This is a genomic window from Hanstruepera flava, assembly GCF_023634025.1.
In the GTDB taxonomy this organism is placed as follows: Bacteria; Bacteroidota; Bacteroidia; order Flavobacteriales; family Flavobacteriaceae; genus Hanstruepera; species Hanstruepera flava.
This window is the reverse complement of the sequence record NZ_JALJCW010000005.1, coordinates 1-57,671: the sequence shown is the minus strand read 5'-3', so window position 1 is coordinate 57,671 and position 57,671 is coordinate 1. Positions and strand designations below refer to the sequence as shown.

Genomic DNA, 57,671 nt, shown 5'->3' with positions numbered 1-57,671 from the left:
AGAAAAACAAATTACAGGTGTTGTTTACGCTACTGGTAATAAACCATTTCCAGGTGTTGATATTGCCAAAATAGGCAATTATCCATCCGTTAAAACAGATGAGAATGGTGAATATACCATTTTAGCTAAATCTACTGATACACTGGTGTTTACATATGAAGGCTATTATCCAAGTTTAGCACTCGTATCAAATAATAGTGCTATTGCTGTTTATTTACAAGAAGAGCTATCGCAAAAAAGAACCAAAGCTATTGAAGGTGCGTTGGGTATAAAAAAAGACCCTATGTCTATTACCTATTCAGAGGATGTTGTAGAACAAACCGAACTTTTAAGAGGTCGTAATCCAAATACTATTGAAGCTTTAAATGGTAAGGTTAGCGGGCTAACAGTACGTTATGATGCAGCTGGAAACCCAAATTCTATTAATATTCGTGGAAATAGAACCATAAGAGGTGGTAACGATGCCCTTATTGTTATCGACGGTGTAATATCTAACTATCAAGTTTTATCTACTTTAGATAACAATATAATTGAATCCATAACGGTTAATAAAGGTGCTAGTGGAGCTGCACTATATGGTAGTCAAGGGTCAAATGGTGTAATCTTGGTGAAAACTAAAAAATCGGCTAAATCTAAATCGCTACTTAACTCACAAACTTATAATAATGAACTCGTACCTCGATATAGTAAACGACTTAAAGTAAACTATAAAGAAAGAACTCCAGATTATATTGAAGACTTAACATCAGTTGAAGACGCATTTGCTCAATACCAAGCAAATAAAAACAACTATTGGGGGCACTCGGCATATTTTGTAGATATGTATCAGTATTTTAACGAAAATGGTAAAAGTGGCTACAGTCAACAGGTGTTTGACGATGTAATAAATTCAGATAAGGCAGATTATGCTACATTACGATCTTTAGCATATTATTTAGAAAGTGAAGGTAATTTTGTTCATGCCAATATTGCTTATAACAAAGTGCTGAATTTTAAATCTGATGACGCAAAATCTTATAGACATATGGCATTAATTAATCAGGAATTAGGTAAAAACCAAATTGCTTTTAATACGCTTAATGTTGTTGTAGACAATAATTACATGTACAATCAAGGTATTTACAATGCTTCAAAAATTAAAAATATTGCTTTGCATGAGTTAAATAATTTATTGCAGACAGATACAGCTGTAAATACAGAAGAGCTTGTTGGCGTAAACGAAATCAATACAACATTCGATTTGAGAATAGTTGTAGATGCCAATAGAGACGATGTTAATCTAAATATTAAAGTTGTAGAGCCTTATCTGGAAATTTCGTCGGTAGAAAACGAAACGACACGAATTGGAGGCGAAATGAATGTGCTTGATGGTCTTTCTGAATACAGTTTAAGAAATGCTAGAAAAGGTTCTTATTATGTTATTGCAGATTACACCCAAAATCCAGATGAGGTAGTAACTTTTGTAAAAGTAACAGTTTACAAAAATTATGGTAAGCCAAACGCTACTAAAGAGGTTAAAATGATTAGATTAACAAATAACAAAAAGGAACAAATTATTGAAAAAATAGAGTTTTAATGACTTTATATACACGTTTTTAAAGCTAAAAAGGTTAAACAATTGTTTAACCTTTTTTTTATTAATAATAGACTCAACAAATACGCGACTTTACTCATTTAAGGTTTTTTTCTCTACAGTTTTGTTATAGGTTTATTATAAACTTAAAACAAAATACTATGAGAACACTAATCACTATTTTACTGGTTGCATTTACAATACATACTAGTTTATCACAGGAAAAATCAATAGAAACAAAATCAGTATTGTTAAATGATTTTGTATCATTTATTGCAGAAAATTATTCAATTTCCAATATTGAAGAGGAAACCGACGAAGATGAGGAAGTAAAACCTAAAAGCATTACTTTTTTGATTGAAACACCAAGAAGAAACCTTTCACATGAAGATATTATTTCACTTAAACAATCCTTTAGGTTTTTATCTAAACGATTATCAGAAACCGATAATATTTCAATAGTTGCCTATTCTGGAATAAATGGGTTGGTACTTGCTAAAACTTCGCCTAAAAGTATTAAAGAAATATTATATGCTTTGGATAATTTTAAAAGACAAATAGATAAAGAATGTCAAGACGGTATTACTTATGCCTATGAATATGCCAATAAAACCCATGATGATTTAGCAGAAAATTATGTAGTAATGGTTCGTAATCCAAACCCAAATTATAAAAACTACAAGTCTGTGAACTCAACATCAAATTTAACACAGGATGAACCAAATTCTAAAAAAAATGGAGGCGCAATTATTTTAACCGCTATAACTTTGTTGCCGGAAATCATTGCTGTAATAAAAGATTGATTAACTAAAAAAATGAAACTCATAATATGTATATTTGAGGCCAATAATTATTAATCTTACATATAAATATTTAGTAGAATGCAAAAGCAACTTATTGAGTGCGTACCTAACATTAGTGAAGGTCGTGATATTAATAAAATTAATGAAATTGCGAATATTGTAGAAACCATCGAAGGTGTTAAATTACTCGATATAGATCCTGGTGCGGCAACTAATAGAACGGTTATTACGTTTGTTGGCGAACCCGAGCAAGTTATAGATGCCGCTTTCCTATTAATAAAAAAAGCCTCTCAATTAATCGATATGAGCAAGCATTCTGGTGAGCACCCTCGATTTGGAGCTACCGATGTTTGTCCTCTGGTTCCAATATCTGGAATTACATTAGAAGAAACAGCAAAGTATGCTCATAAACTTGGAGAACGTGTTGGGCAAGAGTTGGACATTCCTGTATATTTATACGAAAAAGCAGCGCAAGAAGATAAACGAAAGAATCTAGCTAATTGTAGGTCAGGTGAATACGAAGGCTTACCAAAAAAATTGTCAGATCCTAACTGGAAACCCGATTTTGGACCTGCTGAATTTAACAATAAAGTTGCAAAAACTGGAGCGACAGCCATTTCTGCTCGTGATTTTTTGGTAGCCTATAACGTAAATTTAAACACGACTTCTACAAGACGTGCAAATGCCATAGCTTTTGATATTCGCGAAGCTGGCCGTGTTAAGCGCGAGGGTAATCCTATTACGGGTAAAAAAGTTCTTGATGAAAATGGAGAGCCTGTAAGAATACCTGGTAAATTGAAAGCTGTAAAAGGTATAGGATGGTATATCGAAGAATATGGTATTGCTCAAATATCTTATAACCTAACAAATATTAGCATTACGTCAATGCATGAAGCTTTTGATGAATCTTGTAAAGCAGCTGAATCTAGAGGGATTCGCGTTACAGGTTCAGAGCTTATAGGTTTAATTCCTTTAAAAGCTATGTTGGATGCCGCAGATTATTTTCTTGTTAAACAACAACGTTCTTTAGGAATTTCAGAATCCGAAAAAATAAAAATAGCCGTTAAGTCTTTAGGATTAGACGATTTAAAACCATTTAACCCTGACGAAAAGATTATTGAATATGTTTTAAAGAATAAGGATTCTAAACAACTTATAGACTTAACCCTAACTGATTTTGCCGATGAAACTGCAGGAGAATCTATGGCTCCAGGAGGAGGTTCAATATCAGCGTATGTTGGAACATTAGGTGTATCATTGGGAACTATGGTTGCTAACTTATCTGCACACAAACCAGGATGGGATGACAGATGGGAAGAATTCTCTATTTGGGCAGAAAAAGGCCAAGCTTATAAAGACAAATTATTGGCATTGGTAGATGAAGATACTAATGCATTCAATAAAATTATAGAAGGGTTTAGAATGCCAAAGTCGACTGAAAAAGAAAAAGCAGATAGAGCAGAGGCTATAGAGCAAGCTACTATTTATGCAACAGAAGTTCCTTTGTTGGTTATGGAAACGGCTTACCAATCTATGGAGGTTATGGAAGCTATGGCCAAAATTGGTCTGCAAAATTCCTTGTCTGATGCTGGAGTAGGAGCTTTATGTGCCAGAACAGCGGTTTATGGAGCTTATTTTAATGTTAGAATTAATGCCAAGGATATAAAGAATAGAGAAACAGCTGAAACGCTTTTAGATAAAGCCAAATCAATATTTAATAAAACACTTTCTCTAGAATCTGAAATAATAGATTACATTAACGAGAAGATATAATAAATAAGTGCTCATTATTGATTAAAGGCTAAACTTTTGTTTAGCCTTTTTTTTGTTGTTAACTCATTCAAGTTGCAACTTTACTCATTGCTTATTTTATAAAAGTAGTGTTAGTTATAGGTTTACAGTGAATATAAAAACACGTAATCATGAAAAAGATAACACTAACCTTATTTGTAATGTTGTTTAGCTTGCAAATATTTTCACAAGAAAAAATAATATCTGGAACTATTTCAGATGAAAACGGATTACCATTACCAGGAGTAAACATCATTGTTAAAGGTACTACTAATGGTACACAAACTGATTTTGAAGGTAATTATGAAATTAATGCTATTGTTGGTGATGTATTAAGTTATTCATTTTTAGGATATAAAACGGTTGAAAAAACTGTTGGAGCAGCTAGTAGTATAAGTTTTGCTATGGTTGCAGATTCTGATGCTTTAGAGGAAGTTGTAGTTACAGCATTAGGCATACAGCGGAAACCTTCCAATTTAGCGTTTTCGAGCCATTCTGTAAAGATGAATTCAAATACCTCTAATTATAGTAGAGGCTATAGTAAAAGAAGTAATCGAAAATCAAAAAAGAAAAATAATAATCCAAATATCGTTCAAGCTTTATCGGGTAAGGTATCTGGTTTACAAGTTAACTCATCTAATGGTAGAGTAAATCAATCAACTCGAATTCAATTACGCGGGTCAAGAGGTATAACTCAAAATAATCAAGCGCTAATAGTTATTGACGGTAAAATAGCAACGTCAGAAGAATTGGCCAAATTAAATCCAAAAAAAATAAAAGGTGTTAATGTAGTTAAAGGAGCTAACGGAGCTGCTTTATATGGAAGTCAAGGTGCTAATGGAGCCATAATAGTACAAACCAAATCTGGTAAATGGAAACTGCCAAAAGAATTAAAAAAAGTTATTAATTCGCAGCAAACAAACCAGGTTGTTAATCTGGAAAACAACAATGAAGAATATGAGGAAATTGAAGAGAATCAGTTTGAAAATGTACGTGTAAGTCCACTGTCAACATTCTCAATAGATGTCGATAAAGCGTCCTACAGTAACATTAGGCGCATGATAAATAATGGGCAACCTATACCGCCAAATGCTGTTAAAATTGAAGAAATGATTAATTATTTTAAGTATGACTATCCACAACCAACAAATGACCATCCTTTTTCCATTAATACCGAATTAGTAGGGACACCGTGGAATAAGGAAACGCAATTGGTTAGAATTGGACTACAGGGAAAAACCTATTTAAATGAAGAATTACCAGCATCAAATTTAACCTTTTTGATTGATGTTTCTGGCTCAATGAGTTCGGCTAACAAATTACCACTTTTAAAATCAGCATTTAAGTTATTGGTAAATCAATTGCGAGAGCAAGATCACGTGTCTATAGTAGTTTATGCAGGTGCGGCAGGAGTTGTTTTAAAACCAACTTCTGGTAATAATAAAGATAAAATTATTGCAGCTTTAGATAAGTTACAATCAGGTGGTTCGACAGCAGGAGGAGCTGGGATTAATTTGGCCTATAAATTAGCAGAGGCTAATTTTAAAAAGAACGGAAATAATAGAGTAATCCTTGCTACTGACGGTGATTTCAATGTTGGCGCGTCAAGTGATAAAGCCATGCAAGAATTAATTGAAGAAAAACGTAAATCTGGTGTATTTCTATCTGTTTTAGGGTTTGGTTATGGCAATTATAAAGACTCAAAATTAGAAACTTTGGCAGATAAAGGCAATGGTAATCATGCTTATATTGATACCATGCAAGAAGCACAAAAGGTATTTGGTAAGGAATTTGGTGGAACTTTATACACTATTGCTAAAGATGTAAAAATTCAAATTGAATTTAATCCTACAAAAGTTGAAGCATACAGATTGATTGGTTATGAAAACAGATTGTTGGCTGATGAAGATTTTGTAGACGATACCAAAGATGCAGGTGAGTTAGGAAGTGGCCATACCGTAACGGCATTATATGAAGTTATTCCAGTTGATACTAAAAGTGATTATTTAAAATCAATACCAGATTTAAAATATACTAAAACTCAAATTTCAACTGACTATGAAGATGAGCTGTTTACGGTTAAATTTAGATACAAAAAGCCAGATGGCAATAAAAGCATTGAAATGGTTCATGTTCAAACCGATAAGGTTAGTAAAGCTTCAGTAGATATGTACTTTGCGTCAGCGGTGACCTTGTATGGTATGCAATTGCGAAATTCTGAATTTTGCAATTCAACAAATTATTCTACTGTGCTAGAACTGGCTGAAAAGGGAAGAGGTAATGATTCTAGTGGATATAGATCTGAATTTATACGTTTGGTATCTTCCTATAATAATCTATAATAAAAAAAATAGCGACACTAGGGTGTCGCTATTTTTTTATTGTTGCATTTTAAAGTAGTAATCGCATGAATGTTTTCCAGAGCCATAGAATAAAAAAAACAGGCAAACTAAAAAAGTAATTGTAGCCATAATTAAACTGGCAAGGTCCATTTCACCTACAAAGTTTATTATTATAGCACCAATAAGAATGGGTAGTTGTGCTACTATTGCCCAACGCGTTAATAAACCAAATGCAATTAAAATACCTCCTATAAAATGTGCAGGAGCTACATAGTGAATGGTAATCATTCCGCCTGCCATATTTTGTATTGGAGAAAAAAGATCAATTAATATCTGACTGTTGGCCATAAAGTGAATGCCTTTAATAAATAAAAACACACCAAGCGCAACACGTAACAAATCTAATGGGTAATACGTATGTGCATTTGCCCATTTGTTGAGTGATTTAATAGTTCCCATGATTTAAATGTTTGATATTCAAACAATAAGATACGAAAAAAACCTCAAATAAAGACTACACTTGTAAAACTCCCAAATTAAAAGGTTTTTCAATAGGAGTGTGGTTGGCTGCTTCAATACCCATACTAATCCAAGTCCTAGTGTCTAAAGGGTCAATTATGGCGTCTGTCCATAACCTTGCGGCAGAATAATAAGGCGAGACTTGCTTGTCGTACCTATCTTTTATTTTGTTGAATAATTCTTCTTCCTTTTCCTTTGTTATTGTTTCACCTTTCTTTTTTAGTGAAGCAGTTTCAATTTGCAATAACACTTTTGCTGCCGAATTACCACTCATAACAGCCAGTTCAGCACTTGGCCATGCAAAAATTAATCTAGGGTCATAAGCCTTACCACACATAGCATAATTTCCGGCACCATAGCTATTGCCAATTACAACAGTAAACTTTGGGACAACAGAGTTACTAACCGCATTTACCATTTTAGCACCATCTTTAATAATGCCACCATGTTCAGATTTGCTGCCAACCATAAAACCAGTTACATCTTGCAAGAAGACTAAAGGAATTTTTTTCTGATTACAATTGGCTATAAATCGTGTGGCTTTGTCTGCACTATCATTATAGATTACACCTCCAAACTGCATTTCAGCAGGTTTGGTTTTGGCTCCTTTGGTTTTCACTATATGCCGTTGGTTAGCTACAATTCCCACTGCCCAACCATCAATTCTAGCGTAACAGGTTATAATCGTTTTTCCATAACCTGCTTTGTATTCATCATATTCGCTGTTGTCTACCAGTCGCTTAATAATTTCATACATATCGTATTGGTCAGCTCGAGATTTCGGGATAATTCCGTAAATATCTTCAGGATTTTCTTTAGGCTTTTTTGAAGTTGTTCTATTAAATCCAGCTTGGTCGTAGTCACCAATTTTGTCAATAATATTTTTTATGGTGTTTAAGGCATCTTTATCATCTTTGGCTTTATAATCGGTAACACCAGAGATTTCACAATGTGTAGTTGCGCCACCTAATGTTTCATTGTCTATGCTTTCTCCTATAGCAGCTTTAACCAAATAACTGCCGGCTAAAAATATACTACCTGTTTTATCAACAATTAGAGCTTCATCACTCATTATAGGCAAATAGGCACCACCAGCAACACAACTACCCATAACTGCTGCAATTTGAGTAATACCTATACTGCTCATAATGGCGTTGTTCCTAAAAATTCGTCCAAAGTGTTCTTTGTCAGGAAAAATTTCATCCTGCATAGGCAGATAAACACCTGCACTGTCAACTAAATAAATTATAGGTAATCTATTTTCTATGGCTATCTCTTGGGCTCTTAAATTTTTCTTACCTGTAATGGGGAACCAAGCACCTGCTTTAACTGTTGCATCGTTGGCAACAACAATACATTGTTTTCCTTTTACGTAGCCAATTTTTACTACTACACCACCAGAAGGACAGCCACCATGTTCTTCATACATATCTTCACCAGCAAAAGCCCCAATTTCAATAGATTTAGATTTAGGATCAAGAAGATAATCAATTCGTTCTCTAGCAGTCATTTTGCCTTTACCATGGTGCTTTTCAATACTTTTTTCGCCACCACCTAATTTTACTTTGGCTAAACGTTTTTTAAGTTCCGAAACTAATAGTTTATTGTGATCTTCGTTTTTGTTGAAGTTTAAGTCCATAGATTTTTGTTTGCAACGAATTTACAAAAGTGTACCGTCTTTAAAAAGTGAATATTTTGTTAAATAACAATACAAGGAAATATATTCCTAGGTAAATAAATATTTTTATCGTAGATTTGTATCAGAATTAAAAACAATAAATAATGAAACGTAATAAAATTATCTTTTATATCGCTACTGGTTTATTAACAGCTTTAATGTTATTTTCAGTACAAATGTATTTTTTCAATTACGATGAAGTAGCTTCAATGTTTACAAGTTTTGGATATCCAACTTATATAATTTACCCATATGCTATAGCCAAACTATTAGGATTATTTGCAATTTGGAATCCTAACTTCGAAACCATCAAAGAGTGGGCCTATGCAGGATTTTTCTTTGCATTCATTCTTGCTTTTTTCGCACACTATATGATTGGTGATGGTGAACAAACAGGAGCATTGGTAGCATTAATACTATTAATTACTTCATATATTTTTAATAAAAAAGCAAATAATTAAAATGAAACAGATTATAGCATTAGCTGGTAGCAACAGCAAAAACTCAATAAACAAGCAACTTGTAGAATATGCATCGTCATTAGTGGATAATGTTGAAGTCAATCTTTTAGATTTAAACGATTTTGAATTGCCTCTTTATGGAATAGATTTTGAAAACGAAAAAGGTATTCCAGAAAATGCACATAAGTTTTTAGACTTGATTAAAAATTCAGATGGCATTATGTTATCACTTGCCGAACATAATGGTGCATACACAGTGGCTTTTAAAAATATTTTCGATTGGATGTCACGAATTGAAGGCAAAACGTTTTATGGAAAACCCATGTTGTTAATGGCGACATCACCAGGAGGAAGAGGAGGAGCTTCGGTTTTGCAAATCGCTTTAGATAGATTTCCAAGACACGATGCACAAATAATAGCGCATTTTTCATTGCCATCATTTGGTAGTAATTTTTCAGAGGGTAAAATTATAAATGAAGAATTAAACAATGATTTAAAAGCAAAAGTAAAACAACTTCAAAAAGCATTGTAGGATGGAAGTAAAACACACAAACAATAATCAAAAAGGTACTTTTTTCGTTGAAATAGACAATAGTAGACTAGCCGAGATGACCTACTCAAAAGCTGGATATGATAAGATTATAATTGATCATACAGAAGTAGACGAATCTTTAAAGGGTCAAGGAGTAGGAAAGCAGTTAGTTAAAGCAGCGGTTGAGTATGCTAGAGAAAAGCAAATTAAAATTTTACCGCTATGCCCTTTTGCTGCAGCAGTATTTAAAAAGCAAAGCGAATACAATGATGTTTTATTTTAATTAAAGAATTATGGGTGATTTTTCAAAAGATATAAATTCAAAGTTTCCAAATAATAAGGTAAAGGCAACTTTAAATATTATTTACACGGCTAATTGGATTAGTAGTCATCAAAATCAGTTTTTTAAACCGTATGATATTTCACCACAGCAATACAATGTTTTACGAATTTTAAAAGGAGCAAAAAAAGCCTTAAAGGTTCAAACCATAAAGGAGCGCATGATAGAACGTTCACCAAACGCAACGCGATTAATGGATAAGTTGTGCGCTAAAGGTTTGATTGAGCGTGAGCATTGCCCTGATGATAGACGTGTAGTATATATTTCAATTACCGAAAAAGGATTGAAACTAGTTAACGAAATATCTAAAAATCTAAAGAACGATTTGTTAGAGAATTTAACTGAGAAAGAGGCAAAATTGTTAAGTGATTTATTAGATAAAATAAGATAATAATTAAAGACGAAAGGATTTTTTAAAATGAAAACAATAATTCATAAAGCAGAAGACAGAGGGTTTGCCAATCATGGTTGGTTGCAAGCTAATCATTCATTTAGTTTTGCAAGTTGGTTTAACCCAGAAAAAGTACATTTTGGTGCCTTGAGAGTATTGAATGATGATGTCATAGCACCGAAAATGGGTTTTGGCACACATCCTCATGATAATATGGAAATTATAACAATACCATTAAAAGGTGTATTGAAACACAGAGATAATATGCACGATGAATGGCAGCCTGTCTTGCCTGGCGAAGTACAGGTAATGTCTGCTGGAACTGGCGTGCAGCATTCTGAAATTAACGGTTCAATTGATGAGCATTTAAGTTTGTTTCAAATTTGGATTATTCCTAATAAACAACAGGTATCACCGCGTTACGACCAAAAGAAGTTTAAAGTTGAGGATAGAGAGAATAAGTTACAAACTTTGGTGACTTCGATGGATAGCAACCACGATGGATCATTAAAAATTCATCAAGATGCTGTGATTTCTAGAATTAGTTTAGATAAAGGTAAAAACTTTGATTATCAGTTAAAATCTTCAAAACATGGTGTTTATGTGATGAATATTCATGGAAACGTGAAGATTGAGGATGTAGAAATGGAAACTAGAGATGCCGTGGGCATTTCCGAAATCAAAAGTTTTCAACTAAACGCTCATGAAGATTCTGAAATACTATTTATAGAAGTTCCAATGATAGAATTATAAGAGGTTTACAAAAACCAATATAAAAGCATCAGAAGTCTGATGCTTTTTTTGTTTAAAAACACGATATTTGTATTTCGACTAACTATCAAAAAATATAAAAACAAGATTATGGCGATGAATAAAAACACTGTGTTAGCTTGGGCTACATGGATTATGATTTTTGTAGGATTAGGTTTAATAGCTTTAGGAGCATTTAGATACGACGAGGTTGCAGGCTGGGGGTTTGCAGCAGTAGGTTTAGGCTTTTTCTCTATAGCTTGGGTGTTTAACGCATTAAAAGGGCGAGTGTAATAATAACCCAAGCAATGGGTAACTTATAAATTCAAAATAAATAACTTGTACCACAAGTATTTTGAATTATAAGTTGTAAAAAATATAAATAAAAGAACGAGTATAATGAGTGACGATAAGAAAGTAATATTTTCAATGTCTGGAGTTACCAAGACATTTCAAAGTGCCAATACACCAGTTTTAAAAAACATTTATTTAAGTTTTTTCTATGGTGCTAAAATTGGAATTCTTGGTCTAAATGGTTCTGGTAAATCTACATTGCTTAAAATTATTGCAGGTGTAGATAAAAACTATCAAGGTGATGTTGTGTTTTCACCAGGTTATTCTGTAGGGTATTTAGAACAAGAACCTCATTTGGATGATGAAAAAACAGTCATGGATGTCGTTCGTGAAGGTGCTGCAGAAACAGTAGCTATACTAGATGAATACAATAAAATTAACGATATGTTTGGTTTGGAAGAGGTATATTCTAATCCGGACAAAATGGAAAAATTAATGAACCGTCAGGCAGAGCTGCAAGATCAGATTGATGCAGCTAATGCATGGGAATTGGATACCAAGCTTGAGATTGCAATGGATGCCTTGAGAACTCCTGAAGGTGATAAGAAAATAGGTGTTTTATCAGGAGGAGAGCGAAGACGTGTTGCTTTATGTCGTTTACTGTTGCAAGAACCAGATGTATTATTATTAGATGAGCCCACAAACCATTTGGATGCAGAATCGGTACATTGGTTAGAACATCATTTGGCACAATATAAAGGAACTGTTATAGCAGTAACGCATGACAGATACTTTTTAGATAATGTTGCTGGTTGGATTTTAGAGTTAGATAGAGGAGAAGGTATACCATGGAAAGGAAACTATTCATCATGGTTAGACCAGAAATCTAAACGCATGGCTCAAGAGGGTAAAGCAGCTTCTAAACGTCAAAAAACTTTAGAACGAGAGTTGGAATGGGTAAGACAAGGTGCTAAAGGTCGTCAAACTAAACAAAAAGCACGTTTGAAAAATTATGACAAGCTCATGAGTCAAGACCAAAAACAACTGGATGAAAAGCTTGAAGTATATATTCCAAACGGCCCACGATTAGGTACCAATGTTATTGAGGCAAAAGGTGTTTCTAAAGGTTATGATGATAAGTTATTATATGATGATTTAAATTTCAACCTTCCTCAAGCTGGAATAGTTGGTATTATTGGGCCAAATGGTGCTGGTAAAACAACTATTTTTAGAATGATTATGGGAGAGGAACAACCTGATAAAGGCGAGTTTATTGTTGGTGAAACAGCTAAAATCGCTTATGTCGATCAAAGTCATTCAAATATTGACCCTAACAAAACCATTTGGCAAAATTTTAGTGACGAGCAAGAGTTAATCATGATGGGCGGAAGGCAAGTTAATTCTCGTGCCTATTTAAGCCGTTTTAACTTCTCTGGAAGTGAACAAAACAAGAAGGTAGATTTATTGTCTGGTGGTGAACGTAACCGATTACACCTGGCTATGACACTAAAAGAGGAAGGTAATGTATTACTTTTAGATGAACCTACTAATGATCTTGATGTCAATACATTAAGAGCGTTAGAGGAAGGTCTTGAAAACTTCGCCGGCTGTGCTGTTATTATTTCCCACGATAGATGGTTTTTAGATCGTATTTGTACACACATATTAGCTTTTGAAGGAGATTCTCAAGTCTATTTCTTTGAAGGAAGTTTTAGTGATTATGAAGAGAATAAAAAGAAACGCCTTGGTGGTGATTTAATGCCAAAGCGTATTAAGTATAAAAAATTAGTGAGATAAAAAAAGCCTGCAATTGCAGGCTTTTTCTTTATTTATTAGTGTTGTCGTATAAATGTCCCTCGGTAAAATCGGTATAAGGTTTTTCTTCTTCATCTAAAAGACTTGTGCTTAATTCATTTAAGCGTTCGTTTTCTTTTTTTAGTTTATAGGATTTTCTAATTCCGAGAATTAATAAAATCAAGAAAAAAACTACAGTAATGGCAAGCATCTTTACAATGCTCAACTGTTCTAGAAGTACAAAAAGAGGGTAAACCGATATACGAATTATATGAATCATTGTAGGTGCAAATTGGGGTTATAGCGTATCAAATATAAACAAAAAATTATTAATCAACTATAAATCATGCAATTAAGCTAGTCATACCAGTTTAATTGAATAACTTTAATATTTCTATTTTTTGAATTCACTAAACGTTTGAATTTTTTTACGTCACTTAAACCATTAGTGCCTCGATAGTGGTAAGGCAATACTTTTTTAGGTTTAAAAGCTAATACGGCATCTGCAGCACTTGAAACAGGCATGGTGTAAGGTAAGTTCATGCAAACTAAAGCGATATCAATATTTTTAAGTTGGCGCATTTCAAAAGTATCCTCTGTATCTCCAGATATGTAAATACGTTTGTTGTTCAAGGTAAGAATATAACCAAGTCCACGTCCTTTGGGATGGAATTGTTTAGCCTCTTCACGAATATTATACATGGCTACGCCTTCAACATCTAAAGCCATTTTTGATGTTGTAAACCCTCGACTCAATCCACTAAATAATGTGGTAAAGTTCTTTTGAAGCAATTGAGGTAGTTTTTCCTTAACGGCTTTAGGTCCAATAATTATAGTATTGGGTGTATTAATAGCGTTTAAAGTTTCTACATTTAAATGATCACCATGTATATCCGTTATTAAAATAAAATTGGGAGACTTATGGTTGGCAAAAGCATCTTTACCGCCTACTGGATCTACATAAATAACAGCTCCATTATATTCAATTACTAGGGTGCCATGATTGATAGGAGTAATGGTGATATCAGATTCTACAAGGTAATTTTTAAACGGCTCTATAGGTTTTTGTAATACTTCTTTAGGTTTTTTAACTTTTTTTTCAACTTCAATTATTGAGTCTATTCTTGGTTCTTCAATGGATTCTTCAACTATCAGCGTATCAGCAACTATTTCTTCTACAGGTTCAATAACGTCATGCTTTTTATCAGTTTTACAGCTAAAAAACATAAATAATGTAACTAATGAATAAATATATTTTTTCATAATCCTTAATACTTAGTCTTTTGTAAAGCTAGTTAAATTTTAAAATCATTTTAATATTACTGCGCTCATATGGAGAGTTCTCTTCCACTGGAACTTCAATAAAACCATATTTTCTATAAATATAAATAGCGTTTTCTAATTTTGTGTTAGAGTATAACATTAGTGCTTTAAAGTTATTTTTTTTTGCAAAATCTATACAATGATTCATAAGCTTCTGTCCAATTTTTAATCCTCTTAACTTTGGTAAAACTGCCATTTTCGTGAGTTCAAAAATTTTGGAATCATTTGTGGGCATTAAAGCAACAGTTCCAAGAATTTCATCTTCAGATATAGCAAAAAAGATATGCCCACCCTTGTTAATGATATGGGTTTCAGGATTGCTTAACACTTCTTCATCAAACGGTTCAACATAAAAATAGGTTTTTAACCATTCAATATTAAGATCATAAAAGTCTTTAGCATAAATTAATCTAAAAGGAATTATATTAATCTCCATAGGGTAATCTATTGTTTTTCATGTTTAACAAAACTTTAAGTGTTGTGACTCAATCTTTTTAAACATTAGTTTTTATAGTGTTTACTAATACTGTAAAAGCATTTTAATACCCAAAATAATACTGTAAACATCCAAAAATTTAAGTTGCACGTATATACTTGTAAGTTTGGATAACAATTTTGATTTGTTCCCTAAAATATAATTTCAGACCGAACAGGTTTTTAATGCGTTAGAAAACGAAAAAGTAAAAGTATGCAAAAAATACTTTTAAAATAATTTAACATTAAAAAAACTAAATCTAAAAACAAGTTAACATGGAGAATAACAGTAAAAACAGCACAGGATTAAAAGTAGCATTAGGAATTGCTTTGGTACTATTTATAGCTACCGGGTTCTATACTTCTAAATTGTACAAGGAAAAAAAGGAAAATGAAGCACAACTGCAACAGGAAAAGGAATTGGTCATGCAGGATTTAAGCAATATGGCCAAGCAATATGATATTGTAATAGGCGAGAATGAGATTGCTAACAATAAGTTGGTAGAAGCTAAAGACCGTATTCAAGGACTTATAGATTCTTTAAAAGTATCTGAAACTAACGTTAAGAGTTTGTACCGTTACAAGTCTAAATATTTAGCTCTACAAAAGGAAATGGATGTTCTTTTAACTGAAAACGATCGTTTAAAAATTGAAAACGAATTACTTGCTGTTTCTTTAGACAGTACAAAAATACGTCTTGAAGAGCGTACAATGTTTACTGATTCGTTATTGGTTCAAAATACGGCTTTAGCCGAAGTAGTTGAAAATGCTTCTGTTCTTGGTGCCGTTAATTTAACAGGAGAAGGTGTTATTGAGCGTACATCTGGTAAATTAATACCTACAGAGCGTGCAAAACGTTCAGATAAAATTAGAGTATGCTTTACAGTACCAAAAAACACTTTGGTTGAATCTGGTGAGCAGGAATTATATGTTCAAGTTATAGACCCTAAGAACAATACATTGGGAGTTAATGAGCAAGTGCAGTTTGAAGAAAAAACACTTAATTATAGTTTGGTAAGTAAGTTTAATTACGAAAACACAAGCTTAAAGGTATGTGAGTATGTTATGAGCAGAGGAGACGAAAAGTTTGAAAAAGGACGTTATGTTGTTAACGTATTCAACCAAAAAGATTTGGTGTCTACAACCGAATTTACATTGCGATAATACCACATTTTAATTAGTTAATATCCATAGATTAGTTATTATGAAAAGCCCGAAAGCAATCAAGTTTTCGGGCTTTTGTATGGATTCTAATTACGATAGTAATTGACCATTTATTATAACTTGATCTATATGATTATCACCAAAAGCATAAGGCAAGTAGTTATAGCTTGGAACTTCTTTTGTAATTATTAAGTTAGCCTTTTTTCCTTTTGTTATACTACCATATCTATGGCTTATTCCCATGGCATAGGCACCATTAATTGTAGCAGCATTAATGGCTTCTTCAGGAGTCATTTTCATTTTTATGCAAGCTGTACTTAAAACAAAATTCATGTTTCCACTAGGTGTAGAACCAGGATTGTAATCTGTAGCAAGAGCTAATGGTAATCCCGAATCTATAATTCTTCTGGCAGGTGTATAGGGAATACTTAAAAAATAAGAACATGAGGGCAATGCTACTGGCATTGTATCGGAATCAAGAAGAACATTAATATCTTCATCATTCAATTCCTCTAAATGATCTACTGATAAAGCGTCATGCTTTACACCCATTGCAACTCCTCCAAAGGCATTAAATTGATTAACATGGATTTTTGGAATTAAACCATATTTCGCTCCTGCTTCTAATATCCTATCGGTATCTTCCAAATCAAAATAACCTTTCTCACAGAAAACATCAACATATTTTGCTAATCCTTTGTTGGCTACTTCAGGGATCATGTTGTCAACAACCAAGTTAACAAACCCTTCTTTATTGTTTTTATATTCCTTTGGGACTGCATGCGCTGCTAAAAGCGTGGCTCTAATCTTTAAATTATAGTGTTGTTTTAAACGCTTAATTACACGTAACATTTTAAGCTCGGCTTCAATGGTTAAACCATAACCTGATTTAATTTCAATGGCTCCAGTTCCTAACTTCATGACTTGTTCCAATCGTTTAGCAGATTGGTAATACAGGTCTTCCTCGCTTATGTTTTGCAGTTTTTCGGCTGAATTTAATATTCCTCCACCACGGTTGGCAATTTCCTCATAACTTAAACCATTTATTCTATCAACAAATTCTTGCTCTCTATTGCCAGCATAGACAATATGTGTGTGTGAATCGCACCAGGTTGGTAAAACCATCTTTCCTTTAGCATCAATTATGGTGTCGGCTTCAATTCCATTGCATTCATCCATAGCCCCATATTGAACAATAGTATCATCATCAATTAATAAATAAGCGTTTTTTAAAGTAGGTAAGATTTTCATGTCTTCACCTTTAACAAGTGAAATGTTCGATTCTCTAACCTGAAGTAGTTCTTTTATGTTGATTATTAATGTGGTCACGTAAATATTTTTTTCAAAGTTGATTAATTTTTAGGTAATAAAAAAACGCCTTCAAGTTTTTGGAAGGCGTTTTAAAATTTATGATAAAGACTTTTAGTTTTTTATGAATTTAATAACTTCGTTAGTATTGTTCAATCGAATGGTATATACTCCACTAGAAAGTTCTGAAACATCTAAAGCCGTATTATTGTCAATGTTTTTTGATAGCACAACTTGACCTAGTAAATTGTAAATGGACAAGTTTAATGGCTCATTAAATGAGCTTCTAAAATTCAGGATATTATTTGTGGGGTTAGGGTAAATGCTGATGTTTGAAACAGAATTTTCTTCAACACTTAAAGAAATTAGTTCATTTTCATACCAACCTAAAGTATCATTTCCATTTCCGAGAAAAGCGATATCTAAATCGGTATCACCATCATAATCATCTACAGTTATTGCAAAATTCTGATAATTATTGTCCTCAATTAAGGTAGGAGTTGCACTTGGACTGGCATTATTGGCTCCTTTAAACCAAATAATAGCATCATCACCAGCTCCAGAATCTGTTATTATAACATCGTTATAGGTATCTCCATCTATATCAGCAACAGCTATAGCTCCCGGTCTATCTATAATGGCTGAAGTTGAAATGGTATTAGGCGTAGAGGCACCATTTTTAATTTTGTTGAACCATTCCACTTCTCCTGTAGAATTATCTACCTTTACAACATCCAATGTTCCATCATTATTAACATCAGCAAATTTTGTTGCCAAAAAGTATAAGTTACCAGAATCTACTGTAACAGCATCCTTAACCCAAGACACGGTGCTTGTGCCACTTTCTATATACTGGTTGTAATATATTTCAATATTTCCAGTATTGTAAAACCCAATTACAACATCCATGTCCATATCACCATCAAAATCGTCTAATTCTATAGTAAATGGACCATCGGTGCTACCACTTTCAATAGTTTGTTCTGTTCCAAAATTTCCTGCTCCGTCACCTGCAAACCAAATAGATTTATTGTCGTCATAGGATACAGTAGCTAAATCTGTATGACCATCATTATTGATATCAGCTGCAAAAACTTGTCCAGCACCAGTAACGGTGTTGCTTACAACAACTTCAGATCCAAAACCGCCAGAACCATCACTTAAGTAGTATACAAGCGTATTTTGAACTGCGGAAGTAGCTACAATATCAAGACCAAACTGATTATCTATATTGGCAACTGTAAGCCCGTCGACGTAACGAATAGTCGAAGAAACAATTGATGATGTTGGAATCGAAAAATTACCGGAACCATCATTTTCATACCATTTAATATAATCTTGGGTTGGCGTTCCAAATCCAGTAAACCAATATGTGGCCATCACCAGGTCAATATCACCATCATTATCTAAATCACCAGAAGCAAGTTCGTAAGGTTCTTCACCTGTATTCGGATCTATATTCTGAATTGGAGTTACAAATGTGGTTTGCGAAATCACAAGATTAGTAAAGATCAAAAAGAGAAATAAAGTAAGTAAAGTTTTTTTCATAATTTATTTGGTTTAATGCATCTAATATACTGATTTAAATTTACTTAAGGCTACCAACCATATCTTCAGGTTTTACCCATTCGTCATATTCTTCAGCTGTTACATAACCAAGGTTTATAGCTTCTTCTTTTAATGTAGTTCCATTTTTATGAGCCGTATTAGCAATTTCAGCAGCTTTGTAATAACCAATTTTAGTGTTTAATGCAGTTACAAGCATTAAAGAGTTGTTTAACAACTGCTTTATAACGCCATGGTTTGGTTCGATGCCAGAAGCACAATGTTCATCAAAACTTACGCAAGCATCACCTAATAATTGTGCTGAATGCAATACATTGGCAGCCATAACGGGTTTAAAGACATTTAATTCGTAGTGTCCTTGGGTACCTCCAACGGTAATGGCAACGTCATTACCCATCACTTGTGCACATACCATAGTTAATGCTTCGCATTGTGTTGGGTTTACTTTTCCGGGCATAATAGAACTTCCAGGTTCATTTGCTGGTATAATTATTTCACCAATACCTGACCGAGGTCCAGAAGCCATCATACGAATATCATTGGCAATTTTATTTAAAGAAACAGCTAACTGTTTTAAAGCGCCATGTGTTTCAACCAATGCGTCATGAGCAGCAAGAGCCTCAAACTTATTCTTGGCGGTTATAAATGGTAGGTCTGTAAACTCTGCAATATACTTTGCAACCAGTTCGGCATAACCATCTGGAGTATTTAGTCCTGTTCCTACGGCAGTACCGCCTAAAGCCAATTCAGATAGGTGGTGCATGGTGTTTTCTAATGCTTTTAAACCATGATCTAATTGCGATACGTAACCTGAAAACTCTTGCCCAAGTGTTAATGGAGTGGCATCCATTAAATGGGTTCGCCCAATCTTAACCACATCTTTAAATTCAATGGATTTATTGTGTAAGGTGTTACGTAGTTGAATAATTCCAGGTATAGTTACTTCAACTACTTTTTTATAAGCAGCAATGTGCATACCTGTTGGAAATGTATCGTTTGAAGATTGCGATTTATTGACATCGTCGTTAGGTTGAATGGTTTTTTCACCTTCTCCTATAACATGTCCTGCAATTTGGTGCGCTCTATTGGCAATAACCTCATTGACATTCATGTTACTTTGTGTTCCAGAACCAGTTTGCCAAATAACAAGCGGAAACTGGTCATCATGCTTGCCTTCTAAAATTTCATCACATACTTGAGCAATTAAATCACGTTTGTCTTCAGATAAAACACCAAGTTCACAATTAGTATACGCAGCGGCCTTTTTTAAATAGGCAAAACCGTATATAATTTCTAATGGCATAGATGCAGGTGCACCAATCTTAAAATTATTTCTCGAGCGTTCGGTTTGTGCTCCCCATAGTTTATCCGCAGGAACTTTAACGTCTCCCATGGTGTCTTTTTCAATTCTAAAAGTCATGATTTTAAATATAATAAGTTGTTTCGCAAAATTACGATTTTGATACTAAATTCAGCTTGAGATGATAAGATATTTGCATTAAATTAATTTTAAATAATGAAGTTGAAATAAATGTTGATAAAATAGTTTTTACTGTTGTGAAACAAACGACTTTGTTTTATCTTTGCGCTAAATTATAAAAATAGCCACCATGTTTGATTTTGACCAATATTTAGGATTTTTAGCATTTTTAACCATATTAACTATAGGTTTTTGGTTAATGATATTCTTAATCACTTTTGTTATTCCTTATTGGATTGGCGGGGCTTTATTAGAACGTATGAAGGAAATTCGTGAGGAAAAGAAAGCTAAAAGACAAGCTTAGTATTTATTATAAGATATAAAAAAACGTCTAAATTATTTAGACGTTTTTTTTATGCTTTAAAATATGGATAATACTATAGTAATTATCCTTCAAAATCAAAATCGCCGCCACCATTATCGCCTCGGTTTCTGTCTTGACGCTGCTTTTGTTGATTGAAACGATACGTGAAAGATAACATTAAGCTACGTTCACGCCATTGAAATTCAGATTCACTTGTAAATGTAGGTGTATTGGTTTTTGAAATACGTTTTCTACTGTTTAAAAGATCACTTATGTTCAGTGCTATCGATGCATTATCGTTAAATAAGTCTTTACTAAAAGCCATATTGGAAGAGAAAACACCTTCGCGTTTATTTTGAGCATCTGCTGAAGGCCCTCGGTAGTTTAAGCTGGTTTGCCATTCTATGTTCCATGGCAATGTATATTTGTTGTTAATTCTAGCAAACCAACTGGTGTTATCGTTATCCAACGACAAGCCGTTAGGTGTGGTGCCTCTGGTGGATTGTTGAAAAATGTTGAAATTAGCATTAATATTCCACTTACGAGATTGGTTGTAGGTCACGGTAAACTCAAAACCATAACGGTCTTCTTCAGCAAGATTTATTGGCGATCGTTCAATTATGGGTAATATTTGTCCACCTACATTAACGGTCTCACCAGTATCATAACTTACAAAGCTAAAAGCATCAGTAGCGTGCTGGTAGTAAGCAGAGGTGTTAAGTGATACCTTACCAAACTTTTTATAATATCCCACATCAAATAATCCTGAATAACTAGGAGCTAGGTTAGGGTTCCCCCTAAAAATACTCGTTACACTAGAACGCGATGGAAACGGATTAATAAACCATGAGCGCGGCCTACGAATACGTCTGCTATAGCCGAGGGTTACATTTTCATTTTCGCTAACTTCATAGCTTAAGTTTACTGTAGGAAATAAACCTAAATAGTTGTTGCGATTAAAATCACCGCTTGTGGGTTGGTCAATAGTAATACGGGTTTCTTCAAGGCGTAAACCTAATAGATACGAGAACTTTTCACCTATTTTGCTGCCAAACTGCGTGTAAGCAGCATTAATATATTCTCTATAATTTAAAAAATTTGATAAACCTGTACTTAATTCAAATTCGTTGCTGTTTTGGTCTAAAAACCATACTTTATAGTCTGCGCTTTGATCATTAAAATTTCCACGATAACCCAATTCAAATTGACTTCTTTCTCCTATGGGTAAAACGTAATCTGCTTGCAGCAAGATACGTTGTTGGTCTTCTAAAGTTGAAACACGTTCCGTGTTGACACCTTCTAAAAGTACTTCGGAGTACTCATCTTCAGAATTGTCCTCATATTGAAAGTCCATGGTTAGCTTATGGCCACTAGTATCAAAATCTTTTTGAAAGTTTAGGGAATATTGAATAACCTTGTCTTCTTCCTGTTCAGGATCAAAGCGGTTACTTTCAGACTCAAAATTGCCATTTTCATCATACTGTGTCAAAATGTTTGTTGTATTACTTTCATTATTGCCATCTCTATATGAAATAGCACCTGTTAACGAAGCGGAATCTGTAATATACCATTCCACACCAAAGTTAGTGTTAAGCCCTTTTCTTACACGATCGTAATCATTGGTTTCATTGGCATAGGTGTCTGGATTGTCAGCTATTTCATTGCCATTTTCATCAAATTCCTTATTGAAGTACTGCGTATAAGACGATGAATTTCCAGGAACTTCACGATAATTATAACTGGTTGTATTGAAAATATTGATATCACCCGTTCTGTAATTAATATTACCAGAAATACCAGCTGCTCTAGGGTATCCTGCACTTGCTGTTACAGCACCATTAAATCCTTGTAATTTACTCCTTCTAAGAATGATGTTTAAAATACCAGCTGTTCCTTCGGCATCATATCTTGCTGATGGTGAGGTTATAACTTCCACACGCTCAATGGATTCGGCAGGTAATTGTCGTAAGGCATCCGTGCTATTCAACCCAACTAATCCTGATGGTTTGCCATTTATTAGTATCCTAACATTTTCATTTCCACGTAAAGATACATTACCCTCTACGTCTACGGCTACAGATGGTACATTGTCTAATACATCACTAACTGTTCCACCTCGAACAGTTAAGTCTTTACCTACATTGTATATCTTTTTGTCAAGTTTAATCTCAACAGTTGTAGTTTCCGCTATTATTTCAACTTCTTCTAAAGCTTCAGCTCCTTCAGCCAAACCAATTTTGCCTAAACTTCTATCTGCAGTCAACTCTTGATTGGGAATGGTGAGCTTTTCAAAACCAATAAATTCAATAGTTATATCATAAGTTCCACTTTGAACAGGTATACTAAAAGCACCTTCAGCATCGGTTATACTACCTGTTTCTAAACGATTTTCGGCTGTGTTAAAAAAAGCTACTGTAGCATATTCTAATGGCTGATTGGTAGTTTTATCATATACATTCCCTGTAATGGTGACTTCATTCGATTTTTGAGAATAAGAAAAAAAAGTTGTTCCTATAAAAAATAGGGTTAAAAAAAATCTGTACATATAAAAGGGTTTCGCAATTTGACCGCAAAAATAGCCTTTGGTTTAAACCGCTTTGGTTAAAACTATGTTAAATAAAAAAGCTTCAATTTTGAAGTATTGAAGCTTAATGGATTAAATAATTTCTAATATCTTTTCAGGAGGCCTGCCTAATACAGCTTTATTACCATTAATAACTATTGGTCTTTCAATAAGTTTGGGGTTTTCAATCATAGCATCAATAATTTGACCGTCTGATAGTGTCTTGTTTTTATACTGCTCTTTCCAAACAGCCTCGTTTTTTCTAACCAGCTCCATAGGTTTTATTCCAAGCATGGTAATAATATTCTTAAGTTCTTGCTTTGAAGGTATGTCTTCAAGATATTTTTTTATAGTAAAGGGTTTGCCTGATTCCTCTAAAAGAGCCAAGCCTTGTCTAGATTTGCTACAACGGTTATTGTGATATATTGTGATCATAATTTAATTTATAAAGTTTCAGATTCCGATTCCTTTTGTCCCATCATCATAAGGTATGCCTTTAAAAATGGTTGAATGTTGCCATCCATTACAGCATCTACATTTCCCGTTTCATGACTCGTTCTTACGTCTTTAACTAGTTTGTAAGGGTGCATAACATAATTTCTAATTTGGCTTCCCCATTCAATTTTCATTTTTTCAGCTTCAATATCATCGCGCTGCGCCATTTGTTTTTGCAATTCAATTTCATACAATTGCGATTTCAACATTTGTAAGGCACGTGCTCTGTTATCGTGTTGTGAACGCGTTTCAGAACACTGTATTTGAATGCCAGAAGGTTTATGTAAGAGTTGGACCTTGGTTTCAACTTTATTCACATTTTGTCCACCTGCACCACTGGAACGAGCAGTTGTAATTTCAATATCTGCAGGATTGATTTCTATCTCTATAGAGTCATCAACCAACGGATATACATATACCGAAGCAAAACTGGTATGACGCTTGGCATTACTGTCAAAGGGAGAAATACGAACGAGTCTGTGAACACCATTTTCACCTTTTAGCCATCCAAAAGCAAACTCACCTTCAATTTCTAAAGTAACGGTTTTAATTCCAGCAACATCACCGTCCTGAAGGTTTAATTCTTTGACCTTAAAGCCACTTTTTTCGGCATACATTAAATACATACGCATGAGCATGCTGGCCCAATCGCAGCTTTCTGTACCGCCAGCACCAGCAGTAATTTGAAGTACAGCACTTAAACTGTCACCTTCATCAGAGAGCATATTTTTAAACTCTAAATCTTCAATAAGGTTTTGAGCTTTTTCAAAACGATTTTCAACATCTTCAGCTGTAGATTCACCTTCTTTAAAGAATTCGTAAATAACTTCTAAATCCTCAACTAATACCTTGGCTTCATTATAGTCTTCTACCCATTTCTTTTTGCTTCGTAATGACTGCATAACAGATTCCGCTGCTTTGGAATCATTCCAAAAGTTGGGATCAAAAGTTTGTTCTTCTTCGTTTTGAATTTCTATCAATTTGGCATCTATGTCAAAGATAGTGCCTTAGCTTGACTAGGCGTGTGTTAAGATCTTTAATTTGATCTGAAGTAATCATAGAATTAATTTTAAACAAAAATAAAATTATTATCAGTCTCATAAAATTTAACGTAATATATTTTATAGTTTTATGTTTTAAAATAGTATCATGATTATAGATTTACGAAGCGATACCGTTACAAGGCCATCTCAAGGGATGTTGGAAGCAATGCTAAATGCTCAAGTTGGAGATGATGTTTTTGATGAAGACCCAACAGTTAAAGTATTGGAAGAACGTTTGGCTAAGATGTTTGGTAAGCCTAGGGCTTTATTTTTTCCTAGTGGTAGTATGGCCAATCAAACAGCATTGAAGTTGCACACCAACCCAGGGGAACAGGTAATTTGCGATAGGTTTGCCCATATTTATAATTATGAAGCTGGAGGCGCATCGTTTAACAGTGGTATTTCCTGTAAATTGATTGATGGTAATAGAGGTATGTTTACTGCCAGTCAGGTTAAAGAGGCCATTAACCCTGATGCATTTTATTATGCTAAAACCACCTTAGTTGAAGTTGAAAACACAGCTAATAGAGGTGGTGGTTCTCTTTGGGATTTTGATGAACTTAAAAAAATAAAATCTATTTGTAATGAACATGGTTTGGGTTACCATTTAGATGGTGCCCGTATTTGGAATGCCCTGGTTGAAAAAAGTGAAACGCCTAAACAGTACGGTGAACTTTTTGATACCATTTCGGTGTGTTTAAGTAAAGGTTTAGGTTGCCCAATTGGGTCTGTGTTAATTGGCGATGAAGCTATTATGGAAGATGCCGTTAGGATTCGTAAAGTGTTTGGCGGCAATATGCGTCAAGTTGGTTATTTGGCAGCAGCTGGTTTATATGCATTGGAAAACAATTTGGAGCGCTTGGCAGAAGATCATAAACGTGCTAAAGAAATAGGTGAGGTTTTGGGTCGTCTATCCTATATTAAATCGGTTGAGCCTATAGAAACCAACATCATTATTTTTGAATTAAACAATGATGTAGATGAAACACATTTCATTCAGTCTTTAGATAAAGAGGGTATAAAAATGATTGGCATGGGAAGTGGTAAGTTGCGTTTGGTTACGCACTTGGATTATACAGATACCATGCAGGATAAGTTTTTATCGAGCTTACAACATTTAAAACTTTAATATAAAAAAGCATCAGAAATTCTGATGCTTTTGCTCTTGTTCTTCTAAATAGTGCTAATTAAGCTGTTTTATCAACTACTTCAGCTCCTGGAGCATTGGTTTTTACAGATTCTATACCGTTTTCCATTCCAGATTCGCCAGCATACATTTGGCTACTACCTATAATTTGACCGTTACCGGCTTTAATATTGAAATGAAATTTACCATTTGAAGCTGTTTTGCGCTCAAACTTGCTGTCGTCACTACAGTTGGTCTTAACCGATTCAATACCGTTTTTAGCACCAGATTTATCGGCATAGCCTTGACTAGATAAAATAATTTGACCGTTTTTGGCCTTTAAATTGAAATAGAACTTTTGATTGTTTTCGCTTTGAAATAATTCGAACATAATTTTAAAAATTTGGTTAATTCATCAACCCTTAAAATACAAAATATTTGCTTGGGCTTTTATTATTATTAAATCAAATTTTTGTTAATTTTTCTAATTATTTAAACATATCCATACCAGGTATATTAGGCATACCATCTTTGGCTACAGCTGCAATTTCAGTTTCATGAACTTGTGTTGCACGCTCTATAGCCTTATTAAGTGTAAGAATTAAGTAGTCCTCTAACTGTTCTTTGTCTTCCAATAATTCGTCATTAATAGCTATGTCTTTAATTGCTCTATTAGCAGTAATCGTAACCTTTAGTTTATTATCGCTACTAATCTCATCGAGAAGAACGGTGTCTAAACGCTTTTTAGTGTCTTCTACTTTTTTCTGGGTTTCTTTTAATTTACCCATCATTCCCATTAAATCTCCAAACATGATATTATCGTTTTAATTACAGTGCAAAGCTATTTAATTTTTATATTTTTGGACCTTGATTAATACGCATTTTTTTGAAAAAAACACTTAAACCACCACGTGCAAAAAAAGTCCCTCATGCGCTGATTATACATGATGATGAACGAGTAGATAATTACTTTTGGCTCAATAATAGGGAAAACCACGAGGTTATAGATTATTTAAACGCTGAAAACAACTACACGTCGCAGATCATGGCTCATACCGAAGACCTGCAGAAATCATTATTTGAGGAAATGAAAGCTAGAATTAAGGAAGACGATACGTCTGTTCCTTATTTTTATAATGGATACTGGTATATAACACGCTATGAAGTTGGTAAGGATTATCCCGTTTATACCCGAAAAAAAGAGAGCCTAGATGCGCCAGAAGAAGTAATGTTTGATTGTAATGCAATGGCAGAGGGTCATGCATATTTTAAACTAGGAGGTATTTCTGTAAGCCCAGATAATACATTGGCAGCCTTTTCTGTTGATACAGTTAGTAGAAGGCAGTATACCATCCGAATTAAAAATTTACAGACCAATGAGGTGTATTCAGATGAAATTAAGAACACATCTGGAAGTTGTACATGGGCAAATGACAATAGTACATTGTTTTATTCAAGAAAAGACGCTGTTACCTTACGCGCCTTTAAAATATTCAAGCACCAATTAAAAACAGACGCTGAAAATGATATTGAAGTCTATCATGAAACCGATGATACCTTTAATACCTTTGTTTATAAAACCAAGTCAAGGAAGTATATAGTAATTGGAGCTTCAAGTACTTTAACATCAGAATACAGAATATTACCTGCAGATAATCCCAATCAAGATTTTAAAATTTTTAGTAAGCGTGAACGTGGTATTGAATACGGAATCTCACATTATAACGATACGTTTTACATTATAACCAATCGGGATAAAGCAACCAATTTTAAATTACAAAAAACTCATGAAAACCATACAAACAAGCAGTTCTGGGAAGATGTAATTCCGCATAGAAAGCACGTATTGTTGGAAGATATTGAAATATTTAAGGATTATTTGGTGGTTAGTGAGCGTGAAAACGGACTAAATAAACTGCGAATAATCAGTTGGAATGGTCAGGAAGATTACTATTTGCCCTTTGATGACGAGACTTACACGGTTTACACAGGGAATAATCCCGAATTTAATAGTACGGTTTTAAGATATAGCTATAATTCGTTAACCACACCGAGTTCTGTGATAGATTACGATTTTAAAACTAAATCTAAAACGGTTAAAAAAGAACAAGCTGTATTGGGTGATTTTGACAAACGAGATTACGAATCAAAACGTTTATGGGCAACAGCAGCCGATGGAACAAAAATACCAATGTCCATGGTTTATAGAAAAGGCATGGAGTTAAATGGTAAAAATCCTTTACTGCTGTATGCTTATGGCTCTTATGGTTCTACAATAGATCCTTACTTTTCAAGTATCCGATTGAGTTTGTTAAATCGCGGATTCATCTATGTTATTGCTCATGTTCGTGGCGGAGAATATTTAGGAAGAAACTGGTACGAATCGGGTAAGCTATTACAAAAGAAAAATACGTTTTCAGATTTTATAGATTGTTCCAAATTTTTAATTCAAGAAAATTACACCTCAAAAGACCATCTATATGCGTATGGTGGCTCTGCTGGTGGATTATTAATGGGAGCTGTAGTAAACAGCGAACCACATTTATATAAGGGCGTTATAGCAGCGGTTCCGTTTGTAGATGTTGTAACTACTATGTTAGATGATTCAATTCCACTAACAACTGGTGAATATGATGAATGGGGAAACCCTAATGAAAAGGAATATTACGATTATATGAAATCGTATTCGCCTTACGATAATGTTACAGCCCAAGATTACCCCAATATTTTGGTTACAACTGGAATACACGATTCTCAAGTACAATATTGGGAACCCGCAAAGTGGGTTGCCAAGCTCCGTGAATTGAAAACAGATTCCAATTTATTGCTATTGCATACCGATATGGATACTGGTCATGGTGGTGCTTCTGGACGTTTTGAAAGCCTTAAGGAAGTGGCTCTAGAATACGCCTTTTTGTTAGATTTGGAAGGAATAAAGCACTAGTCAAAAAAAAATGTTGTATTTTTGCCAAGTTTTGGACTACGATTTCAATCAGCTAACATCGTAGCTATTTAATAAGCATTTATGAAAAAAGACAACCAAGTTTTTGATAATGTTTTAGATTTAATAGGTAATACGCCATTAATAAAGCTTAATACAATTACTGAATCGCTTAAGGGTAAGTATTTCGCTAAAGTAGAAGCCTTCAATCCAGGTCATTCATCAAAAGACAGAATCGCTCTATATATTATTGAACAAGCCGAGAAAAAAGGTATTTTAAAACCAGGCGACACAATTATCGAAACCACTTCTGGTAACACAGGTTTTAGTATTGCCATGGTGAGTATCATAAAAGGTTATAATTGTATTCTTGCGGTTAGTTCAAAATCATCTGCAGACAAGATTGATATGCTAAAAACCATGGGTGCCAAAGTTTATGTATGCCCTGCACATGTAAGTGCAGACGACCCAAGGTCATATTACCAAGTTGCTAAACGTTTACACGAAGAAATAAAAGGTTCCGTTTATATTAATCAATATTTTAACGAATTAAATATTGATGCACATTATAGCTCTACAGGGCCCGAAATTTGGAATCAAACCGAAGGTAAAATCACACATTTGGTAGCTTGTAGCGGAACAGGTGGAACAATTTCTGGAACTGCTAAATATTTAAAAGAGCAAAACCCAAATATTAAAATAATAGGTGTTGATGCTTACGGGTCGGTTTTAAAAAAATATCATGAAACCAGAGAGTTTGATGAAAAAGAAATCTATCCTTACCGTATTGAAGGCCTAGGTAAAAATTTAATTCCTTCGGCCACAGAGTTTGATGTTATTGATGAGTTTGTAAAGGTAACCGATGAAGAAAGTGCGCATACGGCTAGGGAAATAGCTAAAACCGAAGGGCTTTTTGTAGGATATACCTCTGGTGCTGCCATGCAAGCTGTTAAACAACTAAATGACGATGAGGTTTTTGGACCTAACGATGTTGTAGTTGTTATTTTCCCTGACCATGGTTCAAGGTATATGAGCAAGATTTATAGTGATAAATGGATGAATGAGCAAGGCTTTTTTGATAGTATTCATGAAGAAGCTGCAGAAAGTATTGAGCATATAAAGTAGTGTTAATTCAAAAATATGGAGACAGCTAGCTTTTTTGTTAAAAAGTTGGCTGTCTTTCTTAATAATATGGCGGTAAATAATTATGCTAAAACTGTATAAATATTTAATTTTGCCTCAACTAACCAGATTAATAGCTGTGTATGAAAGATTTATTTGAAAAGATATATAGAGACAAAGGGCCTCTAGGAAAGTGGGCTTCACAAGCAGAAGGTTATTTTGTGTTTCCAAAATTGGAAGGTGAAATCTCAAATAGAATGAAATTCCAAGGTAAGGAAGTAATTACTTGGAGTATTAATGATTATTTAGGTTTGGCCAACCATCCAGAAGTGAGAAAGGTAGATGCCGAAGCTGGCGCAAAATATGGTTCGGCATATCCAATGGGAGCTAGAATGATGTCGGGACACACCGAATTGCATGAACAACTTCAAAATGAATTGGCCGCTTTTGTGAATAAAGAAGCAGCTTATCTATTAAACTTTGGTTATCAAGGTATGGTGTCAACAATTGATGCTTTAGTATCTAAAGATGATATTATTGTGTACGACGTTGATGCACACGCTTGTATAATTGATGGTGTACGCCTACACATGGGTAAGCGTTTTACGTATAAGCACAATGATGTTGAAAGTTTAGAAAAGAACCTAGAACGTGCTACCAAAATGGCCGAACAAACCGGAGGTGGTATTTTAGTAATCTCTGAAGGTGTGTTTGGTATGCGTGGCGAACAAGGACGTTTAAAGGAAATTGTTGCGCTAAAAGAAAAGTATAATTTCCGCTTTTTTGTTGATGATGCTCATGGTTTTGGTACATTAGGTGCTACAGGAGCTGGAGCAGGCGAGGAGCAAGGTGTTCAAGATGGTATTGACGTGTATTTTGCAACATTTGCAAAGTCTATGGCTAGTACAGGTGCCTTTATCGCTGCAGACCAAGAGATAATAGACTATTTAAAATATAACTTACGTTCGCAAATGTTTGCTAAATCATTGCAAATGCAATTGGTTGTCGGTGCATTAAAACGTTTGGATATGTTACGCACCATGCCAGAACTTAAGCAAAATTTATGGACTATTGTTAATGCCTTGCAATCGGGTTTAAAAGAACGCGGATTCGACATTGGCACCACGCAAAGTTGTGTAACGCCTGTATATTTACAAGGTAGTATTCCTGAAGCTATGGCCTTGGTAAAAGATTTACGCGAAAACTACGGAATATTCTGTTCTATAGTGGTGTATCCTGTAATTCCTAAAGGATTAATCTTGTTACGTATGATACCAACAGCAACACATACATTAGACGATGTAAAAGAAACATTGGATGCTTTTGATGCCATACGCTCACGATTGGAAAACGGGACATATAAGCGTTTATCGGCAGCAGTTGCAGCTGCAATGGATAAGTAAGCAAAAAACTATATAAATTAAAAACCTCTCCTATCGAGAGGTTTTTTTATTTCTGAATTTAAAATGTGTAAGAAAGTTATTCGTCGAAAAGTTAATAAATACGTACAGGTACGTATTTGCTACTTGTAAAATACATTTTAACTTTAAAACAAAAAATGAAGAAAAAAGAAAATAACTTTAAAAAACACATTCTAGGTAAGAATATTATCATACTGTTCCTATTGGCATTAACATTAAGTTGTTGTAACAATGATGACGACAATAATTCTGGCAGTTCACTACCTCCAGCTACACAAACGGGTGCCAATACGGTTGGCTGCTTGGTTAATGGAGAGGTTTTTTTGCCTCATGCCGAAGGTATAAACCCATCTGTTAATTGCTTCTACCAATTTGTAGGAGGTGAATGGTATTTCTCTATGAGTTTTGCTGATTTAAGAGGTGCAACTAATGAGAGGGTTACGGTTCAATCTGGTAAAGTTGAATTGCAAGAAGGGGAAACATATGTTTTAAGCAAAAATTTTAATGATGATGGAGATTTTACAGGTGGTGGTGGAACTTACAGTCTTTCTGCATCAAATAGATATTTTACAACTACACAAGAGTCAGGAGAATTAACCATTACAAGGCTAGATTTATCCAACTCTATTATTTCAGGTACATTTTGGTTTGATGCCGTAAACGGCAATGGTGAGGTTGTAGAAATTAGAGATGGCCGTTTTGATTGGGATTATTAAAAACAATTAACTTAAATCAATTTCTTAAATGTCTTTCGCCTTTTTATTATTTCAGAATTAAAATCTTTCCAAATTTGCTGCTCGGCTAAATTATCTTCCAATTCTGGCAATCGTATACAGGTTTCAATATTTTTTTTCACGAACACATCGTAAATATCTTTAAAAATAATAGCAGTTACACCCTTGCTTTGGTAAGTTGGGTCAACGCCAATTAAATACAACAAAGCGGTTTTATTGTGTTTTTTGGCCTTTAACAATTTTAAAAACCCAAAGGGAAACAACTTACCCTTTATTTGTTGGAGAGCTTCTGAAAACGAAGGTAAAACAATGGCAAAGGCAATCATGTTATTGTCTTTGTCAAAAACAAACTTAATATATTCTGGATCTATAAAGTTTATAAACTTTTTCTTAAAATAGGCTTGCTGTTTTTTGGTAATCGGTACGTAGGTAGGCAGTTCTTTGTATGATTCATTAAACAAGGCAAACATGTCATCTACATGGGGAATAACTTCAGAAGTTTTTGTAAAATTACTGGACCAAAGATTAAACCGTTTTTTTACAATGTCTGCAACTCGGGTAAAACGCTCTGTTGGTACTTCATCTACCTTAAATTTACTTTCTATATAAACCTTTTCCGGGCTATAACCCAATGTTTTAAAGTGCTCAATATAATAAGGATGATTGTACCAGGTTGCCATGGTTCCAATATGGTCGAAACCTTCCGTAAGCGCACCATTTTTATCTAAATTAGAGAACCCTACAGGTCCCTCTACAAATTCTAGTTGGTGTTCTTTACCAATGTCTTCAACTTTATTGAGCAAGGCTTTAGACACATTAATGTCATCAATGGCATCAAACCAACCAAAGCGCATTTTCTTGACCTGTTGTTCGTTTATTTCAATAGTATTAATAATGGCCGCAACACGACCAACCATGTTTTGATTTTTAAAAGCTATAAAAAATCGAGCTTCAGCCGATTCGAAAGCAGGATTTTTATCGGCACTTAAGGTTTCCATTTCATCAGAAATGATAGGAGGTACCCAATACTTTGAATTTTTATATAATTGAAAAGGGAAAGTTACAAATGCCTTTAATTCTTTTTTGGTTTTGACTTCTTGTAATTCTATCATAAATCGTATCGCTTGGGCTTAAATGCCATCGTCATCAAAATTGGTATCTTCTTTTTGGCGCTTATTCTTGCTTTTGCCACGCGCTTTATTTTCGCGTCGTTCTAATTCTTCCTCAGCCGATGTGCCGTCTTTTTCCTCTTTATCCTTATGGAAATCCAAACGGTACGATGCACCTAAGGTAACGCCAAATACAGCAGGTGTATCTTTGGTGTTGAAAGTAAGGGCGGTATCGAGTTGGAAATTTCTGGTCCATAAATAGGCACCACCAAATCGAATTAAATTATCGGCATAAAAATCGCTACTTATACCTTGGAATTCGCCAAAAACGGCCCACTGATCAAAAATAGATTTGGTTAAGGTTAAAACATATGAAAAATCTTGCTGATCGGTTCCAATGCGGTCCAACATAAAATTCATAACATAAACCCAACCGCTAGAAAAGTTGTTTTGCGATGCGATTAAAACACGCGGACTAATACCTTCAACGCCTGCAGCTGTATAAGGATTGTCTGATGTATCGTAGTTAATACCTGCATACACAGATACAGCTGGAATTAAGTGTTTCCATTTAAAACTATGATTGGCTTTCCAGCTATAAAGACTTGGCTGTTCTTCTCCAGAATTTTTATAAGGATCGTAAACAAGATACTTAACACCAGCGGTAAGCGACTTAAAGTTGCTATAGGTTTCTTCGCTATTAGGAATATTAGTGTAATTGCGTTTTGTGGATTGAAATGCGCCACCTACACTAACTTCCAATTGCGGAAATAAAAAACCATAACGAACGGCAAAATCAACACCGTAACTTTTGTCTTCACGATTAAGCGGATTGTGATTTTCATTTAGCAAATAGGGGCCAACTTCAAACTGAACCACATTTGTACCTACAGAGAATGCACTTAAAGATACACCTGGGCGATTAGAGTTAATAACTTCAGTATACTGCGAGAAGCTATAAAACGATGACAATAAAGAGAATGCCAGTAAATAGGTTTTGATAGATTTCATGAGTTCTTGTTTAATGCCAAATATATAGATATTATATTTTTTTTAAGTATTTAAAACAGATTTTAAGCGTTTAGAATTGTATTTTTGTTTAAAATTTTACCTCATGTTACAATACGCATCTTTAACAGGCGTGATGAAAACCATTCTTATTATTCTATTGGTCTATTACGGAATAAAAATTCTTTCTAGACTATTTGCTCCTGCGTTATTGCGATATGTTACCAAAAAAGCCGAAAAGCAATTTGGTCAACAATTTAATCAGTATAATAGCAGACAAGAGCAAACCAAAAAGGAAGGTGAAGTCTCAATTGATAAAATGCCGAATTCAAAATCTTCAAATAAAACGGTAGGTGAATATGTAGATTACGAAGAAATTGATTAATTTTCGCATTCATTCATTAATACATATTCATGCAATTTTCTCTAAAGAAAAGTATTCCACATATTTTAGTGCTAATTGGTTTTGTAGTTGTTTCACTAGCCTATTTTAGTCCGGTATTAAAAGGTAAAGCGATATTTCAAAGTGACATTATGCACTATATTGGAATGTCTAAACAGCAAAATGACTATCGTGCAAATACTGGTGAGGAAACCTATTGGACCAACAGTGCATTTGGCGGCATGCCTACCTACCAGTTAGGGGCTAAATACCCACATAATTATATTAAAAAACTAGATTTAACCCTACGTTTTTTACCACGTCCAGCCGATTATCTCTTTTTGTATTTAATGGGGTTTTATGTGCTGCTTCTGGTTATGAAAGTCGATTTTAAATTGGCGGCATTGGGAGCATTGGCATTTGGGTTTTCTACGTATCTCATTATTATTTTGGGTGTTGGACATAATGCTAAAGCGCATGCAATTGCTTATATGCCCTTGGTTTTAAGTGGCATTCTTCTCGTATTTAGACAACAATATGTTTACGGATTTTTGTTAACAGCTGTAGCTATGGCATTGGAGTTGGTGGCTAACCATTTTCAAATGACCTATTATTTAATGCTATTGGTTATTGTTTTGGGCATTGTGTATGCAATTGATGCTTATAAAAAACAGTGTTTACCGCATTATTTTAAGTCGGTTGGAATATTAGCTTTGGCAGTAGTTTTAGCTTTGGGTTTAAATGCTACAAACGTATTGGCCACTAAAGAATATGCTAGCGAAAGTACACGTAGTCAAAGTGAGTTAACCATTAACCCAGATGGTTCGCCAAAAGAAATCACTTCGGGTCTGGATAGAGATTATATTACGGAATATAGCTATGGTTTATTGGAAACCTTTAATTTATATATACCGCGTTTTATGGGTGGAGGAAGCTATGAAGATGTTGGAAAGGAATCAGCTTCTTACGATTTCTTTTTAAGTATTGGAGCCACGCCGCTTCAAGCTTTGGAGCAAACCAAGCAAATGCCTACATATTGGGGAGAACAAACCATAGTAGAAGCACCAGCTTATATTGGTGCTGTTGTACTGTTTTTATTTGTTTTGGCTTTGTTTTTAGTGAAGGGACGATTAAAATGGTGGCTAGTTAGTGGAAGCATCATGGCTTTAGTTCTGTCTTATGGCGATAGCGAACCTTTTGCGTTTATAACCAATTTCTTTATAGACTATGTGCCTTTGTATAATAAATTCAGGGCAGTGAGTTCCATTCAGGTTATATTGGAATTATGCGTACCTATTTTAGCTGTTTTTGGATTGGTACGTGTATTTAACGATTTTGATGATAAAGAAGACAAGATAAAGGCGCTTAAAGTAACCGTTATCATTAGTGCTGGATTGGCATTGGTGTTTTTGTTGTTTAAATCGTCTTTGTTCAATTTTGTTGGTGCAAACGATGGATTATACCGTCAGAATTACGGACCTCAATTCATTGATGCCATTATTAAAGACCGTAAAATGTTGTTTACCCAAGATACTATTAGGACTTTTGTATTGGTTTTGTTAACAGCAGGAGTTGTGTTTCTTTATTTGAAAGAGAAATTATCACAGACTAAAGCAATTATAGTAATAGGTCTTTTGCTAGTCTTTGATTTGGTGGGAGTAGATAGGCGTTATGTAAATAGCGATAATTTTGTTTCTGCTTTAAAAGTAAATAAACCTTACAATGCCAATCAGGCCGATTTACGCATTCAAAAAGACCCTGAACACTTTAGGGTTTTAGATGTAACTTCAGGAGGCGCCAGAGCAGCTTATTTCCATAATTCATTAGGTGGATATCATGCGGCAAAACTAAAACGCTATAACGATTTATATGAATTTCACGTATTACGAAACAACTTAAATGTATTGAGTATGCTAAATACCAAATACATTATTGCCGAAGATGATGAAGGAAATATATTTCCATATACCAATACAGAGACAAATGGTAATGCGTGGTTCGTTGAAGAAGTTAAGCAGGTCTCATCTGCTAATGAAGAAATTCAGTTGTTGGATAGTTTAAACACAAAACGCGTGGCTATAACGACCATGCCTGATGTTCCTAGTAAAACATTCAGGGTTGACTCGTTGGCAAGTATTGTAGTAGAAGACTATAAGCCTAATTATATTAGATACAAATCAAATTCAAGTTCTGATGGTTTTGCAGTATTTTCAGAAGTGTTCTATGATAAAGGATGGAATGCCTATTTAGATGGCAATTTGGTGCCGCATACACGAGTTAATTATGTTTTGCGCGCCATGCCAATTCCTTCTGGAAATCATACCATTGAGTTTAAGTTTGAACCTCAAGTTATTAAAACGGGAAGTAGCATTGCTTTGGCAAGCTCAGCTGTTTTGGTTTTACTAATTATTGGTGGCCTATGGTATCAATTTAAATCTAACACAAAAGAAAGTGCGTAAAGAGGCGCTTATTATTACGTATTATTGGCCGCCAGCTGGTGGTCCAGGTGTTCAACGTTGGTTGAAATTTGTAAAGTATTTACCCGATTATGGCGTAAAACCAATAGTGTATATACCGTCAAACCCCAATTACCCTATAATAGACGAGAGTTTAGAGCAAGAGGTTCCTACCGATGTGGCCATCATTAAGCAGCCTATAAAAGAACCTTATAAGTTTGCTGGCTTATTGTCAAGAAAAAAATCAAAATCCATAAGTAAAGGTATTATCCCAAATAAATCATCGCAAACACTGGTTGATAGGTTGTTGCTTTTTGTTCGAGGAAATTTGTTCATTCCCGATGCAAGAAAAAAATGGGTAAGGCCTTCGGTTCAGTATTTGAGCACCTATATCCGTGACTTTAATATTGAAACAGTAATAACAACGGGTCCTCCGCATAGTTTGCATTTAATTGGTTTGGAACTGCAAAAAAGCGAGGATATAAAATGGATTGCAGATTTTAGAGACCCTTGGACAACTATTGGTTATCATAAGCAACTAAAACTTACAAAGCGCTCAAAAAACAAACATAAACTGTTGGAGAAGGCTGTGTTACAAGCTGCAGATCAAATTGTGGTTACAAGTCAAGTTACGAAACAAGAATTTTCAGAAATCACAAGCAGACCTATACATGTTATAACAAATGGTTATGATGTGTTACCGCTTAACGAGAAAACATTAGATGCTAAATTTTCCTTGGCTCATATTGGTTCATTATTGTCTGAAAGAAACCCTAAAGTGTTATGGGAAGTTCTTAAGGATTTAATTGATACACATCCAGGTTTTGCTGATGATTTTCAATTAAAACTAGTGGGTTATGTGAGCGAAGAAGTCCTAAAATCCTTAAGTAATTATGATTTAATTGATTATTTAATTAATCTAGGTTATGTAACACATAAACAAGCTGTTAAAAATCAAAAACAATCACAAGTATTATTGCTAATAGAAATCGATTCACCAGATACAGTAAGTATAATTCCAGGAAAACTATTTGAGTACATGGTTTCCGGAAGACCTATTCTGGCTATTGGCCCAAAAGGTTCTGATGTTGAAGGTATTTTAAAAGAAACCAATACAGGCTCGTATTTCTATTATGATGATTACAAGGCTATTAAAGATATAATTTTAAAGTATTATTTAAGTTATAAAGACGGTAACTTACAATCGCATGGTATTGGCCTTCAAAAATATAGTCGAAAGGCATTAACCAAAACTTTAGCAGAACTCATATAAATGGGAATAGTTATAAATCAATCCATTAAAAACACCATCACAACCTATTTGGGTTTTGGTATAGGTGCTATTAATGTATTGTTTCTATTTACACAGTTCATGAGCGATGAGTATTTTGGACTGGTAACCTATATTCTCTCTACGGCTAATGTATTGATGCCCATTTTTGCTTTTGGAGTACATAATACCATAATTAAGTTTTATTCATCTTATAAAACTCGGCAAGCACAAAACAGTTTTTTAGTATTAATGTTGTTTTTACCTTTGGTGATTATTGTACCATCAGCTCTTGTTCTTTTGATAGCTTTTGATGCTATTAGCCATTGGCTGGCGGGATCAAATACCATTGTAGAGGATTATGTTTGGGTCATTTTTATAACGGCTATTTGTTTCTCGTATTTCGAAGTGTTTTATGCCTGGTCTCGCGTACAAATGCAGAGTGTTTTCGGGAACTTCATGAAAGAAGTCTTTCATAGAATTTGTATAACGGGTTTATTGTTTGCCTTGCATTATGAAATGTTAACAGTGCAAGAATTAATATATAGCATTATGATGGTGTACATATTGCGTACACTAATAATGAAATTATATGCTTATAGCTTGCGGTTTCCAAGTTTTAAGGTATCCAAAATAAGTAACTTGTCATCTATTCTAAAGTACACATCGTTAATAATAATTGCAGGATCGGTAGCTAATGTTATTTTAGAGATTGATAAGTTTATGCTTAACCGTTATATAGCCATAGAAAACATAGCGTATTATGGCGTTGCTATTTACATAGCTAGTGTTATTAGCGTACCATCACGCTCTATGCATCAAATTGTGAGTCCATTAACCGCAAAGTATTTAAACGAGAAGAATAAGTTTGAACTAAAAACTTTATATAAAAAAAGCTCCTTAAACTTATTTATAATCAGCGGATTTATTTTTTTACTCATTATTTCAAATATTAATGAGATGTATAAGCTAATTGATGATAATTATGCCAATGGATTGGTAATTGTTTTCATTATTAGTTTTTCTAAACTATTGGATAGTTTGCTAGGTAATAACAATGCTATTTTATTTAATAGCGATTATTATAGAATGGTATTGCTACTTGGTGTTTTTTTAGCAGTTTTAACGGTTGTTTTAAATATAATTTTTATACCTATGTATGGTATTAATGGAGCTGCCTTTGCGACATTTGTTGCTGTTTTCCTTTATGATTTATCCAAAATTATTTTTGTCAACTATAAATTTAAAATGTTGCCATTTAGCAACCATACAGGTAAAGTATTCATGCTTATTTTGGTAAGTATTGGTGTGTTTTATTTTTGGGACTTTGCGTTTCACCCCATTCTAAATATTGCATTAAAAACAATTTTGGTAAGCTTGTTTTACGGTTTGGTCGTTTATGTTTTTAATTTTTCTGAAGATATCACAGCTATACTCAATAAAGTGTTAAAGCGTTAAATGAGAAAATCCCACGAATGTGCTTTGAGGCGCATACTATTCGCAGGACTTTCTAACTAACCAACCAAAACGTTTATATTATCTACCAGAGCGACCTTTAGAGTTATTTCTGGTATTTCTATTTCTGTCTTTACTATATGTACGAGAATTTTGCGCTTTTGGTTTTTCATAGCGCTTATTATTTTTCATGTTTTGTGTTCTACCAGCTCTATCAACGGAAGCTACTCTTCTTGACGAGTTATTAGGACGCTTTGTTACTTGCGATCGCGTTCTAGAATTGCTTTTAATGGTACGTCTCTCATTTCTTGAATTTTCTTTTACTGCTGATCTTGAATGACGTTCAGATCGGGTAGATTGTTCTACTGAACGTCTATTGGTCGCACGGTTATTCACTTGAGACCTTCCAGTATTGGTAGTAGCTTGGCGTCTGCTAGGTGTACTGTTACGGGCTACAGTATTACGTCTACTAGTATTGGAATAGTTTCTCGTGGCCAAATCCCTGTTTCTTTGAACTGTTGTGCCACGTCTACTAGCTACAGCAGTTGTACGTCTGTAATTGTTTCTGTAGGGTGTCGTGTAGGTATATCTTACAGGCTTATAATATTGTCTGTACGGTCTGTTATAAACCACACAATGGTTATAGGCAGGAACACGGTAATATCGGTGCCAAGGCCTAAACACATAAACTCTGTTAAATGGGTTTATAAAGCCAGTACAATATGAAAAACGATTTAAGCTGTTGTAATAAACATATAGCCCGCCAACACGTGAAACATAGCCTATACGATTATAATTTATAAAAATACCCCCAACTTGTCGTACACGACCATAAAAGTCATAATAAATAGGAACATTTTCAATTTGAATGACTGCACCAAACTCGTCATACTGCACATATGGATTATAATTACAACCAGAGTTAAAACTAATGCTAACACCAGGTGTGTTTACGGCAACATTAACATTTGGACCGTAATTGGGCATATAAAAATCAAACTGGCCATCAGGAAAAACCGAAAATTCAATTCCTGCCTCTACAAATATGAACGAGTTACCATAACCAGATACATAATTTGAAGCTGAATTGTCATTTATTTTGGTGGTTGTGGCTGCATTTACAGCTAAACTAGATGTTAATATAACTGTAAAAAATAATAGAATACGTTTCATAATCGTAGAATTAAAGTTTAATATTTAAAGACGTTTCAAACAACGTGCCAAAAATGGTAACAAGAGTAAGAATGAACTGTTTTTTTAGTGTAGATGTGTGAGTAAGCGTCTGAAAAACAAACTATTATTGTAAGCCTTGCATAATTTGGTTGCTTAAATCAATTTGCCCTTGTGCTTTAAAAATCAGTGCTAGCAAATATTGGTAGTCTCTGTTTGCTGGATAAATAGCAATGGCCTTTCGAGCAAACTCTTCGGCTTTAGTATAATCTTGATTCTGATAATAATACGTGGCTATATTATAAAGCGACTGTGCATCATTAGGATTTAACTTTACGGCTTGCTTCAAATCTAATAGCGCTTGCTTGGGATTGTTTAATTCAAAGTAAAGAAGTCCTCTTAAATAATAGGCACGACTCATATCTGGAGCATTATTGATTAAAAGGTTAAGTGTTTCCAGTGCTTTTTGTGTATTGCCAACTATACTATAGCTAGTAGCCAAATTAGGGTAGGCCATAAGCAGTAAACTATCCTTTTTAATACTTTCGCTATATTGATGAATAGCATCGTTATATTGGTTTTTCTTAAAATAATAATCGCCTAACTGTAATCGTCCTGTAGAAAAGTCGGCATTGGTACGCAACATGGTTTCTAATTCAGATTGTGCTGTATTTAAATCTGATTGATTAATTGTAGAAAGCAAACTAGCATCTACGTCGGTTAGTAATTGTACGGCTCCAATGCGAACCATTCTGGTAGTGTCAGAAAGGTGTTTCGATGCGATTTGAACACGCAATTCTGGAGGAGCTGTACTGAATTTATTCAAGGCATTATATCGAACTAACGGCGAAGGGTCATCCAAACGTTTTAAAATCGTCTCGTATTGACTCTCATTGGAAATCTCAATATTGTTTATGGCCGTTGCTCGGGCAATTGCAGGATAATTCAAATCATTAATAAAAGCATTAACCAGTTCAATTTCATGAGCTGTTAACCTAGAATTGTTGGTTAATATTAAATAATCTGAAAAGTGATTTTTCCGTTCGCTACCATACCATTTCTCAATGGCTTTAGCTGCCCAGGAATTACTTTTTTCAGTATGGCATTGATTACAGGCATTGGGTGTGCCTGCACTAATACTCTGGTCGGGTCTGGGAATTCTAAAACTGTGGTCGCGTCTAAAATCATTGCCCATATAGGTTTTTCCAGTCATGTGGCAATTAATACACTGCGCACTTTCTGTATCATTCTGATGAAAATGGTGACTTGGTGAATTGTATTCTGGCTCATGGCATTGCATACATAAGTTGTTGCCCTTCATTTTTAGCTCAAGGGTATGGGCATTATGGCAATCGGTACAAGTAACACCTTTATGGTACATTTCAGACTGTAAAAAAGAGCCATATACATAATCTTCTTCTAAAATTTGACCGTCTGCATGATAGAAAGGCGTAGAAATAGTTTGTACAATATATTGATCTTCAAAATTCAAATTCGATTCAAGGGTTTGTGTCAATTTGGTACGCCTAGCATGGCATGGTGCACAACTATTCATTTGGTTTAGTTGCGTATCAAGAGTTTTTAAGTATGTATCTGTATCAGATGAATGACCGGACTTGGCCCAATCGACATGGTTTTTTGCAGGACCGTGACAAGATTCGCAGCTAACATTAACAGACGAAAAAGTGGTGTTATAACTATTGGCCTCTACGTTATAATTTTTTTCTAAATGGGTAGAATGGCACTCGGCACACATGGTATTCCAGTTTTGTGAACCACGGGTCCAATGCATCCAGTCATGCGGATTAATGGTATCTCCTGAATATTGATGATACCATGTCTTTTCAATAGTATCCCAAGTTACACGAAGCACCTGTTTTTTGCCATCTTCAAAATCAACTAAATACTGCTGTAGCGGTTCTACACCAAAGGTGTAACTAATTATATAGGTGTTTTCAGAACCATCAATTTCTTTAGTTTTCACTATAAAATCTGATCCTTCTCGAGTAAATAAATAATTTACCCCATCTATGGTTTTATTAACGTTATTAAAATCGCCCAAAACATTAGAGTCGTTAGCAACTTGCATGGCGAGATCATGATGTGAACCTTCCCAAGCTTTGTATTCTGAAGCATGACATGAAATACACTGCTCGTCTCCTATATAACCATTTGCTAGCGTGGAATTATGGGCAAATTCGCCTTGATTGGGTTTGTCTACAGTTTTATCGTCCTTACATGCAAAACTTAAAATAAAAAGAAGGAGTAAGGTGTATTTTTGCATGTTACAGTCTTGATAGTATAAACTTTTGGTTAAAAACAAAAGTAATAATTTTTTAATCTTTTATGCTGCTACTATAGAGTTTTAATACGCATTTTAGGCTTACAGAATTGTTGGTAAGAATAAGTATAGTTTAATTATTTTTGTGACATGGTTGATAATTTTACAAACGAATTTTTTGGCATAGGCATCCAAAATGGGAAAACACCTGAAAATCTAGGAGTGCTCTGGCGTTCTGCTCAAAATTTAGGGGCTAGTTTTATATTTACAATTGGCAATCGTTATGCTAAACAAGCTTGCGATACACACAATGCTGTAAAAGCCATGCCGTATTTTCATTACGACACCTTTGATGATTTTTTTAACAATCTACCTAAAGGTGCTAGGATAGTGGGAGTGGAACTAACCCATGAAGCCCAAAATTTAGAAACCTTTCATCATCCAAGACGCTGTGTGTATTTATTGGGAGCCGAAGACCATGGCTTATCAAAACAGGCTATAGAAAAAAGCCATTATTTGGTTAAGTTTAAGTCGGAGTTAAGTTTAAATGTTTCGGTTGCAGGAAGTATTGTAATGTATGATAGAAATCTGGATAAGCCACGTTCATGATACGAAAAAATGAAATATTAAGCAGAGAAGAAAGGAAACCTATAGTTTGGGATGCTTTTTTTAATCAAAATAGCCAAAAAAAACCTTTGGTTATATTTTGTCACGGCTACAAAGGGTTTAAAGATTGGGGAGCTTGGAATTTGGTAGCCAAAGAATTTGTAAAGGCCAATATGGTTTTCGTTAAATTCAACTTCTCTCATAATGGCGGAACCGTTGATAACCCTATAGACTTCCCAGATTTAGATGCTTTTGCAGAAAACAATTATTCTAAAGAACTGGAGGATTTAGATGCCATGCTTAACCATTTGCTGGCTGCAAACAACCCGTTTCGTAATGAAATTGATGCTAGAGATATAACAGTTATAGGGCATTCTAGAGGTGGAGGCATAGCCATTATTAAAGCCAGTGAAGATAATCGTATAACCAAACTGATTACCTGGGCAAGTATTTGCGATTTTGGAAAAAGGACCGCTACTGTTGGTGATTTGGAGCAATGGAAAAAAGATGGTGTAAAATATGTTCTAAATGGTAGAACCAAACAACAAATGCCTCATAATTATCAATTTTATGAAGATTATATGGCAAATAAAGAGCGTTTAAATATTAAAAAGGCCATTAAAAGCTTAACCATACCTGTTTTAATTGTTCATGGAACGGATGACCCTTCTGTGTTCTTTTCAGAGGCTGAAAGTTTACATGCCTGGAATAGTAGCACAAATCTTTTTGCCATGGCTAACGCAAACCACGTGTTCAACTCCAAACACCCTTGGGAAGAAAACAAGCTGCCTGACGCCTTACAACAGGTTGTGGATAAAAGCATTGACTTTATAAAATAATGCCTTTTAATTTGGTATAAAGCCTATTATAAATTAGCGGTTTGTTTAATTATTTTTAATAAGCTTATCTATAACCTCTTCGGTTAGTTCGTGCCCTTCCAGGTGAGGCCAGCCTTCCCAAACAACAATCCCTTCAGGGTTTATTATAACACAATGCGGTATACCTTGAACCTCATAAATACGATTTAAGCGTTTTTGGGTGTCTATAGCACTGTAATAATTCATTTTAGGGCTTTTCATGCTCTTAACTTTTGAACTCGGCTCGTCACTAATTCCAATAACAACCAAGTTGTCTTTAAATTTCGCATGAAATGCATTCAACTCCGGAATAGCTTTTTTACAAGGGCCGCACCATGTGGCCCAAAAGTCAATTAAAATAAATTTACCTTCGGTATCAGGCTTATCGGTTAACCAGGTTTCAACCACCAGTTCAGGAGCTTCTTGGTTTATAAACGATTTTGCCCAAATTTTTTTGTCTTGGGCATTAATATGGCATAAGGAAAGTAGAGCAATAAGTAGAAAAAATGGTCTCATGTTTTAAAGGGAAAAATGTAGTGTAGTTTGTTGGTTAAAGTGCTAAAGTAATAATTATAAGTTTATAATAGAATTCTATTTACAGTTCCTATTCGCTTAAATCTACAAGCGGTTTAAATCCGCCATATACCATTCTGCTGGCATCAAAAATTAGCTGTTTTGGGTTAACCAAAGGTGCTACTAGTTCAGCCATTCTAGGATCTAAAGGTACTTTTTTGTTGGCCATATCACGCACGTATTTCGATGGAAAAATAACCCAGCCAAATATAATGACTTCATCTTTCGTAGCACCAATAGTTTCTGCGAAAGATTTTGTGCCTTCCAAAGTCAAATCATCACCTACATACTCAAAGTAGGCAATAGCACCATATTCTTTCCAAATTTTGGCTACGTGCTCTGCTACTTTTTTATATTCTTTTAAATAAATTTTTGGAATAGGGTGTACAAAGCCATCAATGTAGTTTTTCATAGTATTGTTTTTTAAATATAGTATTCATAATCTGTGGTACGAATTGCTATGCAGTTAATATACCTAAATGGTTCTCTTTAGAAGCCCTATTTAGCTAGTTTTTTTCTCAACTTTTTTATAAACCCATTCAATAATAAAGCATAGTAGAATAATACCCATTGAAACCAGTATGCCAGTTAAATTATCACTAACCTGTTGTTTGACAAGAGTAATCAAAGCCAAGCTACATAATAGAACTCCAAATAAGGGAATTATTTTTTTGGTTTGCATTTTAGCAGCCAGTTTATAACCTACATAATTAACAATGCCAAAAATAATTATGAATCCAATGCTGCCTGCTGTTGAGATGCTTTCCAGGTTAAGTAAATTAACCAAAATAAGAGTAGCTACTGCGGTTATCATAAGACCAATGGGTTGATTCCAAAGCTTGGCGACAAAGTGATGGGGTAGCTCATCGTCTTCAGCAATTTCAAAATTGACTTTGCTTCCTCCATATAACGACGCGTTAATAGCAGAAAATGTAGAAATTAAAGCCGCTAGGGTTATTATGGTAAAACCAATTTGCCCTAACATAGGTTTTGCGGCTTCAGCTAACACATAATCTTTTGCCTTTGCAATTTGCTCAAAAGGCAAAGAACCAACAGTAACCAATGCTATTATGATATATAATAGAATTACAAAAATGACAGAATAATAATAGGCCTTCGGTATGTTTTCTTCCGGATTGTCAATATCAGGCGCAGCATTGGCAATCAATTCAAAACCTTCATAGGCAACAAAAATTACCATTCCGCCTGCAAATAATTTTAAAGGACTTTCCCAATTGGAAATGGCTAATTGACCAACATTGGGATTCCCAATTAATCCGTATGCACCAATACCAATAAACCCAATGAGAATAATTAATTTTATAAGAACAGCATACGCTTCAATTTTACCAACCACAGAAATACTATAATAGTTTATAGCAGTAGCAAGTAATATTATGGCACTGGCATAAATATGAAAGTCTATGGTTTTATCGTGGGTTATTTCCCAAAGGTTGGGAGCATAAGAACCAAAAGCCGAGGCATAAAGCGATAACATAACAATATAGCTTACCCATAACAAATTGTTAATAGCACCACTAAAAATAGTTTTTCCAAAACCTTGATTAATAAATTTAACCGTTCCGCCACGATCTGGAAATTTTTTTGAAAGATTTATATAACTGTAGGACGTAATAAGAGCCAGAATACCAGCAAATAAAAAGGCCAGAGGTGTACCACCTTTAGCTAATGAAACTGCTAAACCCAAAACGGCAAATATACCACCGCCAACCATACCACCAATTCCGATAGATATGGCATCTTTTAGACTTATTTTTTTCGATTTTATCACTGTCTTCAGGATTAAAAAAATGGTTCTTAATAGAGATTAAATACTTAATATAATAAAGCAGTTTTTTTATCCTTTATGATTTCATGACGAATATGTCTTAAGAACTTTATCAACATAACTACTTTTAATTGTTGCGTTAAGGAGTATTATACCATAGGATTCGTAGCTAGAATAACATAAAATACTAACCCTCAACTATTTTTTTAAGCGTGTTTAAGGCTTTTGGCCATAAGTTATTAAAATAGTCAATATAATCATCAGCAGTATCCATTTCAACTGTTACCGTTGTAATACCATTGTGTTCTTGAAATGAGTAGTTTTCCAAGCCTCCTGCCCAGCTGTCAACGTGTTCACCAGAGGTTATTTCAGTATCACCATCAAGTATGCCGTAGTGTCTTATGGATACGTATTCAAATGGGATGTTTTCTGCAATTTCAGAAACCATTCCACCACGCTTGCCATTTTCATCGGTTCCAATAAAGTACATTTTAGCGCCTTTGTTCCAACTGCCTTCATAAGTAGAAGTGGGATTAAATTCAGCAGTCCATTGTTCATATGTAGTGATATCATTTAAACCTAGCATAGTTTCATATACTGTTTTACAAGAGGCTTTTATGTGTTCTTTAAATTCTATTTTTTTCATGAGTTCATAATTCAATTAGTGTAGCTATATGTATGGTTTAATAAAAGACCATTGTGGTTCCAACATAATTACCCGTGTTATTCTTTTATTCTGTTGTATTGTTTTAGGGTTTCTATAAGTAAATCGTGAGGTAGGGCATAGGCCTTGTTTCCATTAATGCCTTCCATATCTTCTGCCGCTACCATGGCATTTATAATGGCCTCTTCAACAGCTTGTACGGTGGCTTCAAAAACAGGCATCAGTAAATCGTTAGACATGGTTTCCACGGTTCTCATGTCATCACGACTAAACGCATTCTCATTGGCTGTTGAAAATGCCAAGAAGATATCTCCAGAGCCATTACTACCACGACCGCCAACAATCCCCACACCTAAAGGAATTCTCTGTGCAACTCTTTTTAATTGGTGTGGTAATAAGGGCACATCTGTGGCGATTATTACTATAATAGAACCGTCTCCTTCTTGTCTTCTTGATTGTGGTGGTGCTTTATACTCGTAGCCTAAAGTATCTTTTAATGCTATACCCACTGGAACACCGGCTATCGATAGGTTTCTTTTAGCTCCAAAATTAGACTGCACCAGAGCTCCAATCGTATAATCCGTACCTTTTATTTTAAAAACGCGTGACGATGTTCCGGTACCACCTTTAAAACCCAAACACATCATACCAGTTCCGCCTCCAATATTGCCTTCAGCTAGTTTTCCACTTGATGCATTGTCAATGGCTTCCAGTACATGTTCCTCCTTAACATGAAACCCGTAAATATCATTTAAAAAGCCATCATAAGTTTCAGCTACAACAGGATACGTATACCACCAATCTTCACCATTGTACCAATCGGTGTCAACATACCATTTCAATACAGCTTGTCTCACCTCTCCAACACTATTGGTATTGGTTATCATTATTGGGGTTTCCAGAAAACCTGACTCGGTTACCCAAGTTGTGCCCGTCATTTCGCCGTTGCCATTTAAACTATACCAATTGGCATAAACAGGACTAAATTTTTTAGCTTTTCCTCTCGGGAAAATGGCCGTAACTCCAGTTCTAATAGGGCCTTCACCTACAATGTTTTTGCCTTCGCCAGAAATAATAGTACTATACCCAACCTCAACACCCTTTACATCAGTAATGGCATTAAAAGTTCCTGTTGTTCCCACAAAAGGAACGCCTAAATCCCTAGCTCTCGGTTTTTGACTATACAATTGCGAGCAAAAAAATATGACTACAAAAAAAAGAATTGTGTTTTTCATGTGGGTTGGTTTTAAGGTTTTGTTAAGGTGATGGAAATCTAAAGATAGCAAATTGCCTTGACAAATATCATAACTTAAAGATTTGTACGAAGTATGAGCTGATAAAGAATTTAATAAACTTTGCTGAATGCTCATGTCATGTTTTTCTATGTCAAACGCCCTTTTTTAAGAATCTTGAAATCCACGAAAAGAATAAAACCAACATACTTCCAATACCAATACCATAACTTAATCGCCAAAACCATCTCATGGCTACTTGACCGCCCTGAAAAGTTTCTCTTTCAGTAAATGTGAATGAAAGGTTACCTGCTAGTAAATAGGATATAGGAACCCATAGAACTCAAAGTAGGATAATGATTTTCAATAACCCAGCAAGAATGTGATGCACCGTTAGTGAAGGTTTTCTCATTTCCTTTATACCCCAATATACTGTTAAGGGTAAGGCAATCATGCCTATCCAGGTTATTATGGTTCCTAACGGAATTACCTCGTTATTATCTATTGATACTGTCAATAACGAAGAACCTGTTGCCAATAGTGTGGCGACAGTCAGGGTTAGAATCAGACAACTGTAAAAGTAGATGTTTGGTTTCGTCATGTTTTCAATTATTTTCAAAGTAAAACATAAAGGGCATTTAAATGCCCTTTACAGTTACAGTATATGGTTATTGGTTGTTTCTGCTGAAATAGCAAAACTTCAAAAATTAATTCATCCCGATATCAACGGTCACTCGTTTTATTTTTCCGGTAAACTTATTGTCTCCTTCTTTGTAGTCATCAGTAACATTGGTTTCATTGTCTATACCCACATCTACACCTTCGTCACCAGAGTAGGCAAAGGGTTGGGTTTTGGGTATATAACCTTCGGCCACTTTTTTGTCATCAATATATAAAGCGCATTTACCACCAGTTCCTGGTTTAGGTTCATCTACCAAAAACTCATATTTAATTTTGTGTTTTCCGGCATCAAGGTTTGATGATGATGCAATATTAGTATGGTCAAGTCCAAAATAATTGTAATCATGATGTACTTTACCATTTTTCATATATAATGACCAACCACCAAATCTACCAGCCTGACTGATAATAACTCCGTCCGTATTTGTGTCTTTTAAATCTACCTCGGCAACAATGGTGTAATTCTTACTCTTATTATTTATGAAAACATTTTCCATAATGCCAGTCATACCTTCATAAAGTGTGAGTGATGTACGGTCTCCAATAATATCACCTCTTCCTGCTATTTCTGCATTAAAGCGTTCAGCTCTTCTATCATCAATAGGATAAACATGATTGGCTATGGCTTCTTTTTCAAAAAGTTCTTGTAATTCTTTCAACTTTTCTGGGTTTTCGTCTGCAAGATTATTGGCTTGTGAAAAGTCTTCATCAACATGGTACAGTTCCCACACATCGCTTTCCAAGGGTGGTAATTCTTGTGCCATTAACCAAGGCACAGAATGCCGTGTAGAAGCGGTCCAACCGTTGTGATAAATACCTCGGTTACCAAACATTTCAAAATATTGCGTGGTATGTGTTTCGGGTGCATTGGCATCTTCAAAAGAGAACATAAAAGAAGTGCCGGCAAATGGTGTTTGTTCAGTTCCATTTACCGAGGTAGGAAAAGGTAATCCAGCAGCTTCTAAAACGGTTGGCGCCACATCGGTTACATGGGTAAATTGTGAGCGTATACCACCTTTAGATTTAATACCATTAGGCCAATGTACAACCATACCGTTACGCGTACCGCCAAAGTGCGAGGCAACCTGTTTAGTCCACTGAAAAGGAGCATTGGTAGCATGTGCCCATCCAATGGCAAAATGAGGGAATGTACTAGGGCCACCCCAATTATCTATATGGTCCATCATTTGCGACGCTTCTCCAACAATACCATTCAACGCCATTAGCTCATTGTACGAACCTTCAGGGCCTCCTTCTGCACTCGAGCCATTATCGCCAATAACATAAAGAAACAGGGTATTGTCTAATTCACCTATTTCCTCTAAAGCGTTTACCAATCTCCCAACTTCATGATCAGTGTGTTCTGCAAAAGCAGCAAACACTTCCATTTGTCGTGCAAACAAACGTTTTTGTTCAGGTGTTTGGCTATCCCAAGATGGTATTTCTGCAGGTCTTTCTGTAAGCTGAGTATTTTCTGGAACAATACCCATAGCCTTCTGGCGGGCTAGGGTTTCTTCTCTCAATTTGTCCCATCCCTGATCAAACTGACCTTTGTATTTATCAATGTATTCTTGCGGCACATGGTGCGGAGCATGCGTTGCTCCTGTAGCATAGTAAATGTAAAATGGCTTATCGGGAGTTAGTGCTTGTTGCGCACTTACCCAGTTAATAGCCTGATTAGTCATATCAGTAGTAAAGTGATAATCCGGACTTCTTTCAACTTCTACACGCACAGTACCATCATAAACTGCAGGTGCCCATTGGTTGGTTTCACCACCAATAAACCCATAAAATTTATCGAAACCAGAGCGCGTTGGCCATCTATCAAACGGTCCTGAAAGCGAAGCTTCCCAAGGCGGAGTTTCATGATATTTACCAAACATAGCAGTACTATACCCGTTTAATCGCAGCATCTCTGCAAGTGGCGCAACACTGTTTGGCCGTATACCAGTGTTTCCTGGGAAACCTGTTGCCAATTCCATAATGGCTCCTGCATTATTTTGATGGTGATTTCTTCCGGTTAATATGGCAGTACGTGTAGGCGAACAAAGTGCTGTAGTGTGAAAACGATTGTATCGTAGTCCTTCATTAGCAAGTCTATCAGCGGTTGGCTCGTTTATTGGGCCACCAAAAGTACTTGCTGCACCAAATCCTTGGTCATCAATTAATACAATAACGACATTGGGTGCGTTTTCTGGCGCTTTCACATCAAAACGAGGTGGTGCTGTGGCATTGCGGGCGTCTAGTTCAGTAATTGCGGCATAAGTTGGTTCTTTAATGGGGAGAACGGTTCTATCTAAACGGTTATCGTTTGCCGCTACAGGTTCAGCCTTTTCAGCTGGTTGTTGGCAAGCCACTGCAAAAAGCACGGTGCCTACAAGCAATAAAATACCTAATTTTTTCATCATTTAAGATTTTTGGTGGGTTATTTAAAAACAATTTTGCTTTTATTATCAGGGAGTTACACTGCTAAAGATAGACAAAATTTGTATAAAATCAGAGAGTTTTTGTTCCGTTTTACATATAGTGTAATGCCCAAAGATTAGATTGTAACTTATTAGCTAGTGTTTTTTGGTTCAAGGATTACCATTAACCGTAAGGGAAACTAATATTTATTCACTATCATTTAGCTTAACCCATTTTAGGCGAATTTTTGGATAGGTGTTGGTTAGCGGATTTAGAATTAAGGTGTCTCCTAAAAACTGATATTTCCGTTTCGCTATTGTTCCCCACAGGTTTTGAAAATTAACCGATTCTATATGATGTTCAATTAGGCCTAGACTGTCATTCACTTTATATTTTCCAAAATATACAAAGTTATCAGCCAAATGTCTTAAGTCCTTTAATGTTAAACTATCAAGCCCACCGCTTCCTTCAAATGCATAGTTTTCATAATTTTCAGTTACATGATGCACACCCATTCCACCTTTGCCATCGTAAATAATAAACCCTTTTCGGTTTTTGTAATGGTCTTGTCTAGGTTTCCATGCAGAAATGGAGTCCGCTTGAATTTCTACTATATGTAGTGCCCACCTTCCTGTAAACTTATTAAAATCAGACGGTTCATTTCCTTTACAGCATACAAGAAGTAAAGTCAGTATAAGTATGGTTTTCAGGTTTTTCAACTCAAAGCTTTTAATTAAAACATGGGTTTGCGTATGGTTCGTTGCGGAAAACCTACTAGGATTTTACGCCGTAGTCGAAAGATAGCAAATTGCAATGAAAGAATCAATGAACAATAGCCGGAGTTGAGTGCTGCTTTTATTTCAGCTCATATCTTTTTTCATAAATTGATAAAAGCGAAAATCCATCGTCAAAAATAATTCTATTCCCTTCTATTTTTCCATGTCTTATTTTTCTCAAATAATAATTTGTTCTACCTCCGCTAGATGGATAAAATTTTTCTAACTCAATTAAATTGTCAGTTATTTTAAATTTCCCTCCATAGTTTATTGAATTTTTCGAAATGTCATTTGATTTTGGATAAAGCACAGATGTGAATTTAAAGTATCCGTCATTATGAAACATCAAAACCATACGGTTTTTCTTTTCTTGTTCGTTATAAAATCTGCCTTCGAAAATTTGAACATAATATGCTGAAGTATCAATCTTTGTCAAATCTTTTTCGCATGGAATAGACTTGAATTTATATTGAACTTTGTTGTTTAAAATTCGTTCACCGTTTTCATTTTTTGGTATTCTATGATACCCTATACAACCAATTATGGTGGAAAATAAAATCAATAAAAGAAAACATTTTTTTAACATCAATTATTGGTTTTTTTGAGTGTTTTTTCAAATTGTAGATTACGGTTTGTACATGGCTCGTTGCGTGTTTCAGCAACTAATTTAGCAAACATTAACTAACCAGAGGAATTCTGAAGGAATTCTGAACAGACTTACACTAGTTAATTGCTAATAGCCATTGTTGGTATTAGTTTTAATCTTATAAATTGATTGGCCTTCCTTTATTGTTTCAAGTACGTTAATTTCCTTAATTAAATCAGTCTCAATTTTTAAAGGGTTTTGGTCTATAATCACAAAATCCGCTAATAATCCTTGTTTTATCATTCCCTTTCTATTTTCTTCAAACATTTGATAAGCTCCTCCTGTTGTCAAAGCTTGCAACGCTTCATATGCACTTAAATTTTCATTTTGATCTAATTTTAGGCCAGATCTCGTTTCTCTAGTCATTGACGTCCACAAAATAAAAAACGGATCAAGTGGTGTTACATTGAAGTCTGAATGATTGGAAACAACCAAACCAGCATTTATCGCTGACTTCATTGGACTAATAAAGCTTCCTCTTTTTGCGCCTTGATTTGCTGTGTGGTCGTCTCCCCAATAAAAACAATGATTAGTAAAATAAGTAGGGCTGATTCCCAGTTTTGCAAATTTTTCAATTTGATCTTTACGGTGGAATTGTGTATGAATGGAAACAGTTCTTCTATCTTGATCTGCTTTTGCTTCAACACTTTCCATAGCATAAATAAGATCATCACTTGCAGCATCTCCATTAACATGAACAAATACCTGAAGTCCAGAATTCCAGAATTCAGAGAACAACGAAGTAAATTCATCTCTCGTCATAGTGGGTTCGCCAAACCAATCGGGTTCGCCAGCTGGTCCATCTGTTAAATATTCCTCAGACATGTAAGCCGTTTTTCCTTGTGGAGATCCGTCCTGGACAATTTTAACTCCCTGAAACTTGAGATGATTGGAATATTCTTGGTCAAACGTAATTTCGGAATTAGCCCACTTATCTTTTTCAGCAAATAACATGAGTACAGCTAAATCTATATCAAGTTTGCCTTCCTTGGCAGCCTTTTTTAAAAAGATAGCTTCGTGTGTAAAAGTTGCACCATCTTGGGCATGTGTATAACCATTTTCTGCATATTGCCTCACAACATCTTCAACACTATTCATTAATTCCGTTTCGTTTGGTTTAGGTTTTTTTGCCTTAACAGGTAAGTAAGCTGTTTCGAATACCATACCTGCTGGCTCCATGCTTCCTTCCATTCTTGCTATAACACCACCTGCTGGTTGTTCCGTTTTGGCATTAATACCTGCCCATTCAAGGGCTTTAGAGTTAAGAACCGCTCCATGATTTGAAATATGCACTAACATCACTTTGTGATTTGGTAATACTTCATCCAATTCCGCCTTGGTGATGTCTCGATTCTCTTCTAATTGAAATGGGTCATATCCCCAACCAATGACCCATTCACCTTCAGCTATATTTCTTGAATTTTTCAATTCTACCAGTGCATTTTGAATATCATTGAAATTCTTGACTTCACCCATCGGTGGACTACTAAGGTTTGCTTGGTTAACTAAACCTAGTGCGATGCTAAAATGGCTATGAGAATCTATAAATCCGGGCAGCATAGTATTACCATTTAAATCTTTTTTTTGGGCATCTTTAAATTGAGATTCTGCTTCTTTCAGTTTTCCCACAAAAAGAATTTTACCTTCTTGCTCTACAACTGCTTCTGCATATTGAGGCTCATTGCCGTCCATTGTTACAATATCACCGCCAAAATATAATGTAGCGGGTTCTTGCTTTTCAGGATTGTTCTTCTGATCCTTACCGCAAGAAGCAATCAATAAAGGAAGTAAAAGGATAAAGATTGAAATATGTCGTCTCATAGTAAAAGTTTTAATAGTTACCAACGGTACGTATAACAGTCAGTTACGGGATTAAAGTTAATGATTTTCGGTTAAGCACAGACGTTAGCAATTCCGAGTGGATTCCAGCCTGTCCCGAGCGTAGTCGAGGGATAGTCGAATCCGCCGACACGAGCGTAGCGACTGGCGAAGCAATTGCGGTTATACATTGTTGTACGCAGTTTTTATTTTATTTAAACTCTCCATTTGACTTTCAAATCCCTCAAATGAATGTTCTAAATTTTGAGCATATTTGTCGGAAACCCAATCTTTGTATAAATCCAAATATTTTTCCATTTCATTTGTTCCGTTAAGTTGGTCAGTCCATTTTAGTGCGGACATAGCGTCTCTTTGGTCAAAATGTAAATGTTTTTGTGTCAGATAATAATCAAGATATTTTTTTAAATATTCAATTCCATTTTTTGTGTTGAAAGAAGCTAAAGTCAAACAATATCCTGTTGCAGCATAACAAACTTGACTTTTTAAAAGATGAATTCCGATTATATCCTCAACTTCTTTTAAATCCATTATTGTCGAGAAATACGCTCCGACAATTCGTGTTCTCCAATTAAAATCGCCGAGTAAGTTCTTAACAACATCAGTGTTCAAATCGTCTTTTATTGGCTTAAGTTTCTCTATAAATTCATTCGTATTATTTATCTGAAACATATAGAAAGGAACGCACCACTTTTTTATAAAATCAGGTTCGAGTTTTGTTTCGTTAGAGTAATGCACCAATTCCTCAAATGAACTTTTGTGTCTTACTGTTGCTCCAGCAGAATGTAATTCGATTTGTCTTTTTGTGTTTTCGTCCATTTTCGGTTCGGGCAAATTGCGTACAACGGTTTGGCTATGCGCAGTATCCCGAAGGGTATTGCGTATAGGCGTTGTTGGCAGTAGTTTTTAATTTTGCATTGGTGTTACATCTTTAATTTCTTGATTATTGGACATATTATCCTTGATTAGAGTCTCCTTTACTGTTGAAAAATCAATTTCATTCAAGTTGATTTTACGGATATTTCTATTGCCCATGGTATGAAAATAGTAAATTTTGTTTTTCAAATCAGAAGCACTTGTAATTTGAGTTACACTCTCCATATTATTTGGTATTTTATCCGCAGGAACATGAGCTCCTATTGGAATATTGAAATTGTCCAATATTCTAAATGTTTCAAAAACGGCATCTATACTTGTTTCTAAAGGTCTACAGGTTGCAGAAAATGTAGCTGCTCTTACAAACCTTGAGGGAGAGCTAAAGTCACCAGGTAATCCAATCAGACCAGAACCACCGCCAAAGTTCTTTAATATATCTGTTCCAAATATTTTTGATTCGCTAGGAGCGGGCGAAAGTTTAATGTAGTTTGTTAGGTTTATCAAATGCCAATCATAAGTAGGAGCATTTGTTATTACCCCTAAAAATGGGTCATATACTTTAATTTCTCCATTATTAATAATTTCTATGATTTTACTACTACCAGTGGAATCAGCTATTTTCATATGAAAAGGCATTGGGGCACCTCCGTATTCCTTACTGTCTACTTTTACTACCTTTATTTTGTCAAGATTTGTCAGAACTTCTTCAACACTACTGAATGATGAAAGAACCCATTGCATAAATCCTCCTAGACTTAAGGATTTATCAGCATCCTCGACAGTATAGTCAGCATAGTCAGCAAAATTTGGCAGGTAATAGACTCCTACATAAAGACCCTTTTCATTTAGTCCATCTGGGCCAAAATCTTGTCCGTAAGCTGTCATAGTTATAAAGCCATATTTTCCTTTCCATTCTTTGCAACTGATGTTTTCTTGCGGCAAGCCTCTAAATTTCTTATTTCTAGGCACGACTAAAATATCATTCAGATGAGCGTTGCTTAAAGCCCATTCTACTGTACGACCTACAACAATACCTCCATCTTTAGAGCATAATGTAATGCCCGTACAAGCGAATGCTCCATGATTTGTAGTAAGTAAAAAAGTGATGAATATTAAAACTAATTTGTTAATTGAATTCTTCATATAGTTTGTTTTTAATGCGGCATTAAATTACTGCCAACGGTTTTGTGTATGGCTCGTTGCGGAAAAATCCGCAGGATTCTTTCCGCCGTAACCGAAAGATAGCAAATTGCAATGAATTCCGAT

At 34.8% G+C, this 57,671-nt stretch carries 53 protein-coding genes (1 of these 53 running past the window's edge); 24 read left to right on the top strand and 29 right to left on the bottom strand.

What is annotated here, in order from left to right; genetic code table 11:
• The 4 genes from MTX13_RS13565 to MTX13_RS13550 all read left to right on the top strand — a co-directional run.
• A protein-coding gene (locus MTX13_RS13565; RefSeq protein WP_250436804.1) for a TonB-dependent receptor plug domain-containing protein crosses the window boundary here: on the top strand, window positions 1–1,576 show its 3' portion. The gene continues 77 nt to the left of window position 1, outside the view; only the last 1,576 of its 1,653 coding nucleotides appear in the window; its start codon lies beyond the left edge, outside the window; the stop codon is at window positions 1,574–1,576.
• Between the two features lie 158 nt (window positions 1,577–1,734).
• The gene (locus tag MTX13_RS13560) at window positions 1,735–2,376 is read left to right on the top strand and encodes a vWA domain-containing protein (RefSeq protein WP_250436802.1); all 642 of its coding nucleotides are present in this window, start codon (window positions 1,735–1,737) and stop codon (window positions 2,374–2,376) included.
• 78 nt (window positions 2,377–2,454) lie between these two features.
• The gene (gene ftcD / locus MTX13_RS13555) at window positions 2,455–4,149 is read left to right on the top strand and encodes a glutamate formimidoyltransferase (protein ID WP_250436787.1); all 1,695 of its coding nucleotides are present in this window, start codon (window positions 2,455–2,457) and stop codon (window positions 4,147–4,149) included.
• Window positions 4,150–4,298: 149 nt separating this feature from the next.
• The gene (locus tag MTX13_RS13550) at window positions 4,299–6,509 is read left to right on the top strand and encodes a YfbK domain-containing protein (RefSeq protein WP_250436784.1); all 2,211 of its coding nucleotides are present in this window, start codon (window positions 4,299–4,301) and stop codon (window positions 6,507–6,509) included.
• 36 nt (window positions 6,510–6,545) lie between these two features.
• On the opposite strand, the gene MTX13_RS13545 is transcribed toward MTX13_RS13550, so the two are convergent.
• Both MTX13_RS13545 and MTX13_RS13540 read right to left on the bottom strand, forming a co-directional pair.
• Window positions 6,546–6,968, bottom strand: a complete 423-nt coding sequence (locus tag MTX13_RS13545) for a DoxX family protein (protein ID WP_250436781.1) — start codon at window positions 6,966–6,968, stop codon at window positions 6,546–6,548.
• A gap of 55 nt (window positions 6,969–7,023) precedes the next feature.
• A complete protein-coding gene (locus tag MTX13_RS13540; protein ID WP_250436778.1) occupies window positions 7,024–8,667 on the bottom strand; it encodes an acyl-CoA carboxylase subunit beta in 1,644 nt (547 codons plus the stop codon).
• A gap of 143 nt (window positions 8,668–8,810) precedes the next feature.
• Here MTX13_RS13540 and MTX13_RS13535 point away from each other — a divergent pair, with 143 nt between their 5' ends.
• The 7 genes from MTX13_RS13535 (at window position 8,811) to ettA (ending at window position 13,271) form a co-directional block, all read left to right on the top strand.
• Window positions 8,811–9,167, top strand: a complete 357-nt coding sequence (locus tag MTX13_RS13535; RefSeq protein WP_250436775.1) for a DoxX family protein — start codon at window positions 8,811–8,813, stop codon at window positions 9,165–9,167.
• Between the two features lies 1 nt (window position 9,168).
• Entirely contained in the window at window positions 9,169–9,699 is a 531-nt protein-coding gene (locus MTX13_RS13530; RefSeq protein WP_250436772.1) for an NADPH-dependent FMN reductase, read from the top strand.
• Window position 9,700: 1 nt separating this feature from the next.
• A complete protein-coding gene (locus tag MTX13_RS13525) occupies window positions 9,701–9,982 on the top strand; it encodes a GNAT family N-acetyltransferase (protein WP_250436770.1) in 282 nt (93 codons plus the stop codon).
• Between the two features lie 10 nt (window positions 9,983–9,992).
• Window positions 9,993–10,430 carry a MarR family winged helix-turn-helix transcriptional regulator gene (locus MTX13_RS13520; RefSeq protein ID WP_250436767.1) on the top strand — a complete coding sequence of 146 codons (438 nt, stop codon included), beginning with the start codon at window positions 9,993–9,995 and terminating at the stop codon, window positions 10,428–10,430.
• 27 nt (window positions 10,431–10,457) lie between these two features.
• The gene (locus MTX13_RS13515; RefSeq protein ID WP_250436764.1) at window positions 10,458–11,183 is read left to right on the top strand and encodes a pirin family protein; all 726 of its coding nucleotides are present in this window, start codon (window positions 10,458–10,460) and stop codon (window positions 11,181–11,183) included.
• A gap of 108 nt (window positions 11,184–11,291) precedes the next feature.
• A complete protein-coding gene (locus MTX13_RS13510; RefSeq protein WP_250436762.1) occupies window positions 11,292–11,474 on the top strand; it encodes a CAL67264 family membrane protein in 183 nt (60 codons plus the stop codon).
• Window positions 11,475–11,579: 105 nt separating this feature from the next.
• On the top strand, window positions 11,580–13,271 hold the full coding sequence (gene ettA, locus MTX13_RS13505; protein WP_250436760.1) for an energy-dependent translational throttle protein EttA: 1,692 nt from the start codon (window positions 11,580–11,582) through the stop codon (window positions 13,269–13,271).
• Between the two features lie 28 nt (window positions 13,272–13,299).
• Here the strand turns inward: ettA and MTX13_RS13500 are convergent, their stop codons facing one another.
• The 3 genes from MTX13_RS13500 to MTX13_RS13490 all read right to left on the bottom strand — a co-directional run bounded on the left by MTX13_RS13500 (window position 13,300) and on the right by MTX13_RS13490 (window position 15,027).
• Complete coding sequence (locus MTX13_RS13500; protein ID WP_250436755.1) at window positions 13,300–13,548, bottom strand: hypothetical protein; 249 nt, start codon at window positions 13,546–13,548, stop codon at window positions 13,300–13,302.
• Between the two features lie 77 nt (window positions 13,549–13,625).
• Window positions 13,626–14,531, bottom strand: coding sequence for an MBL fold metallo-hydrolase (locus tag MTX13_RS13495; protein WP_250436753.1), 906 nt, complete (start codon window positions 14,529–14,531; stop codon window positions 13,626–13,628).
• Window positions 14,532–14,559: 28 nt separating this feature from the next.
• Window positions 14,560–15,027, bottom strand: a complete 468-nt coding sequence (locus MTX13_RS13490; RefSeq protein ID WP_250436750.1) for a GNAT family N-acetyltransferase — start codon at window positions 15,025–15,027, stop codon at window positions 14,560–14,562.
• A gap of 314 nt (window positions 15,028–15,341) precedes the next feature.
• On the opposite strand from MTX13_RS13490, the gene MTX13_RS13485 reads away from it, so the two are divergent.
• A complete protein-coding gene (locus MTX13_RS13485) occupies window positions 15,342–16,229 on the top strand; it encodes a chromosome partitioning protein ParA (RefSeq protein WP_250436748.1) in 888 nt (295 codons plus the stop codon).
• Between the two features lie 90 nt (window positions 16,230–16,319).
• On the opposite strand, the gene hutI is transcribed toward MTX13_RS13485, so the two are convergent.
• The 3 genes from hutI to fumC form a co-directional block, all read right to left on the bottom strand.
• Window positions 16,320–17,558 (bottom strand): imidazolonepropionase, encoded by a 1,239-nt coding sequence (gene hutI / locus MTX13_RS13480; RefSeq protein ID WP_250436745.1) that lies wholly within the window; start codon window positions 17,556–17,558, stop codon window positions 16,320–16,322.
• Window positions 17,559–17,651: 93 nt separating this feature from the next.
• Window positions 17,652–19,085, bottom strand: coding sequence for a T9SS type A sorting domain-containing protein (locus tag MTX13_RS13475; protein ID WP_250436742.1), 1,434 nt, complete (start codon window positions 19,083–19,085; stop codon window positions 17,652–17,654).
• A gap of 40 nt (window positions 19,086–19,125) precedes the next feature.
• A complete protein-coding gene (gene fumC / locus MTX13_RS13470; protein WP_250436739.1) occupies window positions 19,126–20,523 on the bottom strand; it encodes a class II fumarate hydratase in 1,398 nt (465 codons plus the stop codon).
• Between the two features lie 190 nt (window positions 20,524–20,713).
• On the opposite strand from fumC, the gene MTX13_RS13465 reads away from it, so the two are divergent.
• Window positions 20,714–20,887: a hypothetical protein gene (locus tag MTX13_RS13465; RefSeq protein ID WP_223034277.1), complete on the top strand. Its 174-nt coding sequence runs from the start codon at window positions 20,714–20,716 to the stop codon at window positions 20,885–20,887.
• Window positions 20,888–20,969: 82 nt separating this feature from the next.
• On the opposite strand, the gene MTX13_RS13460 is transcribed toward MTX13_RS13465, so the two are convergent.
• The 3 genes from MTX13_RS13460 to prfB form a co-directional block, all read right to left on the bottom strand.
• Entirely contained in the window at window positions 20,970–23,432 is a 2,463-nt protein-coding gene (locus MTX13_RS13460) for a TonB-dependent receptor domain-containing protein (RefSeq protein ID WP_250436736.1), read from the bottom strand.
• 111 nt (window positions 23,433–23,543) lie between these two features.
• Window positions 23,544–23,885: an arsenate reductase (glutaredoxin) gene (gene arsC / locus MTX13_RS13455; RefSeq protein ID WP_250436734.1), complete on the bottom strand. Its 342-nt coding sequence runs from the start codon at window positions 23,883–23,885 to the stop codon at window positions 23,544–23,546.
• An 8-nt stretch (window positions 23,886–23,893) separates the two neighbouring features.
• A protein-coding gene (prfB, locus tag MTX13_RS13450; RefSeq protein ID WP_250436717.1) for a peptide chain release factor 2 occupies window positions 23,894–25,004 on the bottom strand; the annotation gives its coding sequence in 2 pieces (ribosomal slippage) (window positions 23,894–24,940 and window positions 24,942–25,004; 1,110 coding nt in all).
• Window positions 25,005–25,094: 90 nt separating this feature from the next.
• Between prfB and MTX13_RS13445 the strand changes: the two genes are divergently transcribed.
• The gene (locus tag MTX13_RS13445) at window positions 25,095–26,117 is read left to right on the top strand and encodes a threonine aldolase family protein (protein WP_250436715.1); all 1,023 of its coding nucleotides are present in this window, start codon (window positions 25,095–25,097) and stop codon (window positions 26,115–26,117) included.
• 58 nt (window positions 26,118–26,175) lie between these two features.
• On the opposite strand, the gene MTX13_RS13440 is transcribed toward MTX13_RS13445, so the two are convergent.
• Complete coding sequence (locus tag MTX13_RS13440) at window positions 26,176–26,505, bottom strand: YegP family protein (protein ID WP_250436701.1); 330 nt, start codon at window positions 26,503–26,505, stop codon at window positions 26,176–26,178.
• Between the two features lie 97 nt (window positions 26,506–26,602).
• The gene (locus MTX13_RS13435; RefSeq protein WP_250436698.1) at window positions 26,603–26,926 is read right to left on the bottom strand and encodes a YbaB/EbfC family nucleoid-associated protein; all 324 of its coding nucleotides are present in this window, start codon (window positions 26,924–26,926) and stop codon (window positions 26,603–26,605) included.
• 74 nt (window positions 26,927–27,000) lie between these two features.
• Here MTX13_RS13435 and MTX13_RS13430 point away from each other — a divergent pair, with 74 nt between their 5' ends.
• The 4 genes from MTX13_RS13430 (at window position 27,001) to MTX13_RS13415 (ending at window position 32,314) form a co-directional block, all read left to right on the top strand.
• Window positions 27,001–29,058, top strand: coding sequence for a S9 family peptidase (locus MTX13_RS13430; RefSeq protein ID WP_250436677.1), 2,058 nt, complete (start codon window positions 27,001–27,003; stop codon window positions 29,056–29,058).
• 81 nt (window positions 29,059–29,139) lie between these two features.
• The gene (locus MTX13_RS13425; RefSeq protein WP_250436675.1) at window positions 29,140–30,180 is read left to right on the top strand and encodes a PLP-dependent cysteine synthase family protein; all 1,041 of its coding nucleotides are present in this window, start codon (window positions 29,140–29,142) and stop codon (window positions 30,178–30,180) included.
• A gap of 140 nt (window positions 30,181–30,320) precedes the next feature.
• On the top strand, window positions 30,321–31,580 hold the full coding sequence (locus tag MTX13_RS13420) for an aminotransferase class I/II-fold pyridoxal phosphate-dependent enzyme (RefSeq protein WP_250436673.1): 1,260 nt from the start codon (window positions 30,321–30,323) through the stop codon (window positions 31,578–31,580).
• Window positions 31,581–31,735: 155 nt separating this feature from the next.
• The gene (locus tag MTX13_RS13415) at window positions 31,736–32,314 is read left to right on the top strand and encodes a DUF6252 family protein (protein WP_250436658.1); all 579 of its coding nucleotides are present in this window, start codon (window positions 31,736–31,738) and stop codon (window positions 32,312–32,314) included.
• A gap of 11 nt (window positions 32,315–32,325) precedes the next feature.
• Here MTX13_RS13415 and MTX13_RS13410 read toward each other — a convergent pair whose 3' ends face one another.
• Together MTX13_RS13410 and MTX13_RS13405 are read right to left on the bottom strand one after the other, a co-directional pair.
• On the bottom strand, window positions 32,326–33,444 hold the full coding sequence (locus MTX13_RS13410) for a GTP cyclohydrolase (RefSeq protein WP_250436655.1): 1,119 nt from the start codon (window positions 33,442–33,444) through the stop codon (window positions 32,326–32,328).
• An 18-nt stretch (window positions 33,445–33,462) separates the two neighbouring features.
• Window positions 33,463–34,452, bottom strand: a complete 990-nt coding sequence (locus MTX13_RS13405) for a transporter (protein ID WP_250436652.1) — start codon at window positions 34,450–34,452, stop codon at window positions 33,463–33,465.
• Between the two features lie 103 nt (window positions 34,453–34,555).
• Between MTX13_RS13405 and MTX13_RS13400 the strand changes: the two genes are divergently transcribed.
• From MTX13_RS13400 to MTX13_RS13385, 4 genes are read left to right on the top strand one after another with little or no spacing between them, the layout of a single operon-like run.
• Window positions 34,556–34,834 (top strand): DUF4834 family protein, encoded by a 279-nt coding sequence (locus MTX13_RS13400; protein ID WP_250436650.1) that lies wholly within the window; start codon window positions 34,556–34,558, stop codon window positions 34,832–34,834.
• 29 nt (window positions 34,835–34,863) lie between these two features.
• A complete protein-coding gene (locus MTX13_RS13395) occupies window positions 34,864–37,290 on the top strand; it encodes a YfhO family protein (protein WP_250436648.1) in 2,427 nt (808 codons plus the stop codon).
• Complete coding sequence (locus tag MTX13_RS13390) at window positions 37,283–38,560, top strand: glycosyltransferase (RefSeq protein WP_250436646.1); 1,278 nt, start codon at window positions 37,283–37,285, stop codon at window positions 38,558–38,560. Before MTX13_RS13395 ends, MTX13_RS13390 begins: the two co-directional genes overlap by 8 nt.
• Window positions 38,561–40,015 (top strand): lipopolysaccharide biosynthesis protein, encoded by a 1,455-nt coding sequence (locus tag MTX13_RS13385; RefSeq protein WP_250436643.1) that lies wholly within the window; start codon window positions 38,561–38,563, stop codon window positions 40,013–40,015.
• Window positions 40,016–40,093: 78 nt separating this feature from the next.
• On the opposite strand, the gene MTX13_RS13380 is transcribed toward MTX13_RS13385, so the two are convergent.
• Together MTX13_RS13380 and MTX13_RS13375 are read right to left on the bottom strand one after the other, a co-directional pair.
• On the bottom strand, window positions 40,094–41,185 hold the full coding sequence (locus MTX13_RS13380) for a hypothetical protein (protein WP_250436640.1): 1,092 nt from the start codon (window positions 41,183–41,185) through the stop codon (window positions 40,094–40,096).
• Window positions 41,186–41,309: 124 nt separating this feature from the next.
• Complete coding sequence (locus MTX13_RS13375) at window positions 41,310–43,466, bottom strand: tetratricopeptide repeat protein (protein WP_250436638.1); 2,157 nt, start codon at window positions 43,464–43,466, stop codon at window positions 41,310–41,312.
• A 147-nt stretch (window positions 43,467–43,613) separates the two neighbouring features.
• On the opposite strand from MTX13_RS13375, the gene MTX13_RS13370 reads away from it, so the two are divergent.
• Together MTX13_RS13370 and MTX13_RS13365 are read left to right on the top strand one after the other, a co-directional pair.
• Window positions 43,614–44,072, top strand: coding sequence for an RNA methyltransferase (locus MTX13_RS13370; RefSeq protein WP_250436635.1), 459 nt, complete (start codon window positions 43,614–43,616; stop codon window positions 44,070–44,072).
• Complete coding sequence (locus MTX13_RS13365) at window positions 44,069–44,908, top strand: alpha/beta hydrolase family protein (RefSeq protein WP_250436631.1); 840 nt, start codon at window positions 44,069–44,071, stop codon at window positions 44,906–44,908. Before MTX13_RS13370 ends, MTX13_RS13365 begins: the two co-directional genes overlap by 4 nt.
• A 45-nt stretch (window positions 44,909–44,953) precedes the next feature.
• Here the strand turns inward: MTX13_RS13365 and MTX13_RS13360 are convergent, their stop codons facing one another.
• The 12 genes from MTX13_RS13360 to MTX13_RS13305 all read right to left on the bottom strand — a co-directional run bounded on the left by MTX13_RS13360 (window position 44,954) and on the right by MTX13_RS13305 (window position 57,548).
• Complete coding sequence (locus MTX13_RS13360) at window positions 44,954–45,442, bottom strand: TlpA family protein disulfide reductase (protein ID WP_250436630.1); 489 nt, start codon at window positions 45,440–45,442, stop codon at window positions 44,954–44,956.
• Between the two features lie 88 nt (window positions 45,443–45,530).
• Window positions 45,531–45,911 (bottom strand): DUF1428 domain-containing protein, encoded by a 381-nt coding sequence (locus tag MTX13_RS13355; protein WP_250436627.1) that lies wholly within the window; start codon window positions 45,909–45,911, stop codon window positions 45,531–45,533.
• Window positions 45,912–46,001: 90 nt separating this feature from the next.
• Window positions 46,002–47,288, bottom strand: coding sequence for an APC family permease (locus MTX13_RS13350; RefSeq protein WP_394801251.1), 1,287 nt, complete (start codon window positions 47,286–47,288; stop codon window positions 46,002–46,004).
• A gap of 187 nt (window positions 47,289–47,475) precedes the next feature.
• Window positions 47,476–47,934: an SRPBCC domain-containing protein gene (locus MTX13_RS13345; RefSeq protein ID WP_250436625.1), complete on the bottom strand. Its 459-nt coding sequence runs from the start codon at window positions 47,932–47,934 to the stop codon at window positions 47,476–47,478.
• A gap of 77 nt (window positions 47,935–48,011) precedes the next feature.
• Window positions 48,012–49,187 (bottom strand): DmpA family aminopeptidase, encoded by a 1,176-nt coding sequence (locus MTX13_RS13340; protein WP_250436622.1) that lies wholly within the window; start codon window positions 49,185–49,187, stop codon window positions 48,012–48,014.
• 340 nt (window positions 49,188–49,527) lie between these two features.
• Window positions 49,528–49,785 carry a hypothetical protein gene (locus tag MTX13_RS13335; protein WP_250436618.1) on the bottom strand — a complete coding sequence of 86 codons (258 nt, stop codon included), beginning with the start codon at window positions 49,783–49,785 and terminating at the stop codon, window positions 49,528–49,530.
• A 106-nt stretch (window positions 49,786–49,891) separates the two neighbouring features.
• The gene (locus MTX13_RS13330) at window positions 49,892–52,273 is read right to left on the bottom strand and encodes an arylsulfatase (protein ID WP_250436616.1); all 2,382 of its coding nucleotides are present in this window, start codon (window positions 52,271–52,273) and stop codon (window positions 49,892–49,894) included.
• Window positions 52,274–52,477: 204 nt separating this feature from the next.
• Window positions 52,478–52,990, bottom strand: coding sequence for a lipocalin-like domain-containing protein (locus MTX13_RS13325; protein ID WP_250436613.1), 513 nt, complete (start codon window positions 52,988–52,990; stop codon window positions 52,478–52,480).
• A gap of 136 nt (window positions 52,991–53,126) precedes the next feature.
• Window positions 53,127–53,633, bottom strand: coding sequence for a hypothetical protein (locus tag MTX13_RS13320; RefSeq protein ID WP_250436610.1), 507 nt, complete (start codon window positions 53,631–53,633; stop codon window positions 53,127–53,129).
• A 147-nt stretch (window positions 53,634–53,780) separates the two neighbouring features.
• Entirely contained in the window at window positions 53,781–55,514 is a 1,734-nt protein-coding gene (locus MTX13_RS13315) for an amidohydrolase (protein ID WP_250436607.1), read from the bottom strand.
• A 180-nt stretch (window positions 55,515–55,694) separates the two neighbouring features.
• Entirely contained in the window at window positions 55,695–56,348 is a 654-nt protein-coding gene (locus MTX13_RS13310) for a DUF6000 family protein (protein ID WP_250436604.1), read from the bottom strand.
• Window positions 56,349–56,435: 87 nt separating this feature from the next.
• Window positions 56,436–57,548, bottom strand: coding sequence for a linear amide C-N hydrolase (locus tag MTX13_RS13305; RefSeq protein WP_250436601.1), 1,113 nt, complete (start codon window positions 57,546–57,548; stop codon window positions 56,436–56,438).
• Window positions 57,549–57,671 lie beyond the last annotated feature (123 nt).

Coding starts and splice junctions, on each gene's coding strand:
- MTX13_RS13560 (WP_250436802.1), top strand. CDS start 1,735: ATGAGAACACTAATCACTATTTTACTGGTTGCATTTACAATACATACT.
- ftcD (WP_250436787.1), top strand. CDS start 2,455: ATGCAAAAGCAACTTATTGAGTGCGTACCTAACATTAGTGAAGGTCGT.
- MTX13_RS13550 (WP_250436784.1), top strand. CDS start 4,299: ATGAAAAAGATAACACTAACCTTATTTGTAATGTTGTTTAGCTTGCAA.
- MTX13_RS13545 (WP_250436781.1), bottom strand. CDS start 6,968: ATGGGAACTATTAAATCACTCAACAAATGGGCAAATGCACATACGTAT.
- MTX13_RS13540 (WP_250436778.1), bottom strand. CDS start 8,667: ATGGACTTAAACTTCAACAAAAACGAAGATCACAATAAACTATTAGTT.
- MTX13_RS13535 (WP_250436775.1), top strand. CDS start 8,811: ATGAAACGTAATAAAATTATCTTTTATATCGCTACTGGTTTATTAACA.
- MTX13_RS13530 (WP_250436772.1), top strand. CDS start 9,169: ATGAAACAGATTATAGCATTAGCTGGTAGCAACAGCAAAAACTCAATA.
- MTX13_RS13525 (WP_250436770.1), top strand. CDS start 9,701: ATGGAAGTAAAACACACAAACAATAATCAAAAAGGTACTTTTTTCGTT.
- MTX13_RS13520 (WP_250436767.1), top strand. CDS start 9,993: ATGGGTGATTTTTCAAAAGATATAAATTCAAAGTTTCCAAATAATAAG.
- MTX13_RS13515 (WP_250436764.1), top strand. CDS start 10,458: ATGAAAACAATAATTCATAAAGCAGAAGACAGAGGGTTTGCCAATCAT.
- MTX13_RS13510 (WP_250436762.1), top strand. CDS start 11,292: ATGGCGATGAATAAAAACACTGTGTTAGCTTGGGCTACATGGATTATG.
- ettA (WP_250436760.1), top strand. CDS start 11,580: ATGAGTGACGATAAGAAAGTAATATTTTCAATGTCTGGAGTTACCAAG.
- MTX13_RS13500 (WP_250436755.1), bottom strand. CDS start 13,548: ATGATTCATATAATTCGTATATCGGTTTACCCTCTTTTTGTACTTCTA.
- MTX13_RS13495 (WP_250436753.1), bottom strand. CDS start 14,531: ATGAAAAAATATATTTATTCATTAGTTACATTATTTATGTTTTTTAGC.
- MTX13_RS13490 (WP_250436750.1), bottom strand. CDS start 15,027: ATGGAGATTAATATAATTCCTTTTAGATTAATTTATGCTAAAGACTTT.
- MTX13_RS13485 (WP_250436748.1), top strand. CDS start 15,342: ATGGAGAATAACAGTAAAAACAGCACAGGATTAAAAGTAGCATTAGGA.
- MTX13_RS13475 (WP_250436742.1), bottom strand. CDS start 19,085: ATGAAAAAAACTTTACTTACTTTATTTCTCTTTTTGATCTTTACTAAT.
- fumC (WP_250436739.1), bottom strand. CDS start 20,523: ATGACTTTTAGAATTGAAAAAGACACCATGGGAGACGTTAAAGTTCCT.
- MTX13_RS13465 (WP_223034277.1), top strand. CDS start 20,714: ATGTTTGATTTTGACCAATATTTAGGATTTTTAGCATTTTTAACCATA.
- MTX13_RS13460 (WP_250436736.1), bottom strand. CDS start 23,432: ATGTACAGATTTTTTTTAACCCTATTTTTTATAGGAACAACTTTTTTT.
- arsC (WP_250436734.1), bottom strand. CDS start 23,885: ATGATCACAATATATCACAATAACCGTTGTAGCAAATCTAGACAAGGC.
- MTX13_RS13445 (WP_250436715.1), top strand. CDS start 25,095: ATGATTATAGATTTACGAAGCGATACCGTTACAAGGCCATCTCAAGGG.
- MTX13_RS13440 (WP_250436701.1), bottom strand. CDS start 26,505: ATGTTCGAATTATTTCAAAGCGAAAACAATCAAAAGTTCTATTTCAAT.
- MTX13_RS13435 (WP_250436698.1), bottom strand. CDS start 26,926: ATGTTTGGAGATTTAATGGGAATGATGGGTAAATTAAAAGAAACCCAG.
- MTX13_RS13425 (WP_250436675.1), top strand. CDS start 29,140: ATGAAAAAAGACAACCAAGTTTTTGATAATGTTTTAGATTTAATAGGT.
- MTX13_RS13420 (WP_250436673.1), top strand. CDS start 30,321: ATGAAAGATTTATTTGAAAAGATATATAGAGACAAAGGGCCTCTAGGA.
- MTX13_RS13415 (WP_250436658.1), top strand. CDS start 31,736: ATGAAGAAAAAAGAAAATAACTTTAAAAAACACATTCTAGGTAAGAAT.
- MTX13_RS13410 (WP_250436655.1), bottom strand. CDS start 33,444: ATGATAGAATTACAAGAAGTCAAAACCAAAAAAGAATTAAAGGCATTT.
- MTX13_RS13405 (WP_250436652.1), bottom strand. CDS start 34,452: ATGAAATCTATCAAAACCTATTTACTGGCATTCTCTTTATTGTCATCG.
- MTX13_RS13400 (WP_250436650.1), top strand. CDS start 34,556: ATGTTACAATACGCATCTTTAACAGGCGTGATGAAAACCATTCTTATT.
- MTX13_RS13395 (WP_250436648.1), top strand. CDS start 34,864: ATGCAATTTTCTCTAAAGAAAAGTATTCCACATATTTTAGTGCTAATT.
- MTX13_RS13385 (WP_250436643.1), top strand. CDS start 38,561: ATGGGAATAGTTATAAATCAATCCATTAAAAACACCATCACAACCTAT.
- MTX13_RS13380 (WP_250436640.1), bottom strand. CDS start 41,185: ATGAAACGTATTCTATTATTTTTTACAGTTATATTAACATCTAGTTTA.
- MTX13_RS13375 (WP_250436638.1), bottom strand. CDS start 43,466: ATGCAAAAATACACCTTACTCCTTCTTTTTATTTTAAGTTTTGCATGT.
- MTX13_RS13370 (WP_250436635.1), top strand. CDS start 43,614: ATGGTTGATAATTTTACAAACGAATTTTTTGGCATAGGCATCCAAAAT.
- MTX13_RS13365 (WP_250436631.1), top strand. CDS start 44,069: ATGATACGAAAAAATGAAATATTAAGCAGAGAAGAAAGGAAACCTATA.
- MTX13_RS13360 (WP_250436630.1), bottom strand. CDS start 45,442: ATGAGACCATTTTTTCTACTTATTGCTCTACTTTCCTTATGCCATATT.
- MTX13_RS13355 (WP_250436627.1), bottom strand. CDS start 45,911: ATGAAAAACTACATTGATGGCTTTGTACACCCTATTCCAAAAATTTAT.
- MTX13_RS13345 (WP_250436625.1), bottom strand. CDS start 47,934: ATGAAAAAAATAGAATTTAAAGAACACATAAAAGCCTCTTGTAAAACA.
- MTX13_RS13340 (WP_250436622.1), bottom strand. CDS start 49,187: ATGAAAAACACAATTCTTTTTTTTGTAGTCATATTTTTTTGCTCGCAA.
- MTX13_RS13335 (WP_250436618.1), bottom strand. CDS start 49,785: ATGACGAAACCAAACATCTACTTTTACAGTTGTCTGATTCTAACCCTG.
- MTX13_RS13330 (WP_250436616.1), bottom strand. CDS start 52,273: ATGATGAAAAAATTAGGTATTTTATTGCTTGTAGGCACCGTGCTTTTT.
- MTX13_RS13320 (WP_250436610.1), bottom strand. CDS start 53,633: ATGTTAAAAAAATGTTTTCTTTTATTGATTTTATTTTCCACCATAATT.
- MTX13_RS13315 (WP_250436607.1), bottom strand. CDS start 55,514: ATGAGACGACATATTTCAATCTTTATCCTTTTACTTCCTTTATTGATT.
- MTX13_RS13310 (WP_250436604.1), bottom strand. CDS start 56,348: ATGGACGAAAACACAAAAAGACAAATCGAATTACATTCTGCTGGAGCA.
- MTX13_RS13305 (WP_250436601.1), bottom strand. CDS start 57,548: ATGAAGAATTCAATTAACAAATTAGTTTTAATATTCATCACTTTTTTA.